A 57,383-nucleotide genomic window follows, 5' to 3' on the forward strand; every position below is an offset into this window, starting at 1 on the left:
CCCATGCCGATCAAAAAGCGGAGCGCCAAAAACGCCGCCAATGTCGCTGTCAGCGCCGACAGCCCGCTGCCGATCGAGAATAATAACAATGTGACAATGAAAACATTTTTCCGGCCGATCCGGTCGGCGAGCAGCCCGAACACGAGCGCTCCGACCGCCATGCCGATCGAGTTGACGCTGCCGATCCAGCCGACTTGGCTGGCCGTCAAATTCCAGTCTGTTTGCAAGGCCGCCATCAAAAACGACAACATGCTGACATCCATCGCGTCAAACAGCCAACCGAGACTGGCAATGCCTAACAACTTGCGCTGGGAAATCGTCGGTTCGTTCATGTGTATCCTCCTGTCATTATTAGTGTCAAGACACCATCTACATTTCATTATAGAAGGAGAAAGGCGCAAATTCCATTATATATTGCTCATTTTCTCACAAAACGAGCCGTCGCATGGGACGATTTCCCACCTACACCTGCACTTGGGAGAGGCGATTCTCCACTCAAGACGACAAAAAAGCTGCCAAACGATTACCGCTCGTTTGACAGCCTTGTAGCTACAAGCATATGTTAGAGTTCCCATTTCTCGATATCCATATGAAGATGTCCATGGGTCCCGAACAAGATCGCCCGGTCGTCCGGATGCGGAAAAAACCGGGCGGTGAACTCCTTTCCCTGCCGCCCTTATTTCATTTTGACATGAAATAAGACCGTCTCGCCTTTTTTGGCTGATGCCTCGGCCTCTCTCTCGAGGCTTTCGAGGGCGTCGCCGTTCGTGATGATGATCGGCGTCACCGCGCTTTTCGCTTTCTCGCGCACAAGCGGCAAGTCGACAGAAAGAAGCCGATCGCCCCGTTTCACTCGGTCGCCGGCTTTGACATAGGCGGTGAATCCTTCCCCGTTCATCGACACGGTGTCGATGCCGACATGGATGAGCAGCTCCACACCCGCTTCCGAACGCAAGCCGATGGCGTGTTTCGTCGGAAAGAGCTGGATGATTTCACCATCGACCGGAGCGACGACATCCCCATCCGCCGGATCGATGGCGATGCCATCGCCCATCATTTTTTGCGCAAACACCGGATCCGGCACGTCTTCAAGCCGCATGATCGTCCCGTCAAGCGGCGCGGTGATCGTCTCTTCCTTCGGCTGTTGCTTGCCAAACCATTTTTTGAACAAAGCGTGTCATCCTTTCTTTTGCAGTTCATCTGAAAACAGTATACCGAAACGGAAGAAAACCGCAAGCCGTGCCGCCAAGATTCGGCGTTTTGATGCCATCGGCGGTAACATCTCCAATCGTTTTTAGCAACAAGGCGCCGAGCTCTTCTTCAACGAAATGGTCAGACATCAACTTCGCCGTCTAAATTTGCCCGATCAGATTGGCGATACCTTTGCCGTAAATATCCGGCGCCGAACCGTGCACCGGTTCAAACATCGACGGATATTTGCCGTTGACGTTCGTGTTCGCCACGGGAACGGCTTTCTTGCCAATTCCGTCGCTGGGAATGACGGCAATGTCCCATTTTTTCATTCTTGGGAGAATTCCTTCTTTCCTTCCTTGGACAGAAAGCGCAGCCATTCCTTTCTTTCATCATACAATAACGGTGGTGGATTCACATTTATGATAAAATGAAACTACAAATCATATGGACGATGCGAGGGAGTCAATATGTCTTATGATACCGACCCGTTCCGCGGCGAATTTGACAGCCTTGAAGAGTTTGCCGACCGCGTCAGCGACGTGCTGAAATGCCCGGTGACGATCGAAGACGCGAACCATCGGCTCATCGCCTACAGCGCCCATGATGATTACACCGACCCGGCGCGGACGGCGACGATCATCAGCCGGCGCGTTCCGGAAAAAGTGATCAACAGCTTATGGAAACAAGGCGCCATCCCGGCGCTGCTCAAAAGCCGCGAACCGGTGCGCGTGCCGCCAATTCATGATGTCGGCCTCGGCAGCCGCGTCGCTGTCTCGATCTGGAAAAACGATGAGGTGATCGGCTTCATCTGGGTGCTCGAAACAAACCGGACGCTTTCACCCGAGGAGATGGAATGGCTGAAGCTGGCGGCGAAAGCGGCGAAAAACAAAGTGCTGCAACTGTATATGCGCAAAAACAAAAAAGAAGAGCGGGTGCAAGAGCTGTTTTGGAAGCTGCTCACCGGCCACATCGCTCGTGAAGACGACATCCGCGCTCATCTCGCCGCGATGCAAATCCCGACCGCACCGCAGTTTGCCGTTGTCGTCTTCCGCTTTGCCGCCGATTTGACCGCCGAAATGGAGCGGCAAATTTCCTACTTATTGCAAACAACCCAGCAACTCCCGCTCCTTCTTTATACGACCGACGGCCGCGATGTGATTTTGCTGGCGGCGCCCAAAACCGACCAGCCGCTCAAAGAGCTGAATGCATTCATCGAGTCGTTCGCCGCCAAAATGAAAGAACGATTTCACATCCACGATGTGCAGTGCGGGTTTGGCGGCGTGTACGGCGCCTATCGCCTCATTGAAAAAAGCTACCGCGAAGCGCTCGCCGTCCTGGCGCTGAAAGAAAAGCTCGGCGATGAAATCAAGTCGGTTTACGGCTATGCCCAGCTTGGCATTTACCAATTTTTTGATTTTTTGCTTGAACAAAAGCGGCAAGGAGAATGGACCAACCCAGCGTTAACGAAGCTGCAATCGTACGACCAGAAACACCACAGCGACTTGGTCAAAACGTTTGAAACGTTTTTTGACCATAACGAAAACGCGCAAGAAACCGCCGACGTCCTCAACGTTCACCCGAACACGCTTGCTTATCGGCTCAAGCGGATTGCCGACATTGCCGAGCTTGATCTCAATGACATGAATCAAAAAATCAAATTATACATTGATATTAAATTAGCGAAATACGAAGCGCGCGGTTGAATTTGTGGAAATCCACAAAAACCGGGCGCTTCTTTCTCTTTTTTGAACAATGCCCGGCCCGTTCCGTCTCTTTTATACTATAAGTAAGGCCACTTCTGACGAGGAGGAACGATATCCATGATTATTGGAGTGCCAAAGGAAATCAAAAATAACGAAAACCGTGTCGCCATTACGCCGGCTGGTGTTTTGTCATTCGTTCAGGCTGGACATACGGTTCTGATTGAGAAAGAGGCAGGGGTTGGAAGCGGTTTCAGCGACAGCGATTACGCCCGTGCCGGAGCACAAATCATCGAGCGGGCGGAAGATGTTTGGGCGCAAGCCGATATGGTGATGAAAGTGAAAGAGCCGCTGCCAAGCGAATACGGCTATTTCCGCCCAGGTCTCATTTTGTTCACCTATTTGCATTTGGCCGCCGACCCGGAGTTGACGCGCGCCTTAAAAGAAAGCGGCGTCATCGCCATTGCCTATGAGACGGTGCAAGTCGGCCGCACGCTGCCGCTGTTGACACCGATGAGCGAAGTCGCCGGACGGATGGCCGCGCAAATTGGAGCGCAATTTTTAGAAAAACCGTACGGCGGCAAAGGCATCTTGCTTGGCGGCGTCCCAGGCGTCGCCCGCGGCAAAGTGACGATCATCGGCGGTGGGGTCGTCGGCACGAACGCAGCGAAAGTCGCGGTCGGCCTCGGGGCAGATGTCACGATTATCGACTTGAACGCGGATCGCCTGCGCGAGCTTGACGACATTTTCGGCAACCAAATTACGACGCTCATGTCCAACCCAATGAACATCGCCGAAGCGGTTGCTGAGGCCGACCTTGTCATCGGCGCCGTCCTCATCCCGGGAGCGCGGGCGCCGAAGCTCGTCACCGAGGACATGGTGAAAGCGATGAAACCGGGTTCGGTCATCGTCGATGTCGCCATCGACCAAGGGGGCATCGTCGAGACGAGCGACCACGTCACGACACATGACGACCCGACGTACGTCAAACACGGCGTCGTCCATTATGCGGTCGCCAACATGCCTGGCGCCGTCCCGCGCACCTCGACGATCGCCTTGACGAACGTCACGATGCCATACGCCTTGCAAATCGCCAACAAAGGCGTCATCCAAGCCATTACAGACAACCCGGCGCTTGAGCTTGGCGTCAACGTCGCCAACGGCGAAATCACGTACGAAGCGGTCGCCCGCGACCTCGGTTACCGCTACGTCCCGGCCCGCGAAGCGCTCGGGAAAACGTTGGCCGCCAACTAACCGTGATGGACACGGCCGGCAACACGCGCTGCCGGCCGCCTGTTCATCATTGTCCATTCCCATGATCGCCCGCTCATAGCGGGCGGCTTTTTTTTTATCGTCCTAAACCGACAAAGCCGCCATTTCTACAAGTGAGCGTAGGCGGCGGGAGTATGTCACCCGTTGCGTTATGCCAAATCATTTTCGTTCGGCAAAGCGGCCAGTGTATAATGAAAATAGAAAGCTGGAAAGAAGGTGATTTCGTGAACGTTCCGGGAAAACAGGCGGTATCGCTTGAAGAATTTTATCGCATGCGGGAAACAACCGATCGTATTTTAGAATATATTGATGGCGCTGTGTTGATGTCTCCCTCCCCTTCGACCCAGCACCAACGCATATCGGGGCGATTGTACGTCAAACTGTTCCACTTTTTAGAAAAAAAGCCGTGCGAAGTGTTTCATGCCCCTTTTGACATCGAACTAAAGAACGAACGGATCGAAGGCAAGAAAATCGTCGTTCCTGATTTAACCGTGATCTGCGATCGAAGCGGATTAACGGACAGCAAATTTGTCGGCGTCCCAACGTTGATCATTGAAATTTTAAGTCCTTCCAACCAGGCGTATGATCTCGTGTTCAAATTGAACTTGTATATGCAATACGGAGTCGGTGAATATTGGATCGTGAACCCTATGCACTCTGTTGTGCAAATCTACTCGCTCAATGACGACGGACAATATGAACAAGCCGGCGTCTGGAAAGAAACCGGCATGGCATGTTCGCGCGCGCTTGACGGTTTTTCTGTTGATGTAGAACAACTATTTCGTCCTTGAGGGCGTCTTCATGATATAATCTTGTAGAACAAAGGAGTGATGACGATGACGATGCCAAAAGCGTTAACGATCGCCGGGTCAGACAGCAGCGGCGGCGCCGGGCTGCAGGCGGACTTGAAAACGTTCCAAGAGCTTGGCGTATACGGAATGACGGCGATCACGACGATCGTCGCCATGGATCCGCACAACCGTTGGGCGCATCAAGTGTTTCCGGTGGACTTGGCGACGATCGAAGCTCAGCTTGAGACGATCATCGTCGGCGTTGGCGTCGACGCCTTCAAAACGGGGATGCTGCCGACGACGGACATCATTGAACTGACCGCGCGGACGATTGAAAAGCATGGTTTGAAACATGCCGTCGTCGATCCGGTTATGGTGTGCAAAGGGGCGGATGAGCCGCTCCACCCGGAAAATACGGTATGCTATCGGGAAACGCTCGTACCAAAAGCAACGGTCGTGACGCCAAACTTGTTCGAAGCAGCGCAGCTTTCCGGCCTGCCGCGCATTGAAACGGTTGAAGACATGAAGGAAGCGGCCGGGCGCATTCATGAGCTTGGAGCCCAATACGTGATCGTCAAAGGCGGGCGGAAAATTCCGCACGACTATGCGGTCGACGTCCTTTACGACGGTAAAACGTTTGAGCTGCTTGAGTCGGAACGGATTGACACGACGTATACGCATGGCGCCGGCTGCACGTTCTCGGCCGCCATTGCCGCCGAACTGGCGAAAGGCCGACCGGTGAAAGACGCCATTGCGACGGCCAAAGCGTTCATCACCGCCGCCATCCGCCACTCGTTCCCACTCAACGAATACGTCGGGCCGACGCATCACGGCGCGTACCGCCGCTACGGCGAACAATAGACAAGGCCTCGTCCTTGTCTTTTTCCGCAACTCCCCTCCTTGGAATTAGGAAGGGAGCGAGGCCTGCACATACCGAAAAAGCAAATGCCTCCAAACGATTTGCATGGCGCTAAAATAGATGCCATATGGAAATAGAAAGGAAGGTGCCGCCATTGCGCGTCTCGGCTGTCCAATATCATCTTCATACCATCCGTTCGTTTGATGAATTTGCCGCGCAAGTGACGCATTACGTCAAAACGGCGCAAGAGTTTGACGCTGAGTTTGTGTTGTTCCCGGAATTTTTCACCACCCAGCTGCTCTCGATTCCGCTTGACGACGGACGGCAAGCGACGATTGATGACTTGCCGAATTATACCGAAAAATACACCGAGCTGTTTATGTCGCTCGCTAAAGACACCGGCATGTATTTGATCGGCGGCACGCATGTCATCCGCCAAAACGGCAAGCTGTACAATGTCGCTCATTTATTCACGCCGGATGGGCACATCCATCAGCAGGCGAAATTGCACATCACCCCGACGGAAGTGAACGAGTGGAATATCGCTCCAGGCGACGGCGTGCATGTGTTTGAAACGGACAAAGCGACGATCGCCATTTTGACGTGCTATGACATCGAGTTTCCGGAAATCGTTCGCATGGCGCGCGCCAAAGGGGCAGATGTCATCTTCTGTCCGTCGTGCACCGATGACCGGCACGGGTTTTACCGCGTACGGTATTGCTGCCACGCGCGGGCCATCGAAAACGAAGTGTATGTCGTCACGACCGGCACGGTCGGGTCGCTTCCGACGGTCGACTTTATGCGCGCCAATTTCGGCCAAGCGGCCGTCATCACGCCCAACGACATCCCGTTCCCACCCGGCGGCGTGCTTGCGGCCGGCGAGATCAACGACGACATGGTCATTACGGCTGACCTCGACTTATCGCTTCTTCGCAAAGTGCGGGAAAAAGGATCGGTCGCGACATGGCGCGACCGGCGCATCGACTTGTACCCGGATTGGAATCAAGTGAAATAGTCCTAAACGACAAAAAGGGTGCCCCTGCGCAAGGGGACACCCTTTTTCCTATTTTTAGGACAGCAACTGCTTGAATCGATCAAATTGTTCAGCTACTTTCCCTTCTGGCTCCTTCGTCAGCAAGCTGACGATCACAATCGCTGCCAAGCTGGCGGCAAAACCGGGGATCATTTCATACAACAGCCCTTTTAAGTAGGCGGATTGCGTCCAAAGAATGACCGTCAATGCCCCAGCGACCATGCCGGCGAGCGCCCCCCATTTCGTCATCCGCCGCCAGCATAAGCTCAACAGAATAACTGGGCCAAACGATGCGCCAAATCCAGCCCACGCATAGCCGACCAAGTTTAAAATCGTGTCGTTTTTCGTGTACGCCAGCGCCGTTGCGACAATGGCGACAATGAGCACCGACAAACGCCCGACGAAGACAAGCTCCTTATCCGAAGCCGCGCGGCGGAACACGACTTTATACAAGTCTTCGGTCAGCGAGCTCGAGGTGACGAGCAGCTGGGATGAAATGGTGCTCATAATCGCGGCTAAAATCGCCGCCAGCAAAAACCCGGTAATAATTGGATGGAACAAAATGTGCCCGAGCTTAATAAATACCGTTTCAGGATCATCAAGTTTCATGCCGCGCTGCGAAAAGTAAGCGATTCCAAAAAGACCCGTCAACATCGCTCCGACAACCGAGAAAATCATCCAACCCATGCCGATGCGCCGGGCGCTTTTCATTTCTTTGACCGACTTGATCGCCATAAATCGGACGATAATGTGCGGCTGGCCAAAATAGCCGAGCCCCCAGGCAAATAACGAAATGATGCCAAGAACACTCGTTCCTTTCCATAAGTTCAACAAGTTGGGATCGATGTCGCGGATCGTCTCAATCGTATCTACTGGCCCGCCTGTATGGAACAGCGTCACCACCGGCACCAGAATCAACGCAATGAACATAATCGTCCCTTGCACAAAGTCCGTCCAGCTGACGGCCAAAAAGCCGCCAAACAGCGTGTAAGCGACGACAACGCCGCCGACGATCCACAAGCCCGTATGATAGCTGACATCAAATGAGTTTTCAAACAACACGCCGCCCGAAACAAGGCCGGACGATACATAAAACGTGAAAAAGACCATAATGACAATGCCGGATGCCATGCGCAACAATTTCGTGGCATCACCGAATCGGTTTTCTAAAAACTCTGGAATCGTAATCGAATCGTTCGCCACTTCTGTATAGACGCGCAAGCGCGGCGCAACGAACAGCCAGTTTGCATAAGCGCCAAGCGTCAAGCCGATGACGATCCATGCGGCGCTCACTCCATCGATATACATCGCCCCCGGCAGCCCCATTAGCAACCAGCCGCTCATGTCGGAAGCCCCGGCGCTAAGCGCGGTCACCGCCGGCCCGAGCGTCCGGCCGCCAAGCATATAATCGGACAAATTCGACGTCCGCTTATACGCCCAATAGCCGATCCACAGCATGCCAACTAAGTAGACAATGACTGAAAATAAGACCATGTCGTGCTCCCCTTCCTTTGTTGTCTTGTCACCTACACTCTTATCATAATGGAACAAATAATATTTATACAATAGTATTTATTTTTTTCCAAATCCGATAAAATAAAAGAAATTTAAAAAAGATGTACAACACTATCTCTTTCTGATATAATATTTAGTAAATTCAGAATCATCCATAACCGCAACTCCCTTTCATGAACATTATTTCATAAAAATTCAATCCGTTTTTATTTATCAGGATAAAACCATTGATAAAATACATATTTTCCTATTAAGGAGTGGATACCAAAATGTTCAAACAATTATTTTTATAAAACCTATTGCATAACCAAAAAAATATTGATAGTATGATAATCGTTCATCGACATGATTTCAAAGGGGGATTTTCACATGCTTAAAATGAAGAAAGGTTTATTCGTGGCTGTTGTTGCCGCGTTGCTGATGGCGCTCGCTGCCTGCGGCGGCAAGTCAACGGAAACAAGCTCGTCATCGGGCGGCGATGGGGAAGCAAAGAAAAAAATCGTCGTCGGGACAGACGCAGCGTTTGCTCCGTTCGAATATATGGATAAAGGAAAAATTGTCGGCTTCGACGTCGATCTTCTCGATGCTATTATGAAAGAAGCCGGTCTTGACTACGAATTGCGAAACATCGGCTGGGATCCGCTGTTCGCTTCGCTGCAAAGCAAAGAGGTCGACATGGGGATTTCCGGCATTACGATTACAGATGAACGGAAGCAATCGTATGACTTTTCTGATCCATATTTTGAAGCAACGCAAGTCATCTTAGTCAAACAAGGCAGCCCGGTGAAAAACGCTCTTGACTTAAAAGGGAAAACGATCGGCGTGCAAAATGCGACAACTGGTCAAGAAGCAGCAGAAAAGCTTTTTGGGAAAGGCCCTCATATTAAAAAATTCGAAACAACAGTCGTTGCCATTATGGAGCTGTTAAACGGCGGCGTCGATGCTGTTATCACCGACAATGCAGTGGCGAACGAATATGTAAAAAACAATCCCAATAAAAAGCTGCAAGTCATTGAGGACCCGAAAAACTTCGCTTCAGAATATTATGGTATGATCTTCCCAAAAAACAGCGAATTGAAAGCAAAAGTGGACGAAGCATTAAAAAACGTCATCAACAGCGGCAAATACACCGAAATCTATAAAAAATGGTTTGGAAAAGAACCGAAGCTTGATCGATTAAAACAATAATAAGCGTGCGAACAAAGAAAATGCGTAACTACCCGCAAGTTACGCATTTTTCGTAGAGAAAGGTGAGAACGATGGATTTTCGTTTTGATATTATTGTCGAATACGCCCCTTACTTTTTCCAAGGTTTGCTGGCAACAATTGGTGTTTCTTTGGCTGGCATCATTTTCGGCCTCATTCTCGGCTTGTTTATCGGTCTCGGCAAAATGTCAACCAACCGCCTCGTACGGTTGCCCTTCTCATGGTACATTAACTTTTTTCGCGGCACGCCGCTTGTCGTGCAAATTTTGCTCGTCCATTTCGGTGTCATGCCGCTCTTTTTCGCCCAACCAAATGGCATCGTGTCTCTAGCTGTCTCCCTTTCGCTCAATTCAGCTGCGTATGTAGCAGAAATTTTCCGCGCCGGCATCCAGTCCATCGACAAAGGGCAAATGGAAGCAGCCCGTTCGCTTGGCATGACGCACGCACAGGCCATGCGCTACATTATTTTGCCGCAGGCGCTGAAACGGATGATTCCGCCGTTTGCCAACGAATTTATCGTCTTGATCAAAGACTCGTCGCTTGGAATGGTCATCGCCGCCCCGGAAATCATGTATTGGGGCAAAGCGGCCGCTGGTGAGTATTACCGCGTCTGGGAGCCATATTTAACAGTCGCGTTCATCTATTTAATCTTAACGCTTTCCTTAAGCAAATTGTCACATTATCTTGAAAGGAAGTATTCAACCCAATGATCGACGTACGCCAGTTGAAAAAATCGTTTGGATCGCTTGAAGTGCTGAAAGGGATCAATGTCCATATTCGCGAAGGGGAAGTGGTCGTTGTCATCGGGCCGTCCGGCTCGGGGAAATCGACGTTTTTGCGCTGCTTAAACTTGCTTGAAGATTTCGATGAAGGAGAAATTATCATTGACGGCATCAACTTAAAAGCGAAAGACACGAACTTAAACAAAGTGCGTGAAGAAGTGGGCATGGTGTTCCAGCGCTTTAACTTGTTTCCGCATATGACGGTGCTGAACAATATCACGCTGGCACCGATGAAAGTGCGCAAATGGCCGCGTGAAAAAGCGGAAGCGAAGGCGATGGAGCTGCTCGCCAAAGTCGGGCTGAAAGACAAAGCGCATGCCTACCCGGACTCCCTCTCCGGCGGACAGGCGCAACGCGTTGCCATCGCCCGGGCGCTCGCCATGGAACCAAAAATCATGCTGTTTGACGAGCCGACATCAGCGCTCGACCCGGAAATGGTCGGGGAAGTGCTCTCGGTCATGAAGCAGCTGGCCAATGAAGGGATGACGATGGTTGTCGTCACCCATGAAATGGGCTTTGCCCGCGAAGTTGGCGACCGCGTCCTGTTTATGGACGGCGGCTACATTATCGAAGAAGGCAAGCCGGAAGATTTGTTCGACCGCCCGCAGCACGAGCGGACGAAAGCGTTTTTGTCAAAAGTATTTTGACACTCCACACGGCTAAAACCGTGGGATTCTTGGGTCGTTGGCGTCCTCATCCATTTCTGGTTCGGACAACGCAAAAGCTTCAGGGGTGTGCCATCACCCCGTCCCATCGGGTTAAGATGTACCCCGATGGGCGGCGCACCTTTGACCAATGCGCTAGGTTAGGGGGCAAGGCCCGAAATCGCTTTGGCGATGTTGATCGCGCCATTCAAGTCGGCGTGGAGGGTGTATCCGCATTTTTGACATCGGAAGCGGGTGCCGTTTCGGTTCGCTTTCTCTCGATGACCGCACTTGCACGTTTGGCTCGTATAGGTCGGATTCACCCACTCCACCCGAATGCCTGCCTTTTCGGCTTTGTAGGCAATCATCGTTTGCAGTTGGTGAAAGGCCCAAGAATGAAGGCTTCGTCCTGCTTCTTTTACCGAAGCGGCTCGTTTCCGAATCCCCGTCAACTCTTCCATGCGAATCACGCCAACACCGTTGGCGAGCGCAAAGTTGACAATTTGACGACTGATTTTATGGTTCATCTCCTTCATCCAGCGGGACTCTTTGTTTCCGATTTTTCGCACTGCATGGAGTTTCTTATTTCTTTGCAATGTGCGCCGAAGGGCGGCATACCGCCGGCGAATAAAGGCGCATTGGTTCCCTTTGAAAAACAACGATTTCGTGCCTACGCTGGCAACGGCGATATAGCGAAGTCCCAAATCAACGCCCATCACCTTTGTTTCGTGTCGCGGCTCCACTTCAAAGGTGATGGCGATCGCCAAATACCATTTCTTTCTCTTTTTGTAGAGCTTGGCGGCCCCTTGTTTGGCGGTTCCATTGATAAGCCGATTCAGCCACGTTTCCTGATAGGAACGCGCGACGACCGGTACGCCAATTCGTTTCTCCAGTGTGGGGAATGAAACCGTGTAGAACTCTCCTTTCTTTTCCACCTTTACGTTTTGGTTGTTAAAGCAACACCATAATGTTCGGAACTTCTTTGTTTTCTGGTTTTTCTTTTGAGACTTCACTTCTCGAATCGTTTGATTCACGACGGCGGAAGGAAACCGCTGCAGCGAAAACTCCTTAAAAATTTTGCTCGTCGCTTGATTCAGCTCGGGATGATTCAACAGCCAATTCGCAAACGCGGTATTCACTTCTGTCATCCGTTCATACATGTCTTGTTTGACTTTCGTTGGGTTGTGCAGCTCCAGCCTGAGTGTGATCGTGGGCATGGCTTCACCCCCTTTTCTTTTGAGATTCCACATAGCGTTTTATTGTTTCACTTGATACATTCCCTGCTGTACTAACGAAGAAAGAGCGTGTCCAAAGACTAGGCAAATGAGACAAGTGTTGAAATTCTTGTCTTAATCGTCTGGAAGTCACTCCTTTCACTCTTGCCATAATATTTGATGGAGAATCAGAAGGGAGACAATTCAAGAACAAATGGCAATGATCAGGCATCACTTCCATAGCAAGGATGACCCAATCATTCTCTTGGCAAATTTCTTCTACTAACTGCTTGAATCGCTCTTCCACTCTGCCTACTAACACTTTTCTTCGATAACGCGGACAGAAAACAAAATGATAGTTAATTAAAGATACAGTTGTTTTCGTTCTTCGATATTCTTGTTCCATATTATTAATTGTATCAGTTTAATGGTTATACTGCAACGTCTAAAGATAAAAATGGTTGCTCTAAGCAATCCCATTAAGGATTACCGAGCAACGCCGTCTTTCATCCCACGATTGAAACCGCGGGCTTTCAGAAGCCTTTTTGATGGCGGAAATGCCGCTGGCCTTCAGAGACGGAAAAAAGCCGGCCGAACCCCGGCCAGCCTCGCTTTACAACACAAACTGCATCACCCAAATCGAACCGGCGACAACGACAATGGCGATAAAGAAGCTGTACGCCATGTTGAATGTTTGAATGCGGCCGCTGTCGCTTTCGTTGACATGCATGAACATAAACAGCTGCAAGCTTGCTTGAATCACCGCAAACACAACGATGATGACAATGACCGCTTTGAGCGGCAGTCCGGATGAGAGCGCCACCCAAAGGGCGGCAAACGTCAAGACGAGCGACAACAAAAACCCAATGATATGTTTCCACGGAAATGATTCGTGATGGCCGTTCGTGCCCATGGTTAGATCACCATCCCTAACAAATAGACGAGCGTGAAGATGAAAATCCAAACGACGTCCAAAAAGTGCCAGTACAAGCTGACAATAAACACTTTCCGCGCTGTTTTCGGCGTAAAGCCGCGCTGGAGGAGCTGGATGATGATCAAAATCATCCAGCCAATTCCTAAACTGACGTGGGCGCCGTGCGTGCCGACGAGCACGAAAAAGCTTGATAAAAATGCGCTCGTCTGCATCGTCGCTCCTTCATGGACGTAATGGATGAACTCGCGAATTTCAAACGTAATAAACCCGGCGCCAAGCAAAAGCGTCACAAGCAACCAAGCGATGAGCCCGCTTATGCGGCCGCGGCGCATTTCAAAAATGGCCAACCCGCACGTAAAACTGCTCGTTAAAAGCAACAGCGTTTCAATCAGAACGTCTTTTACCTCAAACAGCTCCCCTGCCGTCGGCCCCGAGCCGGTCCGTTGGAACAAGACGAGATACGTCGCAAACAGCGTCGCAAACAACGCGACTTCCGCCCCGAGGAAAATCCAAAAGCCCAATATGTTCAACCGACTCTCTTGCGTCCGATACTCCAACGGCAGCGTTTCATCATAGCGATGTGCAGCTTCTCCCATTCGTTACGCCCCCTTTCGCGCCGCCTGCTCCATTCGTTTAATCTCATCAACCGGAATATAGTAGCCATCATCGTCTTCAAATGAGCGGAGAATCAATCCAAGCACAATGAACAACGCGCCAACAATGGCCAACGCAAACCATTTGAACACGAGGCCGAACCCAGCGACGAAAAACGCCACCGACATCCAAAACGGGCGTCCTGAGTTGCTTGGCATATGGATCGGCTTCAAGTCTTCTTCTTTCACTTGGAAGCCGCCATATTTTTTCTTCATCACCCAATATGCATCCACATCTTCGACAACCGGCGTCACCGGGAAGTTGTAATGCACCGGCGGCGACGCGGTCGCCCACTCGAGCGTCCGCCCGTTCCACGGGTCGCCGGTCATGTCGCGCTCGCCGTAGCGCGCGCTGTAATAAATGTTATAGCAAAGCACAATGAACCCGATGCCCATCAAAACCGCCCCAACCGTCGCGACGACGTTGAGCGGCGTCCAGCCGAGACCAGCCGAGTACGTGTACATGCGGCGCGTCATCCCCATCAACCCGAGGAAATACATCGGGAAGAAGCAGACGTTAAACCCGATCATAAACAGCCAAAACGTCCATTTGCCGAGCCGCTCGTTTAAAATATGGCCAAACATTTTCGGATACCAGTAATGCAAGCCAGCAAAGCAGGCGAACACCGTACCCGCGATCAACACGTAATGGAAGTGGGCGATGAGAAAATAGCTGTTATGGTATTGATAATCGGCCGCGGCCATTGCCAGCATCACACCTGTCACGCCGCCGATGACAAAGTTCGGAATAAACGCCAGCGACCAAAGCATCGCTGTTGTAAAACGAATTTTCCCTTTTCGGATCGTAAACAGCCAGTTGAAAATTTTCACCCCGGTCGGGATCGCGATCGCCATCGTCGTGATCGAGAAGGCAGAGTTCACTGCCGGCCCTGCGCCCATCGTAAAGAAGTGGTGCACCCAAACGATAAAGCTCAGGAACGCAATGCCGACGATCGAACCGACCATGGCCTTATAACCAAACAAGCGTTTTTGGGCAAACGTGCTGACGACCTCCGAGAAAATGCCGAACGAAGGCAAAATGACGATATACACTTCCGGGTGACCCCAAATCCAGAACAAGTTCGCCCACAACATCGACATGCCGCCATTGGCCATCGTGAAAAATTGCGTGCCAAATACGCGGTCGAACGTCATTAATGCCAAGGCGACGGTCAATACCGGGAAGGCGAAAATAATAAGCACGCACGTAATGAGAATCGTCCACGTAAACATCGGCATGCGCATCAACGTCATGCCTGGCGCGCGCATTTTTAAAATCGTGACAAGGAAGTTGATCCCAGTCATCAATGTTCCGATCCCGGAAATTTGTAAAGCGACGGCGTAATAGTTGTTGCCGACGCCATGGCTGAATTCGTTGCCGGCAAGCGGGAAGTACGCCGTCCAACCGGCATCCGGCGATCCGCCGATGACGAACGAAATGTTAAACAGCAACGCACCGAAGAAAAAGAGCCAAAAGCTTAACGCATTCAAATATGGAAACGCGACGTCGCGCGCCCCGATTTGCAGCGGAACGACAATGTTCATCAAACCGATGATGAACGGCATCGCCATAAACAAGATCATAATCGTCCCGTGCGTCGTAAATATTTCATTGTAATGCTGCGCGTCAAGAAACTTCATGTTCGGCGCGGTCAGCTGCGCCCGCATCAAAAGCGCATCGACGCCGCCGCGGAAGAGCATCAAAACTGCGCAAATAATGTACATGACGCCAATCTTTTTATGATCCACCGTCGTGAGCCATTCGTTCCACAGCCATTTCCATTTTTTAAAATATGTCAACACAAACACAATGCCGACCATCGTCAAGACGATGGCGACATCGGCGGCATAAATGAGCGGCTCACCCGTGACAAAAAACTCGCTCCATTTCATCTTTCGCTCCTCCTTTCCTACTCCCCATGATGATGACTGTTTGTCATCGCTTCATCGCTTTGATCGTCGTTTTTCATTGGCTTTCCATCTGCATGATGGCTGTTTTGTTTCGCATGGTCAATCCATTGTAAGTGGGTGTTCGAAAACGTCATTCGCCCAACAAGCCCCGGTTTTAAAATTTGTGTATATTTTTTCTCATCGAGCTTCGGGGCGGTTTGTTTCACTTCATTTACCCATTTGCGGAAGTCCGTTCCCGTTTGTGCGACGACCTCAAACTCCATATGGGCGAACTTTTCCCCGGAAAAGTTGGCGCTCCGCCCCATGTAGGAACCGGGCTTATCGGCTTGCAAGATCAGCTCTGTCTCCATGCCGTCCATCGCATATTTTTGCCCACCTAATTCCGGCACCCAAAACGAGTTCATCGGTCCGACCGAAGTCAGCTTAAACTTGACCGGCACACCGGCCGGAATATGGACGTAGTTGACCGTTTCAATGTTTTCTTCCGGATAGCTGAAAATCCATTTCCAGTTCGCCGCCGTCACATGAATCGTGATCGGTTTCACTTTCTCGGTCGGCGGCTTTTCCAACGCAAACGTCGCCTTCACTGTTGGAACAGCGAGCGCAGCGACAATCAAAATCGGAATGGCCGTCCAGACGACTTCAAGCAACGTGTTCCCTTCCTCATCCGGCGGCTCATAGCCGGCATTTTCCGGCTTCTCGCGATAACGAATGAGAAAAACGGCAAATAACGTAAATACAACAACAATAATGAACAACATAAAGCCGACAGACCACATGATCAAATCATACTGCATGCGCGCCACCGGCCCTTGCGGATTGAGCACGGCCGTGCGCTCCACGCAGCCCCCAAGCAAAAACAAAAACGGCAAAACCAGCACCGCGCGCCATCTCGCCCGTTTCATCGCTATCGGTCCTCCCTCTTCCGCCCCAACCATTTCGGGGCCTTCCATGCATTTTCTTTTGTCTCTACCATATCAAAATTGAAAATGTTTGAAACGAATGAGCGAAAAAGTTCATAAATCAGCAAAACATTTGTCACAAACTGTTCAATCATTGTTCAACAAATCGCCACTTGTTTTCCTCGTTTAGGGAAATATTGATGAGAAAGGAGAGTTGCGGAAAAGCCCGCCATAAAACAAGACAGCTGAATTCTTTATGAAAAAGAACCCAGCTGTCCTTCGTTCGTTTGAATGGCATATCCTTGTTGCTGCAACTGTTTACGAATGCGTGGGTTTAACGTTTGCCACATCCATTGTTCATACAACGCCTTTTTCTCTCCAGGCAATAAATAGTAGTGTCGGCCGGCCTGGCGGCGCGCCCGCTCGGTGACATCATAGAGCGCTAACGCAGCGGCGACGGAAATGTTAAAGCTTTGCACAAAGCCGTACATCGGAATGACAAACGTTCCGTCCGCCAAGCGGAGCGCCTCTTCCGACACGCCGCTATGCTCGTTGCCAAACAACAGCGCTGTCGGTTGGGACAGATCGATGTCGGAAACCGGAATCGTCCCCTCACCAAAATAGCTTGCATACACTTGATACCCTTGACTTTTCAAATCGGCAATGGCCGTTTTGATATCTGGCTTATGGTGGAGCGTCAGCCACTGATCGGCATAGCGCGTCACAAGCCGGTTCGGCGAAAACGGCGCCTTTCCCGTCACGATATGAACGTCTTGAACGCCAAACGCTTCAGCCGTCCGCAGCACCGCCGCTTGGTTATGCGGGTCATCGACCGCTTCGATCAAGACGGTAATATAGCGGGTGCGCTCATTCAAAACCTCATACATCCGCCGAAGCCGCCTTGGCAAAATCATTTCCCAAACCGGACGCGTCGATTCGGTGATCAGCCCTTCTTGCCGCAGCTGTTCCAAAAATGATGTCGCTTCCCGTTCTTCCACAACGCATCCCCCTTTCCAAGCCTAGCGTATTCTGTGTTTCCCATTGTACAAAATGACAGGATGCCAAGGCAATTCATGTATTTTTAAATACTATTCAGATTATTAAATATATAATAACTTGAAAACATTGCTCATTTACAACCTCTTTATCTATCGGTTAGTATTATAATGTAAGCGCTTCAAAAATACTTTTTCAAAAAATATTATTTATTATCAAAAGGAGGAGAAACAATGGAGCAAAAACAGCCGCAATTGCATCGAGGCTTAGAAGAACGGCATATCTCGCTCATGTCGCTCGGTGCGGCGATCGGCGTCGGCTTATTCCTCGGTTCGGCGTCCGCGATTGAAATGGCCGGGCCGGCGATTTTGCTCGGCTATGCAGTCAGCGGCGCCATTATGTTTTTCATCATGCGTGCGCTAGGGGAAATGGCCGTCGAACACCCGGTCGCTGGTTCGTTCAGCCGCTATGCTTATCAATATTTAGGTCCGCTCGCTGGCTACTTGACCGGCTGGAATTACTGGTTTTTATGGGTGGTCACATGCATCGCCGAAATTACAGCTGTCGGCATTTACATGCAGTTTTGGTTCCCGGACACGCCGCGCTGGGCGTGGGCGCTTGCCGCGCTGGTGCTCATGACGTTCATCAACTTTCTCGCGGTGAAAGCGTACGGGGAGTTTGAATTTTGGTTTGCGTTAATCAAAATCGTGACAATCGTCGCCATGATCATCATCGGCCTTGGCATGATCCTCTTTGGCATCGGCAACGGCGGCGTCGCCACCGGCATCAGCAATCTTTGGAAGCACGGCGGCTTCTTCCCGCACGGGATCAGCGGCGTTTTGATGTCGCTGCAAATGGTCATGTTTGCGTATTTAGGCATCGAAATGATTGGCGTAACAGCTGGGGAAGTGAAAAACCCGCAAAAATCGTTGACAAAAGCGATTAACAGCGTCTTTTGGCGCATTTTGATCTTCTACGTCGGCGCACTGTTTGTCATCATGTCCATTTATCCGTGGAACGAAATTGGCGAAAAGGGAAGCCCGTTCGTGCTGACGTTTGAAAAAATCGGGATTCACGCCGCGGCTGGCATCATCAACTTTGTCGTCTTGACCGCCGCCTTGTCGTCATGCAACAGCGGCATTTTCAGCACCAGCCGGATGCTGTTTAACCTCGCCGAACAGCAAGAAGCGCCGAGCGCATTCGGCCGGCTGACAAAGCGCGGCATTCCGGGCGCGGCCTTGATCGCCACTGCGCTTGTCATGCTTGTCGGCGTATATTTGAACTACGTATCGGAAAAAGTGTTCCAATGGGTGACAAGCATCGCCACATTCGGCGCCATTTGGACGTGGGCGGTAATTTTGCTGTCCCAGCTGAAATTCCGCAAACAGTTGAGCGCGGAACAAGCACAACGTCTCACGTTCAAACTTCCGCTTTATCCGTACAGCTCATACGTGTCGCTTGCCTTTTTGATCGGCGTTGCCGCCCTAATGGCGTATTTCCCGGATACGCGCATCGCTTTGATCATCGGCCCAGCCTGGCTGCTGCTTTTGACGGCAGTATACTTCGCCAAAGGAATGCATCGTCGCCAGCATGGCCAAGCCAAAGAAAAGCAAGCTGGATGACAAGTCCGATCAAAAGAGAGGGTGTCCCCATCCTTGCGGGACACCCTCTTTATAAAACAAAAAGCAGGAAATGTGCAATCGCAGACCCCATCCTTCCGATCGGTGTATTTCCGTTTGGATCATGACTCGCTTTCATCCTTTCATTCATCAACCGCTATGTAGGCTTGGCGCGGATGATTGGGCTGATCCGGGTATTTTAAGCGGATTTTCCCTTCTTCCAACAGCTTTCCTAAATAATTGTTGCGCAATCCATCCGGCGTTCGTTCGAGCAGCTCAGCCAGCTCTTTCAGGCGCAGCGGCCGCTCGCGGCATAACCGAATGATCAATTGTTCCATGACCGCTGGAGCCAACCGTTTTTTTCGCCGTGCCAATTCTGCCATCTTCCATAGCCGTTCGTCGATCGTTTCCCCTTTTTCGTTGCCGTCATGCATACTGATGTCGTTGTTTACGGAGCTAAGCAAGCTATTTACGAACTTCAGCTCTTTATTTATAGAGTTCGACGTTATATTTACGGAGTCAGACTCATTTTTTATGGAGTTTGACCCGATGTTTACGGATTTTTTGGTTATATTTACGGAGTTTTCTTCGTTGTTAACGGAGTTGGTGTCTATACTTACGAAGTTTAGTTCGTTAGTTATGAAGCTCTCGGTTTCCTGTCCGCTGCCCGCATCCAGCCATTCGGGTTCCGGCTGTTCCAGCTGTCCAGCCGGTTCTGTTTCCATTGTTGCGCTCATTTCAGCTGGAAATTGCAGCGGACACAACACAACGATTGTACGGTCTGGATTCGTTTGCTGCGAGATATCGACCGGACAGACAAGCGCCTGTTCCTGCATATCACACATTCGCTTAAGGCCCGATCCCGCGCGTTTGCATACGTCGATCAGCAAAAACATTTTAAAAATATTCGGGTTGCGCAAATTGCTCGTATGCCCCGCCATTGCCGCTTCAATCGGGATGCGAAACCGTCCCGGGTTGGCAAAGCGAAATGAACGATCCTCTTTTTCGACGGTGATGCCGCCTTCCTCCCCATAATCGGCATGAACGATGGCATTCGCAAGCGCCTCGCCAAGCAGAGCGCGCCCTTCATCCGACCAAACGTGACGCTCCAGCTCAGCCAACACGCGAAAATAAAAATCGTAAATGTTGCCCGACCATGTGCCGTCTTGTGATGTGAACCGCTTCGTCCATCCTGCCGCTTCATCGTCAGCGTGCTCTCGATATTCCAAAAAGTATTGCGGCAGCACCTCGGTGATGATCCGCTCCTCACTGAACATCAACAATCCCGCGAGCGTCAGCCCTTCTTTGCTGCTGTCGCGCAGCTTGCCCCACGCGCCGATTTTGTATAAAAATTCTTTTGTCTCGAGCCCGTTCCACGGATGGCCCGGTTTCACCCGAGCAAACCGCTCGCGGTAATGGCTGACGGTCTCGAAATTGAGCTCACTTAAGCTGTAATGCTCTAAAATCAGGCTGTCTGCCAGCGCATGGGGGCGTTCATGAAACGAATTTGTATATTTATTCACTCCCGATCTTCCTTTGACGTTATTTTTGCAAAACAGTTTGATTCTCTTTTTCTATTGTACCATCTTTCCTTCTCCTTGCGGATAGTTGCCAAAAAAAGAAAACGGTTGTGGATATGTGGAATAGTTCGCCCGATAAAAGGAAAACTACAGAAGACAACATTGACATGCAAGGAGGAGGTAATCATGTCGTCCCTTCCTTCCACCGTAGAGCCTTACTGGCGCGACTCCGTTTCGCTTCCGTCGTTTCCGAAACTCGATGCGGACATTTCCGTCGACGTCGCAGTCATCGGCGGCGGCATTTCCGGGATTACAACAGCGTATTTGCTGTCGGCGCAAGGGGCGCGCGTCGCCCTTCTGGAAGCCGACCGGCTCCTGAACGGCACGACCGGCCATACGACAGCGAAAATCACCGCCCAGCACGATCTCGTCTATGATGAATTTCTCAACCATTTCGGTGCAGAAAAGGCGCGGCTCTATTATGACGCCTGCATGGACGCACTCCAGTTTATCCGCCGCACGATCGAAGAACAACAAATAGACTGCGACTTTTGCGAGCAAGATGCCTATATTTATACGACGTCTTCCTCTTCTTTCCAAAAACTAGTGAAAGAATGGGAAGCGTACGAACGGCTCGGCATTGACGGCGCCTTCGTTGAGTCGATCCCGCTCCCGCTGCCGGTGGCGGCAGCGGTCGTGATGAAGAGGCAGGCGCAATTTCATCCGCTCAAATATTTGGCCAAGCTCGTCGATTCGATCACACAGGCTGGCAGCGCCATTTACGAACACACACCAGCAGCGGATATTGAACAAGGAAAAAGGATGACAGTCATTACGCGAGACAAAAAACGGGTTGAGTGCGACCATGTCGCCGTCTGTTCTCACTTTCCGTTTTACGACGGCGGGTTTTACTTTTCGCGCATGTACGCTGAACGGTCGTACGTATTGGGAGTGACGATCACTGAACCGTACCCGGGCGGCATGTATTTAAGCGCCGATGAACCGAAACGCTCGATCCGCTCCGCAGCGGCAGGCAGCGAGACGCTTATCCTGATTGGCGGCGAAAACCATAAAACCGGCCAAGGCGTGCCGACGATGCGTCATTACGAGGCGCTGTCCTCGTTCGCTTCGCAGCTGTTTACGGTGAACGACATCCGTTACCGTTGGTCCGCCCAAGATTTGACGACGCTGGACAACGTGCCGTACATCGGCCCGATGACGGCAGGGACGCCAAACATTTATGTCGCGACAGGGTACCGGAAGTGGGGGATGACGAACGGGACGGTCGCCGGGATGCTTTTGTCTGACCTCATCCTCGACCGCGACAACCGATACCGCGACTTGTACTCCCCGTCGCGCTTTTACGCTGATCCAAGCATGAAGCAGTTTTTCACGACAAACCTTGACGTCGCCAAACATTTGCTGGTGGGAAAGATCGAACCGGTTGTCCGCCGGCCGCAAGATTTGGCGCATGGCGAAGGGGCGGTTGTCTCGGTCAACGGAAAGCGGGCTGGCGCCTATAAGGACGAAGCCGGGGGGCTCCATGTCGTTGACACGACGTGCACTCATATGGGTTGCGAGCTGGAGTGGAACAGCGGCGACCGGACATGGGACTGCCCATGTCATGGCTCGCGCTTCTCGATCGATGGCGATGTTATCGAAGGACCGGCGAAACAGCCGCTCGCGCGCATTGAACTTGATGACGCGAAGTGACGCGCTGACGCAGGACGGCGGCGCGTGCAGAACATCGTCGCAGTCGGCATGTCGACCTTGAGTTCCAATGGGGGTTGGGAGCGTATGTTCCTAACCCCCTTATCGTTTTCATTTGCCGATGGCGCATTTCGTGATAAGATGAAAATTAGAGTGGACTGCATGTTGTATGATGTTTTCGGGAGGGATGACGCATGGACCTTGAACCGATTTTTCTCACCCCTGTCTTCCAAGAACGGATTTGGGGCGGCACGAAGCTCGCCGAACGATTCGGCTATGACATTCCGTCTTCGCAAACCGGGGAATGCTGGGCGGTGTCCGCCCATCCGCACGGGCAGACGGTCGTCGCCCGCGGACCGTTTGCCGGGATGACGCTCGGACAATTATGGGAGGAACGCCGCGATTTGTTCGGCCACTTCCCGTCTGACCGCTTCCCGCTGTTGACCAAAATTTTGGACGCCAATGCCGACTTGTCAGTCCAAGTCCACCCGGACGATGAATACGCCAAAACGCATGAAGGCGGAGAACTCGGCAAAACGGAGTGTTGGTACATCATCGACTGCAAGCCGGGCGCTAAGCTCATTTACGGCCATTATGCAGAAACGAAAGGAGAGCTGCGCGCGATGATGGAAGCGGGGGAATGGGATCGTTTACTTCGGAAAGTGCCGATCCGCCCGGGCGACTTCTTCTATGTCCCGAGCGGCACGATCCACGCCCTTTGCGAAGGAACGCTCGTCCTCGAGACGCAGCAAAGCTCAGATACAACCTACCGCGTCTACGATTACGATCGCGTCGACAGCCAAGGGCGGAAGCGCGAGCTTCATCTCGAGAAAGCGATTGACGTCACGACCGTCCCGCATCGCGACATCGATGTCCACCCCCATGTCGCCGAATTTCCCGGCGCGACGGTGACGACCTTCGTGGAAGGAGACTACTTCGGCGTCCAAAAATGGGACGTCCATGACGCGTTCGCGTCAGAACAGACGAAACCGTTTCTCATCGTCAGCATCCTAAAAGGCGAAGGTGAGCTCGTTCATCATGAGCGGATATACGCGATCCGCCAAGGCGACCACTTTATTTTGCCGCACCAATTTGGCCGGTTCACGATCCGTGGGATGCTTGAGGCGATCGCCTCATGGCCGCGGGCAGGCAAATAAACGACTGACTGCCTCAACCAATGGGTTGCAACATACAAAAAAGGTGTCCTCTTGCCTTTGGGACACCTTTTTCTATTGTCCACCCGAGAAGGGGACAGCTGAACAAAACATGCCGTTCAACAATAGGATTTCACCCATGAAGAAATCCCATCATCTTCCCCGCTTAGGAGGAAGATGTCCCTTTCATTTGACCGAGACGATACACAGAGGCAATATGCCGCGCCGTTTGTGTCACATAATGTTCTGCCTGCTCCAACGCTTTTTCAAGCGGCACGACGCCGGGCACGATCGTAAACAGCGCGTCGATGCCATGATCCAACACGACGGCGCTGTCGTCGCCCAACGACCCGGCGATGCCGATGACGGGGACGCCGAACTGTTTCGCTGTCTTGGCAACGCCGATCGGCGTTTTGCCGAACACCGTCTGTCCGTCAATCCGCCCTTCGCCGGTGATGACCAAGTCAGCGTCTTTGACGCGCTCCGCGAGCTGAACCGTCTCGATCACAATCTCCACGCCGCGCTTTAGCTCGGCCGGGAGAAACGCGAGCAGTCCCGCCCCCAACCCGCCGGCCGCACCCGCTCCCGGGATGTCGCCGACTTGTTTGCCGAGATCGCGTCGGATGACATCTGCGTAATGCGCCAAATTCCGGTCGAGAACGGCGACCATGTCCGGTGTCGCCCCCTTTTGCGGACCGAAAATGGCCGACGCTCCGTTCGGACCGGTAAGCGGGTTGTCGACGTCGCACGCCACGTCAATGCGGACTCCCCCAAGACGCGGGTCGAGACCGGAAAGGTCAATCGCATGCAAATCGGCCAGCGCGCCGCCGCCCGGACCGATGTCGCAGCCGTCTTCGTCCAAAAGCCTTCCCCCGAGCGCCTGCACCATGCCGGCCCCACCGTCGTTCGTCGCGCTGCCGCCAATGCCGATGATGAGGTGGGTGGCGCCGGCATCCAGCGCTGCAAGGATCAACTCCCCTGTCCCTCGCGTCGTCGTCACCAATGGGTTGCGCCGGTCGCGCGGGACAAGGTGCAGCCCTGAGGCGGCGGCCATCTCAATCACCGCCGTCTTCCCATCGCCAAGCAAACCAAAAAACGCCCGCACCGGCTCGCCGAGCGGCCCGGTCACTTCCGTTTCGACGATGCGACCGCCGGTCGCATCAACGAGCGACCGCACCGTCCCTTCCCCGCCGTCGGCCATCGGCACCTTAACGTATTCCGCCTCCGGAAACACCGTGCGAAACCCACGCTCGACCGCCTCGGCGACTTCGAGCGCAGAAAGGCTTTCTTTAAATGAATCAGGAGCAATAACGATTTTCATTCTTTTTCCCTCCTCATGTGTCAAATTTTGTGGAAAAAAAGCGAAAAACAATGCCATTTTGTCTATTTTCACAATTATGTATATAGTACTATAATAGATATAACCATATGTTCGTTTGTTCCAATTGGGAACATGTTGATTCTATAAAAAAGACGGTTTCCAAATTCACCGTTCGCCATCGTCTGCTATAATCCGTATTTTTGCTGAAAGCCACTGGCATGTGAGTAGTCTTCCTCTTTTTGGAATCACTTCATCAACGACGAAGTTGTCAGAGGTCAGATTTATAGGAGAGAGAGCCGAGATGTTACTCCGAGCACGACCGATTATTTTTGCTGTTTTTTCCGCGTCCATTGCTGTTGTGTTTGTGTCAAAGCCGCCTTTCTTCGATCGCACCTATGTCATCGCTTTGCTGTTTTATTGGCTGTTTTCCAGCTTGTATTCACACTTGCGCGTCATAGACAAAACGAAAAACAATATTCCCGTTGATTACGGCATTAACTACAGTTTATCCTTCTGCTTATTTGCCGGCCCGTTCGGGCTGTTTATCTTTGAAGCATTGTTTCGCTTGACTGAACATATAGCAAAAAAATATTTGAAAACAGCGGAACCCGATGAATGGCTGCACACATTGTACAACATTGGTTCATTTGTGACGTTCAATTCGCTCGCGTTTGCCTTATACGATCTCCTTGGTCCGCTGTTTCAGTCTATTCCGTTCATTGGCTTCTGGCTGCTTTTATTCCTGCTCGTCATCGTCGTTTCCTTTTTGACTGACTGTTGCCTGATCATCATTTTTTATATAACCGGCGACATTCAGACACAGCGCGAGGCGTTGGATTTTATTAAGACGAGAAGCTGGATGGACATGGGAAAAACGGCGCTGACAAACGGTCTGTTATTTCTCTTTTTGCAAGAACAGCGGTGGGATATGCTTTTGAGCTTATTTTTGCTGAATTACTTCGTCAGCCGCTCGTTTTTTTCCAAATCGCAAAGCATCCAGCATAAACTAGAACGCGACCACTTCGAAAAAATGGCCTACACCGACTTTTTGACCGGCATCCATAACCGCGCCTACATGGATCAAACGATCGCCAAGCTAAACGGATCCGGTGAATGGATTGGCGTCGTCGTCGCCGATATCGACAATTTTAAAACGATCAACGACACGTATAACCATGCCGTCGGCGACGAGGTGATCCGCCATTTCGCCTCAACCTTGAAACAGTTTCTCAAAGAGGGCGATTTTTTGTTCCGCAGCGGCGGTGAAGAATTTACGATGTTTTTGCGTAATCGCACGTTTGAAGAGAGCGTCCGGCTTGTCGAGGAGATTCGAGAAGCAGTGCGCCGCAGCACCGTGTTGGTCGATTATATGGCGGCGAAACGTCCCATTGCCTATACGTCGTCGTTCGGTCTTTACTTTTGTCAAGCAGAAGGAACGATGTCAATTGAAAAAGCGTACATTTATGCCGACCATTTATTGCTCCGTTCGAAAGAAAGCGGCAAAAATAAAGTATCAGCCCAATGCGGGGGAGTTGCATAAATTAGGCGGCTCTCCCTTGACTTTTCCTTAGCGCAACCTAAGGTGAAGCAGTTCAATTAGTAAATAAACGGAAATTTCCCTTACTTATGATACGGTTCCCCGCGGTTAATGCGAAACGCACGATAAATCTGCTCGAGCAAAATGAGGCGCATCAGCTGGTGTGGAAACGTCATTTTCGAAAACGACAGCGTCTCATCGGCGCGCGCCATCACTTGTTTGCTTAAGCCAAGCGAGCCGCCGATGACGAACACCACTTTGCTTTTGCCGTAGGTGGCGAGCTCATCGAGACGGGCGGCGAATTGCTCGGACGATTTCATCTTCCCTTCAATCGCGAGCGCGATGACGTGGGCGTCATGCGGAATTTTCGCCAGCAGCCGTCCTCCCTCGCGCTCTTTGATTTGTTCCTCCTCAAGTTCGCTCGCCCGCTCCGGCGTTTTTTCATCAGCGACTTCGATGATGTCGATTTTGGCGTATGCGGACAGACGCTTTGTATATTCATTAATTCCAGCGATTAAATATTTTTCCTTCAATTTACCCACAGCGACAATGGAAATATGCACAAACAACCCCTGCCTTATAAACAGCTTATCAACAAGATTTATCCACATATACACAACACATATCCACATGTTGTGAAAAAACTGTTATCCTCCTACGACATATACAGCTTGTTTCGAGCAAAAATAGCACTGTTTTTCGCTGTTGTCCACAGGCAGGAGATCCGGCGCCTGTTCCGTTTCATCTACATATTGATCAATGGCGATGTCGACATGTTCTTCACATGTGAATATCATCATTCTCGCCCCTTTCCTTGTGGAAAAAAGAAGGAGCGTTTCCGCTCCCTCCATCCGCTTTCGTTTAATACGACTCGCGCGCCAGCTTCATCGTGACCGTGCGTTTTTTCCCATCACGATAAAACGTGACTTCCATCCGGTCACCGATCGATTTTTTCGTATACAAATATTTGCGCAAATCAAGCACGTTGCGGATTTTTTCGCCGTCAAGCGCCACGATGACATCAAACTGTTTTAAGCCCGCCTGTGCGGCCGGCGACATCGGCACGACTTGAATGACCGCCGCTCCTTCCGTTACGTTCGGCGGCAAATGGAGCGTCGCCTGCAAATGGTACGATGGGATGTCGCTCAGCGAGCGAAGTTCAACGCCCATATACGGACGGCGCACTTGTCCGTATTTTTCCAAGTCCGAAATGATCGGAATGGCCGTGTTGATCGGGATCGCGAACCCGATGCCTTCAACCGCCTCTTGGGCGATTTTCATCGAGTTGATGCCGATGACTTGCCCTTTGATATTGACGAGAGCGCCGCCGCTGTTGCCCGGGTTGATCGCCGCATCTGTCTGCAATACTTCTGCATTCCAGTCTGGAGCGCCGTCTTGGTCCAAATCGACTTCGACCGTCCGGTTCGTTCCGGAAATAATGCCTTGTGTCACCGAGCCGGCAAACTGCAAGCCGAGCGGGTTGCCGATGGCAATGACCGGCTCGCCTGGCTTCACCGTATCGGAGTTGCCGAACTGGGCGACTTTTTTCACATGCTTCGCGTCAATTTCCAAGACGGCTAAATCCATAAGCACATCGCTGCCCAGCAACTTCGCCGGCACTCTCGTCCCATCTTTGAGGCTCACTTCGAGTTGACTGGCGTTTTCAACAACATGATGGTTCGTGACGATAAACGCCCGGCCTCCCGCTTTCTTGTAAATGACGCCCGATCCAACGCCAGCCTCGCCTCCTTGCGACCAGAAGCTGGCTTCTTGAATGTTGACAACGCCGACAACCGCATCCGACACTTGGTCGATCGCCTTTGTCACCGCCGTCGTCACATCAACGGAAACACTCTGCCGAATCGGTGGAGTTCCATTTTCCTCTGTTTTTGGCTCTTCCTCTGCTCTTTGATTCGGCACAACATCATACGGGAGGATATCCCAACGGGAAAGCGCCGGAATGGACATGAGGACGAGCAGCCCTCCTAACACGGCGCCGACAAGCGCGGAAACAAACGATCCGCTGCGCCGCTTCCTCCTCGTTTGTTCGTACGGCTCATAATGGTCGTCGTAGTATCCCATGCTCACCATCCTTTCCACATTCGTCTCCATCCCTCATTATAATCATGAACAGGAGAAAAAATCCAACAAATGCGTCTCCCTCAGTTTCGGCAAAACGGGCTTTATACATACGCCAGCGCTGTCGCCCGACGCGGATCGGTATCATACAAACGAAAGCGGGCGCCGACCGCTAAGCCTTTCTGTTCCAACACTTGCGTCACGGTCATGCGCGCCAGCTCTTTCATATTGTTATCTTGGCTCAAATGGGCCAAATAAATTTGCTTTGTCCGGTCGCCGATCACGTCAGCAAGCGCCAAACCCGCTTCCTCATTCGAAATATGGCCGACATCGCTTAAAATGCGGCGCTTGACGCTCCATGGATATCTCCCCATCCGCAGCATGCCGACGTCATGATTGCTTTCAAACACGAACACATCCGCGTTTTCAATCGTCTTTTTGATCCGCTCGCTCACGTAGCCGGTATCGGTGAGCAACGCAAGCTTTTTCCCTTCATAGTGGAAAACGTAAAACATCGGCTCGGCGGCGTCGTGAGAGACGCCGAACGATTCGACGTCAACATCGCCGAACGTCCTTACCGCGCCGAGCGGAAAGACAAATTTTTGCTCGGGCGGAATGTCGCCGACCGCTTGTTCCATCGCCCGCCACGTTTTTTCATTGGCATACACCGGCAGCCGATACTTGCGGGCAAGCACCCCGAGCCCTTTAATATGGTCGCTATGTTCATGGGTGACAAGCAGCGCATCAAGCTGCTTTGGATGGCGGCCGATCTCAGCAAACAACTCCTCAAGCTGCTTGCCGCTCAAACCGGCGTCAACAAGCAGGCGCTGGCGGTCTGTCTCAATGTAAAAGGCGTTGCCGGTGCTGCCGCTGGCCAGCACACTAAATCGCATCGTCATGTTCTTTCACTCCAGCACATTTCCTTGATCATTGATCACTTGCCCTTCAAACGCATTGACGAAATAGTCTTCCTTCCGATTGACAACGATATGCCAAGTTGGAGTCAACACTTGGGATGCAGTAAATTGAACAAGCCCGTAATAGCCAAGCTCCACTTTTGTGACGCGGTCGCCCGGCTGCAAATGCCCTTTTCGGTACAACGTCTCAATGGCTTTAATCGCCGGGACGATATCTTGCTTCCGCTCGTACTTTTCCAAGTCGCTGAGCATCGTCTGTTCATACGACAGCGCTTCCCGTCTCCCGTTGACATGGATGACGAGCTTGCTGTTTTCATTGCCGTAAATCATCTTACCGTCATACACTTGGTAGCAGGTCAAGATTCCTTGTTTTTCATCAAACGACCAAAAGGCATATTGCCCGCCGCCGATGATGTAGCGCTGCAAAAACTCACGCAACTGGTATGGATCGTCAATCGGCAGCGCAACCGGATCGATGAACGTCCCTTTGACTTTCGTTTCTCCTTCGATTTTCACTTTTTGCCCGGGCAGCTTTTTTACATCCGCCATGGTGAATGAGCGGCTTTTGCCGCTGACATACGCCGCTTTCGTCACTTCTTTAGGCAGATCCACATACGTAATGCCGTTCGCCTCAAGCTGCTCTTCAATCGTCGTTTCCAAAATGACATCGAGCTGGCTGCTGTTTCGTTTTTCCATAAACTGATAGCCTAAAAAGCAGTCGAGGATGAGGAACACGATAATAAAAATCGTCTTCGTTTTACTCCAATCCATTTGTTCCCCCTCCTCCCGCCTCATCGCCCATGTTTACCTTTTTCCACGTTTGTCCGTACAAGTAGAACCATGCCGGTTCAAGGCGGATGACTTTTTCCCGCTCGGGATCTTTGATGAGCTCATAGCCGATGGCGATATCTTTGATGAGCGATTTGCGAACGCCTTTCGTCTGTTCGAACCAGTTGACGACCTCATGGCCGGACGGCAGCGTTTTTGGTGTGCGGTTGCGATCCGCGATTTCAAGGCGGAAGAGCGGACGCTGGTATTTCATCAAATCGGACGCTCCCCACGTCTCCACGATTTCTGACATGCCGTATTCATTAAAGACTGGATAGCCGTTGACGACAAGCCGGAACGTGACTTTTCGATCCTCCTCGCTCCAGCGGGCGAAATGATACAGATCCGTCCAACCGCCATGCTCATTGACGAAATCAATGCTTTTTTGGATGATATGGGTTTCTTGCTCTGTTTGTCCCATATTCGAGACGCGCGCCGCTGGATTCACATACAGCAGCATCCGTTGAAGAAAATCGACGTCCATCAGCCGCGAACCGTCTGTATATTCTTCGCCAAACGGAATCAAATCTTTTTTGACAAAGCTTGGATCGCTAAAGAGCGCTTCTTTAAACTTGTCTGCGTCCAGCTCGTCGGTATAATATTGCAGACTGCTGAGCACCACTTCTTTTTCCGGCAAATACAACTGCTTCGTTTCGCTGACCGGATAAGCGAAATAACGCGGAAAATGGCTCGCTTCTTTCGCCAGCCGGCCGATCGCCGATAAGGAGGCATCGCTGGCAATCGCTTTGTAAATTTTGCGCTTGTCGGTCGCGATGAAGTAGATGGGGAACTCGTCCTTCCCGCCGAGCGGGACGAGCAGGCGGTCAAACGCCAAGCCGTCGAGCCCCCTGTCATCGATCGTGAAAATCAATCGGTATATGTCGATCGGCACCTCATCGGGGTAAATGATCTCAAGCCGCTCTTTGCCATTTAAAAACGATAAAAACTTCCCTTGCGGAACAGAAGACGAAACATCTTCGAAATCGTCAAGCGTCCATCTTCTCATTTCTTTCAGCACTTCATTTTTCTCTTCGTCTTTCGTCACAGCATAGGGGACGCCGTTTTTATGAATGAGAATCTGCTTTGGCTGCACGACCATCGCTGTATCCACTTGCGTATTGCTCACGGAGACGTGTTGAATGTATTCGTCGTTTTGCAACACGTCGTATTTCGGATGATATGTCCATAAGGCAAACGTTAAGGTAATGCTGATGAGCACAAGCAACGTCAACACGATGGTTTTGATCGTTTCATACATCGCACCAGTCATCCTTTTGCTCGCGTTCTAGCGGCAGCGTAAAATAAATCGTCGTTCCTTTATGCTCCTTGCTTTCTGCCCAAATCGTCCCGCCATGGGCAAGAACGACTTCTTTGGCAATGGCCAGCCCAAGCCCCGTACCGCCCAATTTGCGCGACCTGGCCTTGTCGACCCGGTAAAACCGTTCGAAAATTTTTGCCAAGTCGGCTTTCGGAATGCCGACTCCTTCGTCGCTGACGCTGACAATAATTTCATCAGAAAGTTTGCGGACGCGAAATGTAATCGTCCCGCCTTGCGGAGAGTATTTCAAAGCGTTCGAAATAATGTTGTCTAACACTTGCGTAATTTTATCTTCATCAACTTCAATAAAAATCGCCTCGCGCGGAATTTTGCGAACGAAACGGATGTTGTCGCTTTTCGTCAACTCAAATCGGTCAATGACTTTATGGAAATAGGCTGAAAAATTGATCCACGTTTTCTTCAGCTTGTAGTCTTTGCTGTCGAGCTTGGACAGATGGAGCAAGTCGTTGACGAGCCGAATCATCCGTTCCGTTTCATTTTGCACGACTTGAATGAACCTCGGCGCGATGTCTTTATCTTGCCAAGCGCCGTCAGCGAGCGCTTCTAAGTAGCTTTTCATCGTGGTGAGCGGCGTGCGCAATTCATGCGACACATTGGCGACAAACTGCCGCCGCTCGCGGTCGATTTTTTCCTGTTCGGTAATGTCGTGCAAAACGACGATCAACCCGTTGACAAATCCGCCCTCTTTTTGAATCACCGACAACGACGCGCGCAAAATATATAGTTCCTCATCCGTGCTGAAATCTAAAATGAGCGAATCGCGCTCCTCAAGCAGCGTTTCAAACGTATACTGGTCGGCAATGCCAAGCACGTCGACGATCGAACTCGACAGCACTGTTTCACGTGAAACATTCAAAATGTTTAACGCTGCATCGTTAATGAGAATGACGCGCCCGCGACGGTCGGTCGCAATGACGCCATCAGTCATATGCGTCAAGACGGACTCGAGCTTGCGCCGTTCCCCTTCCGTCGTCGCCTGCGCTTCCTGCAGTTTTTTGGTCAGGTTATTGAACGTCATCGCCAATTGGCCGATTTCATCATAGCCGTACACTTTGACCTTGCGTGAGAAATCTCCCCTCGTCATCGCCAGCGCTTGCCGGCGCATATCGGAAATCGGCCGGGTGATCGTGCGCGACAAAAAAATGCCGAGCACGGCGGTAATGGCGAGAGCGATCCCCGTCCCGGTCGCCAAAATCATATTGATTTGCCGCATTTGCGAAAAGACGTTTTCCATCGAGGCGATGACATAAATGACACCTTTGATTTCGCCGCTCGTTTTGATCGGAGTCGACGAAATGTACATGCGATGACCTGTTTTCGAATCGAGCAGCATCCGGTCGACGATTTCGCCGGTGACGAGGGAACGTTTTACATAAATCTCGGTCGTCCGCTTTCCGACGATGTTTTGCATATACGGATTGGATGTCGCAAGCACTTTCCCTTTCTCATCGATGACGCGCACTTCGGAAATGTCTTGGGAAACGAAATCATGAAGAAGCGAACGGATGTCTTCTTCCAATGTCGGGCTTTTTTCATCGCGCTCCCGATTCATCGCCTGCTCGACGTTATAGGCGAGCAAGGTCACCCGTTCGTTTAATGAGTTTTTAAAGTTCTGCACAAGCTCCGTTTCCAGCTTGCGAACGAAGTACACGCCGATGATTTGCATGGCGACGAGAATCAGTAATACATAAATGATGACAAACTTAAAATGAATCGAACGGAATGGACCTACTTTTTTCATGCTGGCTCATGACTCCTGTTCCGGATTGCGCAAGTAATAGCCGACTCCCCGTCTTGTGACGATCCAATTCGGGTGGGAAGGGTTGTCCTCAATTTTTTCACGCAGACGTCTTACCGTCACGTCCACGGTGCGCACATCGCCATAGTAATCGTAGCCCCAGACGGTTTGCAGCAAATGCTCGCGCGTCATCACTTGGCCGATATGCTTCGCTAAGTAATGAAGCAGTTCAAATTCGCGGTGGGTCAGTTCAATTGTTTCCCCCCGCTTTTGCACGACATACGCGTCCGGACGGATGACGAGCGGGCCAATGACGATTTCATTTGTTTCGTTTTCTCCTTCTTCTTGGTTGGCCGTTTGCGCATGGCGGCGCAAGTTTGCCTTCACCCGCGCCAGGAGCTCGCGCGTGCTGAACGGCTTTGTCACATAATCGTCCGCACCAAGCTCCAACCCAAGCACTTTATCAATCTCGGAATCTTTCGCTGTCAGCATAATGATCGGCATATCATACTTTTTCCGCACTTCACGGCATACTTCCATGCCATCTTTTAACGGCAACATAATATCCAATAAAATCAAGTCCGGCATCGTTTCTTCGACTTTTTGCAGCGCTTCTTCGCCGTCGTAGGCGCAAATGACTTCATATCCTTCTTTTTGCAAATTAAATTGCAAAATATCGGCAATCGGTTTTTCATCATCAACGACTAAAATGCGTTTTTCCATCTCGCTCACATCCTTCCTTTTGCGATGGAATCCTATCATTACTAATTTACCATGTTATGAACATGAAATCATCCTTTGCCGATTGCCATTTTGAGGAGCCGATCAAAGAAAAAAGCATAGACGCGCGCGCATCTATGCCTGTCGTTTGCATTGTTTATACGCTGCCTGCCACCGTCCACTGTTGCCGCTTACGCGTAGACGCTGCGGACGACGTTCGTTTGCGAACGGTCCGGTCCGACGGAGAAAATCGAAAGAGGGATGCCGGTGAGCTGGGAAATGCGCTCGACGTAATGGCGGGCGTTCGCCGGCAGCTCGTCTAGACTTTTCACCCCGGTGATATCTTCCGTCCAGCCAGGAAGTTCTTCATAGATCGGCTCGCATTCGGCCAACACTTTTAAGCTGGCTGGAAATTCTTCGAGCACTTGGCCGCGGTAGCGATAGGCGACGCAAATTTTCAACGTTTCAATGCCGGTCAACACGTCGATCGAGTTAAGCGACAAGTCCGTAATGCCGCTCACCCGGCGGGCATGACGGACAACAACACTGTCAAACCAACCGACGCGGCGCGGACGGCCGGTCGTCGTCCCATACTCGCGGCCGACTTCGCGAATGCGGTCGCCGATTTCATCGTGCAGCTCTGTCGGGAACGGCCCGTCGCCGACGCGCGTCGTATAGGCTTTCGCCACCCCGACGACATGCTTGATTTTCGTCGGCCCGACACCGGCGCCGATCGTTACCCCGCCAGCGACTGGATTCGACGACGTGACAAACGGATACGTTCCTTGGTCAATGTCAAGCATGACGCCTTGCGCTCCTTCGAACAAGACGCGGCGCCCTTCATCGAGCGCATTGTTCAATACGACCGATGTGTCGCAGACGTATCTGGCGATTTGCTGGCCGTACTCGTAATACTCCTCAAAAATGTCCTCCAACTGGAAGCCTTCGACCCCGTACACTTTTTCAAGCAACGTATTTTTCTCCCTCAAGTTGCGCTCCAGCTTTTCGGCAAACACGTCGCGGTCAAGCAAATCAACAATGCGGATGCCGATGCGCGCCGCCTTGTCCATGTACGCCGGCCCAATTCCTTTTTTTGTCGTGCCGATTTTGTTTGCCCCTTTCCGCTCTTCCTCAAGCTCGTCCAATTTCAAATGATACGGCAAAATGACATGGGCGCGGTTGCTGATGCGCAAATTATCAGTCGAAATGCCGCGCTCGTGCAAATACGAAAGCTCCGCAACGAGCGCCTTCGGATCGACGACCATCCCATTGCCGATGACGCAAATTTTATCTTTATAAAAAATGCCCGACGGGATCAAGTGCAGCTTATACTTTTCCCCGTTGAACACGATCGTGTGTCCGGCGTTGTTTCCCCCTTGATACCGGGCAATCACTTCCGCATTTTCCGATAAAAAGTCCGTAATTTTCCCTTTCCCTTCATCGCCCCATTGCGTGCCGACAACAACGACTGACGACATGGCGAGCACCTCCAGTTTCCTCGGTCTAAACATTGTCAGTGTACCAGTTTTCAGCCATAAAGTCAATTAAACACGAACATTAAAAGAAAATATCGTCTTTTTTATTCGTTTATTAATGATCAGGAAGGCTCCCTCTTCAACGCCGCGGGTGTAAACGGGGAAATAGTCAAAGACCAAAAGAACAAAAAGGCGCTCGACGCCGGCAGCGCGGTCCGTCTTACGCCCCCGGTGGAATTTGCGCCTCATCGAAACGGCGCTCTAAGTTGACGAATTTATTGTACTCTTTAATAAAGGCGAGCTGCACCGTCCCGACCGGGCCGTTCCGCTGTTTGGCGATAATGATTTCGATGATGTTTTTGTTCTCGGAATCTTTGTTGTAGTAGTCGTCGCGATACAAAAAGGCGACGATATCAGCGTCTTGCTCAATGCTCCCCGATTCGCGAAGATCGGACATCATCGGCCGCTTGTCCTGGCGCTGCTCAACGCTGCGCGACAGCTGTGACAAAGCAATGACCGGCACTTCGAGCTCGCGGGCGAGCGCCTTTAACGAACGGGAGATTTCCGACACTTCCTGCTGGCGGTTTTCCCGGTTGCGCCCACTTCCTTGAATGAGCTGCAAATAATCGATCACCACCATGCCGAGGCCGCTTTCCTGTTTCAAGCGGCGGCATTTGGCGCGAATGTCGCTGACGCGGATGCTCGGCGTATCGTCAATATAAATGCCGGCGTTTGACAAACTGCCCATCGCCATCGTCAGCTTGCCCCAATCTTCCGGCGTCAGCTTGCCAGTGCGCAAGTTTTGGGCGTTGATGTTGCCTTCGGCGCAAAGCATCCGCATCACAAGCTGCTGGGCGCTCATTTCCAAGCTGAAAATCGCGACATTTTCGTTCGTCTTCGTCGCCACATTTTGGGCGATGTTTAATGCGAATGCCGTCTTCCCGACCGATGGCCGGGCGGCGACGATAATCAAGTCGCTGCGCTGAAATCCGGACGTCATCCGGTCGAGTTCAGTGAATCCGGTCGGGATGCCGGTGATGTCCCCGTTCCGGTTATGGAGCATTTCAATGTTGTCATACGTCTGTACGAGAACATCTTTAATATTTTTAAAGGTGCCTGAATGTTTCCGTTGGGAAACCTCCATAATTTTCCGTTCCGCTTCATCGAGCAAAACGTCAATTTCATCTTCCCTTGTATAGCCATCTTGGGCAATCGATGTCGCCGTGCGAATGAGGCGGCGAAGCAATGATTTTTCTTCAACAATGCGGGCGTAGTATTCGACGTTGGCCGCTGTCGGCACAGAATCAGCAAGCTCGCTTAAGTAGGAGACACCGCCCACTTCCTCCAGCTGCTCCAAAGCGGCCAGTTCCGCCGTCACCGTCACTAAATCGACCGGCTCGCCTTTATCAGCGACGCGAAGCATGGCGTGGAAAATTTTTTGATGGGCCGCGCGGTAGAAGTCTTCGGGAATTAATCGTTCCGAGGCGAGCGTCAGCGCAGTGGGATCCAAAAACACAGCGCCAAGCACGGCCTGCTCGGCTTCAATGCTTTGCGGAGGAATTCGTTCTGAAAAAAGTTCGCTCATCGTCTCACCGCCTTTTCCCCCGTTTCATTTCCGTCGATAATGCCCCCGCCATAGCGGGCGGGGGCATCGTCGCTACCGTTATTTTTGTTCCTTGACGTGCACTTTTAAGGTCGCTGTCACTTCCGGATGGAGCTTCACCGGCACATTCGTATATCCGAGGGAGCGAATGGCATCAGCAAGCTCGATTTTCCGTTTGTCAAGCTTCAAGCCGTGCTGGGCCTGAAGCGCCTCAGCGATTTGCTTGCTCGTGATCGAGCCAAACAAACGGCCTCCCTCGCCCGCTTTCGCCGGAATTTCCACCGTCAGCTTCTCGAGCTCTTCTTTCAGTTTTTTCGCATTGGCCAATTCTTCCGCCGCTTGGCGCTGCTCTTTTTGTTTTTGCGCCTCGAGCGCTTTGATGTTCGCCGGCGTCGCTTCAATGGCGAGCCCTTGTTTGAACAAAAAGTTGTTTGCGTAACCGTCGGCGACGTCTTTGATTTCCCCTTTTTTCCCTTTTCCTTTCACATCTTTTAAAAAAATGACTTTCATGATGGCTTCCCCCCCTCGAAATAGTCATGAATGGCTTCACGCAGCTGCCGCTCCGCCTCTTCCACCGTCACTTCGGACAATTGGGCGGCGGCGTTTGTCAAATGTCCGCCTCCACCAAGCCGTTCCATAATGACTTGCACGTTGACATCGCCGAGCGAGCGGGCGCTGATGCCGACCGTCCCGTCGGACCGCTTGGAAATGACGAACGAAGCAACGACGCTGCTTAAAGTGAGAAGCGTATCGGCCGTTTGCGCAATCAACACTTGGTCGTGCACCTCGTTCTCGCCGCCTTTGGCGATGGCGATGCCATGCTCATCGATCACCGCCCGTTCGATCAATTTCGCCCGTTTGACGTAGTTGGCGATGCTTTCCCGCAGCAATTTTTGCACAAGCACCGTATCCGCTCCTTGGGCGCGCAAGTATGACGCGGCGTCGAACGTCCGCGAGCCGGTGCGGAGCGTAAAGCTTTTCGTGTCGACGACGATGCCGGCAAGCAGGGCGGTCGCTTCGAGCATCGTCAGCTTCATCCGTTTCGGTTGGTACTCTAACAGCTCGGTGACGAGTTCCGATGTCGAAGAAGCATAAGGCTCCATATAGACGAGAATCGGCGCCTCAATGAACTCTTCGCCGCGGCGATGGTGATCAATGACGACGATATGGTCGGTGCGATACAATAGCCGCTCTTCAATGACGAGCGACGGACGATGCGTATCGACGACGATCAAAAGCGTATCCTCGGTGACGAGCTCAAGCGCCTGCTCCGGTTTTAGGCATCTTGACCATAATTCAGCATGTTTTTTCATTTCCTCAAGCAACCGTTGCGCCCCGGCATCCGTTTTGGCCGGATCGACGACGATAAACCCTTCCTTTTGGTTCGATTGGACGACTTTTAAAACGCCGATCGCCGCTCCCATGGCGTCCATATCGGGATATTTATGGCCCATGATGAGCACTTTGTCGCTTCCTGCAATCAGTTCGCGAAGCGCATGGGAAATAACGCGGGCGCGGACGCGCGTCCGCTTTTCCATCGGGTTCGTTTTGCCGCCGTAAAACTTCACTTTTCCATTTCCTTGCTTAATCGCGACTTGATCGCCCCCGCGCCCCAACGCTAAGTCCAAGCTTGATTGGGCGAGCGCCCCGAGCTCCGGGAGCTGGGACACGCCGGCGCCGATGCCGATGCTCAGCGTCAGCTGGGCATGATGTTTTGCCGTCTGCTCTCGCACTTCGTCGAGAATGGAAAATTTGCTTTTCTCGAGCCGCCCAAGAATATGTTCGTTCAATACGGCAATAAATCGGTCGGATGACGTCCGCTTTAAAAAAATGCCATAGTCGTTCGCCCACCGGTTCAACACGGAAGTGACGAGGCTGTTTAGTTGGCTTTTTGCCTGATCGTCCATCCCTTGCGTAATTTCATCATAATTGTCAAGAAAAATAATGGCGAGCACCAGCCGTTCCGCTTCATACTGCCGCTTCAATTCCAAATGCTCAGTAACATCAAAAAAGTAAAGAAGCCGTTCAGGGCGGCGAATGACCACTTTCAGCTGCTTTCCGTTCAATTCGACGATCTCTTCGTCCGTTTTTCCCCTTTTCACAAAAGCGGCCAACGATTCGGAAAGCTCGGCGAGAGAGCGGCCGACAAGCGTCTGTTCCTTAAAGCAGGCGGCCAAAAAACGGTTCGACCACTCGATTTCTCCCCCTTCATCGATGAGCATAATGCCGATCGGCATTTGCATCAACGCTTCCTCGCCTACTTTTTTCACCCGGTGCGACAAATTGGAAATATAGTGCTCCAACTCTTTATGCAAGGAGCGTTGCGCCCCAATGACATAATAAAGCACAAACCCGACGCCAAGAAGGGCGACGAGGCCAAGCAGCCATTGGAAGTAAAACAAGCCGATCGCCATAAGCACCGCCAAGGCGGCTAACGCATATAACGGATAGCGATACGCTTTCCTTTCATAAAAATGGGACATTCAAGTCAGCTCCTACACTGAAGAAATGACTCGCCTGATCCAATTATCATATGCGGCGGCGCAAATCAAATCCTAAATCAATTATACCGAATATCGCCACAAGATAAAGTAGAAAAGGCAGGAATAAGCAAACAACCGTCCCTGCCGCCACCACACCTTTGCCAACCCCTTTTTTGTAAGCGGCGTAGTAAAGAAACGAAAATCCTTGCACGATCATCGCCAGCTGCAACACATACGATAAGTTCAACACGGCGATATAGGCAAACGATCCTTCTTTGAACGGGAACAAGGAGAGAAGGAGCACGAAGACATACAACCACAATACAGTTTTCGGCCACATAAGCTCGCGAAACGGCGGCCATGAACCGACCGGCAGCTTCAGCCTCTTCATCACCGGCAGCGAGACGATGATCGTCGCGTACGCCAGCGCAAACGAAGCGATGACAAACAGCGTCGGAACCATATAGCCGATCAGCTTCAGCCCTTGTTCGAACTGCCTTTGCATCTCCAAAGGCGGCGCTTGTCCCATTCCCTTCATTAGATTCATTGCCGTGTCAAACGATTCTCGCACGAGCGCAAGCGTATCTTGGATCATATCGACGTGCAAAAATTGAATCGAGATGATGTAATCAAGCACGATATTCGCCAAAAATACAAGCGCGCCGACAAGAAGAACAAGATAATGGTTTTTCTGTTTCGAAAGCATCGCGCCGACTGCCATGCCGACGGTGCCGAACATAAGCGCCATCGGCAGCGACAAAAGCGAGCCGATCAAACCGGAGATGACAAGGGCCGCCGCCAGCAGCAACATAGCTGGAATCCACCCATGGCGCATCGTAAACACCATAAACGGAAGCGCTAAAAACAAAGCGGCGACAATCCCAATGACCGGCGCGTACAGCGCAAGCAAAAACAAAACAGCAAACAGCGCGAGCTCAATCGCCGCTTCGGTGAGGGCGTGCGTTTTTCGCAATGGACGTTCCCCTTTCTTTGTTTTTTTGGTGATTTGACCTCCTTCCCCACTTTCACTCTGCTTGGGAGTCGGAGTCCGCTCAGTCAGAGGAGATAAAAAAAGCAGTAAGGATCCCCCCTTACTGCTTGCTTTCGGCTCACTCGTCCGCAACGTACGGCAGAAGCGCCATTTGGCGCGCGCGTTTGATCGCGACCGTTAATTTGCGCTGATATTTCGCGCTCGTTCCCGTTACACGGCGCGGCAAAATTTTGCCGCGTTCAGAAATGAACTTTTTCAGCAAATCGACATCTTTGTAGTCGATATGCGTAATGTTGTTCGCCGTGAAGTAACATACTTTGCGGCGTTTGCCGCGGCCGCCTTTCCGTCCTGCCATGCTGTTTCCTCCTTTCCGTTGCCATCGTTTCCTCATCGGTGGAATGGCCCGCTGCCTGCGCGTTGTTTAGAGACAGGGGCTTCAAGCGACTTGTTTATTAAAACGGCAAATCATCATCAGAAATATCGATCGGCTGGCCGTCATTGGCGAAAGGATCGTCATCGATGCGGCCAAACCCTTTTTCGTTCGGATATTGGTGGTTCTGATCTTGCCCGAATGGGAATGGATCCCCATAGTAGCCGCCTGCTGTTGCCCCTCGCTGCTCGCTCGTTCCTTTCGGCTCAAGAAATTGGACGCTATCAGCCACCACTTCCGTCACGTACACACGCCGACCTTCTTGATTTTCATAGCTGCGGGTTTGCAGTCGGCCATCGACACCAGCCAAGCTCCCCTTTTTCAAAAAGTTGGCGACGTTTTCCGCCTGGCGGCGCCAAACGACACATTGAATAAAATCCGTTTCCCGCTCGCCCTGCTGATTTGTAAACGGACGGTTGACCGCGAGCGTAAACGTGGCAACAGCCACTCCGCTTGGAGTGTAACGCAACTCCGGATCTCTCGTTAACCTGCCGACCAAAATGACGCGGTTAATCATCAGAACCACCTCTTAATCATGTCGAAAAGATTATTCTTCTTCTTTGACGACGATATGACGGATGATGTCTTCGCTGATGCGCGCTAAGCGGTCGAATTCTTGCACCGCTTTCGGCTCCGATACGACATTGACGATCATGTAATAGCCGTCGCGGTATTTTTGAATTTCATAGGCTAAGCGGCGCTTGCCCCAATCCGTCACGTTCGTAATCTCCGCGCCGTTTTCTTTCAACACGTTGTTGAACCGCTCCACGAGAGCTTGTCTCGCTTCATCGTCCATGTTCGGGCGGATGATGTACATGATTTCGTACTTTCTCACGCTCGTCACCTCCTTTTGGTCTAAGCGGCCCTTCCATTCGAAGAGCAAGGAGCAATCACCATTACTCACATTTGTTGATTATACCATGACCGACAACGATAAGCAAGGCAGTTTGCCGCATTCCGTCGGCGCAAACATCTTCCATCCGTATGACCAAGCCAAAAACGGCCCCACGCCGTGACCTGCTGCATCCGCCCTGCCCTCGAACCAATGGTTACACGTTGAACCGGAAATGCATAATGTCGCCGTCTTGCACTTCGTAGTCTTTTCCCTCCAAGCGCACTTTTCCGGCTTCGCGCGCCGCCGCCATCGATCCAGCCGCGACAAGGTCATCGTACGACACCGTTTCCGCGCGAATAAACCCTCGCTCAAAGTCGGAATGGATGATGCCGGCGCATTGCGGCGCTTTCATCCCTTTGCGGAACGTCCACGCCCGCACCTCCTGCTCGCCGGCGGTGAAAAACGTCGCCAATCCGAGCAAGCTGTAAGCGGCGCGGATAAGTTGGTCAAGGCCGGACTGCTCGATGCCGAGCTCCTGTAAAAATTGCCGTTTTTCCTCATCGCTGAACTCAGCGATTTCCTCTTCGATTTTGGCGCAGACAACAATGACTTCAGCGTTGTCGCGCTTGGCAAACTCGCGCACGTCCTTGACAAACGGATTGCCGCTAGAGTCAGCGATATCTTCCTCGCCGACATTGGCGACGTAAAGCATCGGCTTTATCGTCAACAAATGCAGCTGCTTGACGACTTTCATCTCTTCATCAGTGAACTCGAGTGTGCGCGCCGGCTTGCCGGCTTCGAGCGTCTCCTTCAACCGCCGCAAAATGTCGTATTCAAACGCCGCCTCTTTATCCTTTTGCTTGGCGATTTTGCCGACCCGCTCGATTCGTTTGTAAATCGTTTCCAAATCAGCCAACACGAGCTCCAAATTGATCGTTTCGATATCGGCGAGCGGGTCGACTTTGCCCGCCACGTGGGTGATGTTTTCATCACTGAAGCAGCGGACGACTTGGCAAATTGCATCGACTTGGCGGATGTGAGACAAAAACTTGTTGCCAAGCCCCTCTCCTTTGCTCGCCCCTTTGACGATGCCCGCGATATCGGTAAATTCAAAAACAGTCGGCACCGTCCGCTTCGGCCGAAACATTTCCGTCAATACATCGAGCCGCTCATCGGGCACTTCGACGACACCGACGTTCGGCTCAATTGTGCAAAACGGATAGTTGGCTGACTCAGCACCTGCTTTTGTAATGGCGTTAAACAGCGTCGATTTGCCGACGTTCGGCAATCCGACGATTCCTGCTGTCAATCCCATTCGTTCCACTCCTCTTTCCCGTTCACATCTTTCCTCATTATATGGGCTGGCGCAGAAAATGACAAGCGCGCCGCAAGCGGGGAATGTTTCCTCTCCCACCCGCTTCAAAAAAGGCGGAAGTTTGCGCCCTTTTCCCAACACTTGGATGACAAAATCATCTTTTCGGATCAACAGCCTCAAACCGCATTTTGTCGTCGACAATATCTTTTTTCTACTGATCCGAAGCAACTGTGAACCGCTTACTTTGCTTCCGACGTGACTTTTTCAATATTGACCAAACAGTCATACAGCGTGCTGCCGCAGCCGTTATCCGACTCCAAATCGGACGTGAGGACGTTGACCGGCCCGCCGAACACTCCCCATTGTCCTTCGTCAATGTTGATCGTGCCTGGGTAGGCGCCATCAAGCATCTTGACCGTTCCCACGAGCGATCCACGGTCGTTGTAAACAAGCGCCCGGTCGCCATCGGCAAGACCTTTTGCCGCAGCAACATCAGCCGCTACCTCAATGCGGACTGTCTGAAGCGCTGGGATGAGCGGATAATGTTGCGAATGATTCGAACGGAGCGGATGGATCGTCAACAGCCGATACGGATATTTGGCGGCTAGTGCCGGATTGGACTCCTCCGATTCGGCCGGATACATGATTTGCAGCCGGCCGTCCATCCCTTTTTGCTTGGCGATGGTTGACGTAAATTCGTATTTTCCGCTTGGCGTTTGAAACCGGCGGTCGCGCCATGGCACCGGTTCGACAGGCAAAAGGACGCGGTGTTCTGTTTTCAATCGCTTCAGCGTAATGCCGTGATGCTCCAACGGCCGGAGCGCCATCGCAAGAAACTGCTCACGCGTATAGGCAAAATCATCCCCAAACCCGAGCCTTTTTGCCAGCTCCGTCCAAATCCACAAGTCCGGCTTCGCCTCACCCGGCGGGTCGACAAGCTTCGGCCCGTAGTTCAAATACGCATGGTACATCGATGAACAATAGACGTCTTCCTCTTCAAACGAAGCCGCTACTGGCAAAACATAATCAGCCATTGCAGCCGTATCGGTCATGAACTGCTCAAACACAACCACCGTTTCAACGGAAGCGAACGCTTTTTTCATCAAGTTCGTGTTCGGCACTTGAGCGAGCGGGTTGCCGCACGTGACGATCACCATGCCGATCGGTGGATCATTCGCCCGCAATATCTCTTCTCCCTGCTTCATCATCGTCCATGTGCGCGATGCCGTTTTCCGCTCTGGGAGCGTCAATGCGGCTTTATCAAAACACTCGCCCACCTGCAAGTTGCCAAAATTCGCCCCTCCACCCGGAATGCCAACGTTGCCGCTTGCGGCGACAAGGGCATCGATCCATCGGATTGTATTGCCGCCGTTCGCATAGCGTTGCATGCCAAGGCCAAGATACGTTGCGGTCGGCCGGTCCCCGTAAAGCCGGGCCAGCTCCGTCATTTGATCGCGGCTAACACCGGTATGCCGCTCAATCTCCGCCAACGAAATTGTCTGCAATAGTTGTTTGACATCATCAAACCCAATTGTGTGTTGCTTGATAAAGGCCCGGTCCTCCAACCCGAGTCGAAGCAGCTCTTTCATAATGCCCATCGCCAAAAAAGCGTCCATTCCCGGCTTGATGCATACGTACTGATCGGCGATGCGCGCCGTCGGGCCAAACAGCGGATCGATGACCACAATGGTCGCCCCGCGTTTTTTCGCGGCAAGCAACCGCTCGAATAAATGCATGTTCGTGCGGGCGACGTTTCGCCCCCAAATGACGATGTGGCGGCTGTTGTCGATATCTTCTGGCGCATGGCTGTAGGCGTTGCCAAAATCCCATGTCTGCGCCTCAATGCCCGCGCCCCAGCAAAGGCTGCCGATAAGCTCTGTTGCCCCACCATAACAATGAAAAAAACGGCGGTCCAGGTTTTTCAGCAGCCCGTTGTTGGCGTAATCATGGCTGTGAAGCACGGCTGTCGGCCCAAATTGTTCTTTCAACTTCCGCATTTTCCCGGCGATGTCATCAAGCGCCTCTTCCCAAGAAATGCGAACGAACTGCCCGTTTACTTTTTTCAACGGATAGAGAAGGCGTTCTTTGGCGTTTACCCGCTCTTTCAACATCCGCCCGCGTCCGCAAATGTTCCCTTTCGTGATGGGATGGTGTTCGTCGCCGTCAACCCATACGACTTTCCCCTCGTTCACCGTCACCTTCAGCCCGCATACGTCCCAGCAGTTGAGCGGACATGATGTTACATGCGTCGTTCCCGTCATTTTCTCCCTCCCCTTCGCAACAAAAGAGCATGGCCTCGCCACCATGCTTCATTTGCTTATTCTTCATGCTTGACGAGCACTTTTTTCATTTTGCGGATAAACTCTTTGCGCGGCAACAAAACGCTATGGGCGCACCCTTCGCATTTAATGCGGATGTCAGCGCCCAAGCGGATCACTTTCCAACGATTCGTTCCACATGGGTGCGGCTTTTTCATTTCGACGATATCGTATAGGCCGAACTGTTTCTCTTCCATCGATCCACCTCCCTATGACAACGATTGCTCCCGTTGCGGCTTTGCCTCCGGCTGCTCTTGTCCGTCGCGGCGATGCAGCACAAGCCGCGGGTATGGGATTTCGATTCCCCGTTCGTCCAACAGCAACTTCACTTCCTTGCGGATCGCCCGAGCGACCGCCAGATGGCGCATCGGCTTCGTTTCGCACGTGATGCGCAATACGACTTCTGAGCTGGCTAAATTTTGCACGCCAAGCAATTCCGGCGGGGCGACCATGTCTTCATACTTCGCCGGCAGCTGCGGAAGAAGCTCGCGGATGGCTTTCTCCGCCTCTTCAATGTCTTCTTCATAGGCGATGCTGACGTCAACGACAGCGAGGCTGTTGTGCAGTGAATAGTTCGTCACTTGAGTGATGCTGCCGTTTGGCAAAATGTGCACTTCCCCGGTCCAACTTTTAATTTTCGTCACCCGAAGCCCAATCGTTTCAACATACCCTTCAAAATTGCCGATGCGCACATAATCGCCGACCGCAAACTGGTCTTCAAAAATGATGAAAAATCCAGTGATGATGTCTTTCACTAAGCTTTGTGCGCCAAAACCCACGGCCAGCCCGACGACCCCAGCCCCGGCGAGCAGCGCTTTGACGGGAACGCCAAACGTATCTAAAATCATCAAGAGCGCAATAAAATATAGTACGTACGTAATGACGTTGTCGAGCAGCCGAACGAGCGTCGCCTCCCGCCGTTCGGAAATGCGGATCGGCGCCTTCTGTCGCACTTTGAACATGTTATGAACGGCAATTTTCAACACTTTCACCGCAATGGCGCATATGAGTAGGATAAGAACAATCTTCAGCGTCCCTTTTCCGATCTGGAGCCACAATTTCTCATCTATCAAAAATGCGAACAATCGGCTCATCGTTTTTTCCATCGTGTTCAACGTTGGCGACACCTCAATCTTTTTTCTTGTTCTGCGCTTTTATTTTAACAAGACCGGCCGCTGATTTGTAGCCCGATATCCCGTTATCGCGAAGAAAAGGCAAGAAAACGAACAATGAAATGTATATCATTCTTTTATTTTCCGTATACTGTTAATACTTTTGAAACGAAAGTAGGAGTGAAGCGAATGAGCATACCATCGATATTTTTCTCGTCCAAGGAGGAAAGGGACCGCGTGTTTTACGATGAGCAAGGGGCGGTGTCGTCGATCGCTTGGCGGGTCGCCTCACTGCTTCCCGACCCGCTCGTTCAGCCGATCGCTATCGTTTGCATCGGCACAGACCGCTCGACCGGCGATTCGCTTGGACCGCTCGTCGGCACGATGCTCAAAGAGAAGCCGTTGGCTCGCTTCCACGTGTACGGAACACTCGAAGAACCAATCCATGCCGTTAATTTGGAAGAAAAGGTAGAAGCCATTCGACTCATTCATCACGATCCGTTCATGATCGCGGTCGATGCCTGCCTCGGGCGGCTGAAAAGCGTCGGCGCCATCACGATTGCCAAAGGACCGGTCCGCCCTGGGGCTGGGGTCAACAAACAGCTCCTTCCCGTCGGCGACGCCCATATTACTGGGGTTGTCAATGTCAGCGGGTTTATGGAGTTTTTCGTCCTGCAAAATACGCGCCTCCATCTTGTCATGAATATGGCGAAAACGATCGCCAATGGCATTTACGAAGCAGAGCGGTTCATCCTCCGAAAAGAGCGGCTCGCTGCCCCTCCGCTCTCAACAGACCGGCATTCATTATGGTAGGCAGCAAATCCCCCTCTTGGTCAGCTGTTCAAGGAGGGGATTTCTTTTCTGTCCGGCCAAAACAACCGGTCGTTAAACGAGTGAAAGAATGAAAACGGCGGCTGCCGTAATGAGAATGCTCGGCAGCAAATTGGCCACGCGAATGTTCGTCAACATGATGTCCAACCCTCTCTTGCAAAAAAATAAACCGGCCTTGATCAAAGGGCCGACTTACTCGTCGAACCGCACATCGAGCAGTTCTAATATTCTCTCTAAATCTTCCGGAGAAAAAAACTCAATTTCAATTTTTCCTCTTTTCCTCGTTTGTTTAATCGTGACGTTCGTCCCGAATTTTTCGCGCAGCAACGATTCGCTTTCCCGAATAAACACGCTTTTTTCCGGCGGTTTCCGCTTTGATGTTTCACGTGAAACATTTTCGTTCGCTTGTTGGATCAGTTTTTCAAGCTGGCGGACGTTCAACCCTTCGCGAATCGTCCGTTCCACGATCGATTTCATTTTGCTTTTTTGTTTCAGCCCTAAAAGCGCGCGGCCATGTCCCATCGAAAGTGTGCCGTCAATGAGCAGCTTTTGCACATCTGAAGGGAGGGACAACAAACGCAAATGATTAGCGATGTGCGGACGGCTCTTCCCAACACGGCTCGCGACTTCCTCCTGGGTTAAGTGCAGCTTGTCCATCAACATTTTGTACGCCATCGCTTCCTCGATCGGGTTCAAATCCTCGCGCTGCAAGTTTTCAAGAAGGGCGAACTCCATCATTTGCTCATCAGTCAACTCGCGCACCACGACCGGCACTGACGGCAAATTCGCCTCTTTGGCCGCCCGGTAGCGGCGTTCGCCAACGACGATTTCAAATCCGTTCGGTACACGGCGGACGATGAGCGGCTGCAAAATGCCGTGCTGCAAAATCGATTGCTTCAACTCCTCAATCGCCTCAGGCTGAAACGTTTTCCGCGGCTGGTACGGGTTTGGATGAAGGTCGTGAATGCTTACTTCCCGCACCGTTTCCTCTTTCCCATTAAGTTCATTGAGAGAAAGGTTGTCAAACAGCGCACTGATGCCTTTGCCGAGACCTTTAGCCACGTTCAAGCACCTCCTTCGCCAGTTCCAAATACACTTCCGCCCCCCGCGATTTCACATCGTACAAAATGATCGGCTTGCCATGGCTTGGCGCCTCACTCAGCCGCACGTTTCGCGGGATGATCGTCTGGTACACCTTTTCGCGGAAATACTTTTTGACTTCTTGAATGACCTGCAAGCCTAGATTCGTCCTTGCATCAAGCATCGTCAACAGAACGCCTTCGAGGCGCAAATCATAGTTTAAGTGCCGCTGCACAAGCCGGATCGTGTTAAGCAGCTGGCTGAGCCCTTCTAACGCATAATATTCGCATTGGACAGGGATGAGCACAGAATTGGCCGCTGTCAACGCGTTGAGCGTCAGCAAGCCGAGCGAAGGAGGACAGTCGATAATAATGAAGTCGTATTTGTCTTTCAGCGGCTCGATCGCGTTTCTCAGCCGGATTTCGCGGGAAATGACCGAGACGAGCTCAATTTCTGCGCCGGCGAGCTGGATCGTCGCTGGAATGACGTATAAATTTTCGATGTCCGTCGGTCGAATGACATCTTTTGCTTTCATGTCGCCAATGATGACATTGTAAATGCATTCGTCGACATCGCCTCGCTCAATGCCGATGCCGCTCGTCGCATTTCCTTGCGGATCGGCGTCAACAAGCAGCACTTTTTTTCCAAGATGCGCCAAACAGGCCGATAAATTGACCGCCGTCGTCGTTTTTCCAACTCCGCCTTTTTGGTTTGCAATAGCAATGACTTTTCCCACGATGCCACCTACCTCTATCTCTTCCTCAATCCATTTTATTTTAGCACGAAAACAGGAAAATGACTTTGTTTTCTGAAAGAAAAAACCCCATCAGCAGTGCTTGATGAGGCAAAAGGTGACTTTCGTTATTTTTTCGCGATTCGAATCGTAATTTGATAGTAGTCATCGAATTCTTCTTCTTCAGATTGGACGGACACCCCGCTGCTTTCGACCATGGAAAGCGACTGGCGGATCGTGTTGACGGCGATGCGCATATCGCGGCTGAACGCCTTTCGCTTCGGTTTTGGCTTCCGTTCCCCCGCCTCGAGCAGCTTTAACACCCGATCTTCCGTCTGCTTGACATTCAACTGTTTGTCGATGATTTCTTGCAGCAGTTTCAGCTGTTTTTCTTTATCTTTCAAGGCAATCAACGCGCGCGCATGACGTTCCGTAATCGCCCGTTGCAAGAGCGCCTCTTGCACCTCTTGCGGGAGTTTCAGCAGACGCAGCTTATTGGCGATCGTCGACTGTCCTTTGCCGAGCCGCTGAGCGAGCGCTTCTTGCGTCAAATCATGGAGCTCGATCAATTTGGCGTACGCCATCGCCTCTTCAATCGGCGTCAACTCTTCGCGCTGTAAGTTTTCAATGAGGGCGACGGAGGCGGTTTCTTTGTCATTTAAGTTTTTGATGATCGCGGGGATTTCCGTCCAGCCAAGCTTTTGCACCGCTCTCCATCTCCGCTCGCCGGCGATGATTTCAAACCGTCCGTTCCCGCATTCGCGGACGACGATCGGCTGGATGATGCCGTGCGTGCGGATCGTCAGCGCCAACTCGTCGATCTTCTCTTCATCAAACATCGTGCGCGGCTGAAAGCGGTTCGGAATAATGCTTTTGACCGGAATGTGGCGAACTTCCTCCCGCTCTTGCTTTTCCTCCATTTCTTCCTGTTCTTTTTCTCCAAAGCTGAACAAGCGCGAAAATGGATGTTTCATCCCCCTACACCACCTTTGGACATACTTGGCCAAAATGTCTCTGTCTCGCCCGGCATACGCCGCCTTACAGTCGGTTTTTTGGCGCGGGACGAAGGCGGGGAGCGAAACAGCTATATAGATGCAATTTGAAGCTTTAACTGTAGCGTTTACCGAGCATTTGCATTTGATTGACTGTCGGGCGACCGAACAACGCCGCTTTCAGACCCATGTATGGGTCTGTGAAGCGGGTGGTTGTTCGGTCTTCCGTCACGCCTTGGCGTGACGGAGGCAAGCCACAGGCTTGCCTTCGACAGTCGAAAAATGAACAAGCGACTTTTCCATCAAGGATATGGTAAACTTTTTCGTTGCATCTATATAGTTTCTCTCTTTCAGCCGGCAAAGCCCTCCCCCGCCCGCAAAGACGCTACTGAATCGGTTGTTTGTTCGGCGTTCCCGGTTTGCGCGGGTATTGGTTCGGCGTTTTTCTCATTTTTTGGATGAAAATGATCGTTCGTTCGCCTTCGTCAAACGGCAACGTGAACGTTTCCATCGCCGTCACTTCTCCGCCAAGCACAGAAATCGCCTTGTTTCCCTCTTTCAGCTCCTCGGGCGCCGAAGCAGCTTTCATCGCAATGAATGTCCCGCCCATTTTCACGAGCGGAAGGCAAAGTTCGACAAGCACTGGCATGCGCGCCACCGCTCTGGCCGTGACGACGTCAAATGATTCGCGCATCCCCTTTTGACGGGCGAACGTCTCAGCGCGTTCGTGGTAAAGCGCCACGTCCGCAAGCCCGAGCTCGGTGATCAGATGCTCTAAAAAACGGATGCGTTTTTGCAGCGAATCAACGATGGAAACGCGCAAATGCGGAAAACAAATTTTGAGCGGAAGGCTCGGAAATCCCGCCCCGGATCCGACGTCGCAAAGCGCAAGCGGCGCTGAAAAGTCGTAGTAAAAAGCCGGGGACACCGAGTCGAAAAAGTGCTTGACATAGACGCCGGGCTTGTCCGTAATAGCGGTCAAATTCATTTTCTCGTTCCACTCAACGAGCAGTTCGTAATAGCGCTCAAACTGCGCAAGCGCCCGGGAAGAGAGGAGAATTCCCCTCTCTTCGAGCATGGTTTGAAATTGTGTCGCCTCCATAAGCCAATCCTTTCCCTCATTGTTTATTCATTCGACACGCGCGCGATTCTTCCTTGTTCCAAATACACTAATAATATCGAAATATCGGCCGGATTGACGCCGGAAATGCGCGACGCCTGGGCGATCGAAAGCGGGCGCACTTGTTTGAGCTTTTGCCGCGCCTCGGTTGCCAGCCCTTGGATGGCGTCGTAATCGATATCTTCCGGGATTTTTTTGTTTTCCATTTTTTTGAGCCGTTCGACTTCTTGCAACGATTTTTGGATGTAGCCCTCGTACTTGATTTGAATTTCGACTTGCTCAGCCACTTCCGGAGCGATCTCCTCGTCAGCCGGCGCCAGTTTTCGGATGTGCTCGTACGTCATCTCCGGGCGTCGGAGCAAATCGGCAGCGCGAATGCCGTCTTTCAGCTCGCTTCCACCCGCTTCACGGATGACTTCCTGCACTTTTGGCGTCGGTTTGATGATCACCGTTTGCAGCCGCTTTTTCTCCCGTTCGATCGCCTCTTTTTTCGCCAAAAATTTTTGATACCGCTCTTCGGAAATGAGACCGATCCGATAGCCGAGCTCGGTCAGGCGCAAATCGGCGTTGTCATGGCGAAGCAAAAGCCGGTACTCGGCACGCGACGTCAGCAGGCGGTACGGCTCATTCGTCCCTTTCGTCACCAAGTCGTCGATTAAAACGCCGATATAGGCATCCGAACGGCTTAAAATGATTTCTTCGCGGCCGAGCGCACGGTGGGCGGCGTTAATGCCGGCCATAATGCCTTGGCCCGCCGCTTCTTCATAGCCGGACGTGCCGTTGATTTGCCCTGCGGTATACAAGTTTTTCACAAGCTTCGTCTCGAGCGTCGGCCATAGTTGCGTCGGCACGATGGCATCATACTCGATCGCATAGCCAGCCCGCATGAGCTGCGCCTTCTCAAGTCCCGGGATCGTCTCGAGCAGCTTGCGCTGGATATGTTCCGGCAAACTTGTTGACAACCCTTGCACGTATACTTCTTCCGTTTCCCGCCCTTCCGGCTCGAGGAAAATTTGATGGCGCGGCTTATCGTGGAACCGGACGACTTTATCCTCGATCGATGGGCAATAGCGCGGCCCGGTTCCTTTGATCATGCCGGAGTACATCGGCGACAAGTGCAAGTTTTCATCGATGATGCGGTGTGTTTCCTCCGTCGTGTACGTCAGCCAGCACGGCAGCTGATCCGTGATGTATTTTGTCGTCTCGTACGAAAACGCCCGCGGCTCCTTGTCCCCCGGCTGAATTTCCGTTTTGCTGTAGTCGATCGTCCGGCTGTTGACGCGCGGCGGCGTGCCCGTTTTGAAGCGAACAAGCTCAAACCCAAGCTCTTCTAAATGCTCGGACAGCTTAATCGACGGTTGCTGGTTGTTCGGGCCGCTCGAATATTTAATGTCTCCGATGATGATTTCCCCGCGCAAAAACGTCCCGGTCGTAATGACGACCGCCTTGGCGTAATAATGCGCCCCCGTGTGAGTGATGACACCTTTGCAAACGCCGTCTTCGACGATCAGCCGCTCGACTTTTCCTTGCAGAAGCGTCAAATTTTCTTGATTTTCGAGTGTTTTTTTCATTTCCCGCTGGTACAGCACTTTATCGGCTTGCGCCCGAAGCGCGCGGACGGCTGGCCCTTTGCCGGTGTTTAGCATCCGCATTTGAATGTATGTTTTGTCAATGTTTTTTGCCATTTCCCCGCCGAGAGCGTCGATTTCGCGCACGACGATTCCTTTCGCCGGGCCGCCGATCGACGGGTTGCACGGCATGAACGCGATCATATCGAGGTTGAGCGTAATGACAAGCGTCTTCGCCCCGATGCGCGCCGAAGCTAATGCCGCTTCGCAGCCGGCATGGCCAGCGCCAACGACAATGACGTCATACGTTCCTCCATGGTAATCCATATGGCATTTCCTCCTCGCTTATTTTCCTAAACAAAACTGAGCAAACAGCTGATCAATCAAGCTTTCATGGACCGTATCACCAATGATTTCGCCAAGCAACTCCCACGCCCGGCGCAAATCGATTTGGACGAGATCAACCGGCATGCCGGCGTCAATGCCGGCCAAGGCATCCTCGATCGCTGTTTTCGCCTGCTCGAGCAAGGCGATATGGCGAGAGTTTGAAACGTACGTCAAATCGCCGGCCTCCAGCTCACCTCCAAAAAACAGGTCAGCAATCGCTTTTTCCAGTTCATCAATTCCTTGTTCATGCAACAGAGATGTCGCCACGACCGGCCGGCCGGCCGCCAGTTCCTTAACCCGCTCCATATCGATCCGCCGGGGCAAATCGGTTTTATTCACAATGACGATGGCGTCCATTCCCTCGATCATGGCAAACAGCCGCTCGTCCTCTTCCGTCAGCGGTTCATGATAATTCAAAACGAGCAAAATTAAGTCGGCCCGCTTCAACATTTGCTGCGAGCGCTCGACGCCGATCCGTTCGACGACATCTTCGGTTTCGCGGATGCCAGCCGTATCGATCAAGCGAAGCGGTACGCCGCGGACGTTGACATATTCCTCGATGACGTCGCGCGTCGTCCCCGGAATATCGGTGACGATCGCCCGATTTTCATGGGCGAGCGCATTCAAAAGCGACGATTTGCCGACGTTCGGCCGCCCGATGATGACCGTTGCCAGCCCTTCGCGCAATATTTTTCCTTGCGCGGCGGTCGACAGCAGCTTTTCAATTTGCCCGCGCACATATTCCGCCTTTTCCCGCAAAAGGCGCGGCGTCATTTCTTCGACATCATCGTATTCCGGATAATCGATATTGACTTCAACATGTGCCAGCGTCTCCAAAATCGTCTGCCGCAACTCGCGAATCAATTTTGACAGGCGCCCTTCCATTTGCTGTAGGGCGACGTTCATCGCTCGGTCGGTTTTGGCGCGGATCAGGTCGATGACTGCCTCAGCTTGAGATAAATCGATGCGCCCATTTAAAAACGCCCGCTTCGTAAACTCCCCCGGCTCGGCGAGCCGCGCCCCGTTTGCCAGCACGAGCTGCAGCACCCGATTGACGGAAACAAACCCGCCATGGCAGTTGATCTCGACCACGTCCTCGCGCGTAAACGTCTTCGGTGCGCGCATAACTGATACCATTACTTCTTCAACGACCCGTCCGCTTTTCGGATCGATGATATGCCCGTAGTGGATCGTGTGCGATGGAACGTCTTTGAGCCGCTTTCCGCTCGGGCTGCGGAAAAGCCGGTCCGCAATCTCAACCGCTTGATCTCCGCTCAACCGAACGATGGCAATCGCCCCTTCGCCCATCGGCGTCGAAATGGCGGCGATCGTATCAAATTCCGTCAAAGCTGTTCACCTCTCTTTGCTCCGCTTTCTCTATATCCACAGCCCGTTTTGGCCGCTTTTTTTCCTTGTGCATATTCACTTAGTTCAATTTTAACTTATCCACATGTGAATAACAATACGGCGCGCTCAACGCGGTTGTTGAAAAATATAAGCGGCGGCCGTCAAAAAAGTTGGTGGAAACTAGTGATTGCTTCACAATCATCTGGACGGATAGGCAAAAAAGACCGTTGCTGCGCTGTTTCCCCATTTGAAGAAGCTCTTGCTGGAGCGTTTCCCCCATTTCCATCGCCAATCTTCCAGGCGGCGCCAATACCGTAAAAAAAGAGGCCGCCTCTCTACAGTTTAGCGAGGCGCCTCTTTTTTCGGCGACATTTTGCCTGTTTTCGGAGCGACGACAATCGAACGGTGCGGATCAACGCCAACGGAATAGGTCAAGACGTGCTTGTTGTCAGCCAGCGCTGCATGGATGATCTTCCGTTCATGCGCCGGCAACGGCTCCAACCTTACTTCTTTTCCCGTCTTCACCGCCCGGGCGGCCAGCTTGTGCGCCAGTTCGATCAGCGCCTTTTCCCTTCGTTCGCGGTAATTTTCGACATCGACGGCAATCGACACGTATTCGTCAGCATGGCGGTTGGCGACGAGCTGCGCCAAAAACTGAAGAGCGTTTAACGTTTGCCCGTGCTTGCCGATCAATAGACCGACCGGCCCCCCGTGCACATGAAGCGTCACCTGCTTGCCGCGGCGGACGGCTTCGATGCTTGCCCCTTCCGCCCCCATTTGCGCGATGACTTGCTGCAAAAAGCGAACCGTCTCCTCAACCGGGTCGATTTTCAGCACGGCTTTCACAACCGCCGGCCGGCCGCCAAACAAGCCAAACCAACCTCTTTTCCCTTCATCGAGCACAACAATAACCGCACGCTCTCGAGGAACGCCAAGCTGCGCGAGCGCCAACTGCACCGCCTCTTCGACTGTCCGGGCAGTCGCGGTCACTTCTTTCACTTTTTCGCTCCTCCTGAATGGGCGGCAATCTCCGGCCCTTTAATGAGATACGTTTGCACAATGGAGAAAATATTTCCGACGACCCAGTAAAGCGACAAAGCAGCTGGGAAGTTGATCGCGAAAATGACGATCATAATCGGCATCATCCAAAGCATCATCGCCATTTGTGGATTTTGCTGAGCGGAGCCGGCCATCATGATTTTCTGCTGGATGAACGTCGTCACGCCGGCAATGACCGGCAAAATGTAGTACGGGTCTTTTTCGCCAAGGTCAAACCATAAAAAATTATGTTGGGCAATTTCTCTCGTCCGCATGATGGCATGGTAAAATCCAATTAAAATCGGCATCTGGATCAAAATCGGGAAGCAGCCGGCCATTGGGTTGACGCCGTGCTTTTGGAATAAGAGCATCATCTCTTGCTGGAGCTTTTGTTGAGTTTGCGCGTCTTTTGAGCTGTATTTTTTGCGGAGCGCTTCAATTTCCGGCTGAAGCGCTTGCATCGCCTTCGCGTTGCGCGTCTGTTGGATCATCAACGGCAAAATCAATAAGCGGATCAAAATGGTGACGACAATGATTGACAACCCAAAGCTTCCGCCGAGCAGCCCGGCGACATATTTGATCAGCCAAGAAAGCGGATAAACGATATACTCGTTCCAAAACCCCTTGCTTTCCGGGGTGATCGGTTTGTGAATTTCCGTGCATCCGGCCAGCACAGCCGCTAACGCACCGAACAAAATGATGAATCTGATTCGCCTTTTCACCTTCTTTTTCCTCCCACATATACAAGTTCACGTATGTATTTTACCATCTTTTTTTGCCGCATGGAGCATTTTTTCAAGCCGAATGCGACGGCTGGCCTCCTTTTTTCAGCCCTCCGGATTTCCGGAGCACATGGATTAAACTTTTTTTTACTTCCGCATAATTCATCTCCGCCACCGGCTGCCTAGCGATCACGACATAGTCTTTGCCAGGGGCAATCTCCTCTTTCAATTCGAGGAAGCATTGGCGGATGTAGCGCTTGATTCGATTTCGGACGACAGCCTTGCCAAGTTTTTTGCTGACAGACAGCCCGATGCGAAAATAAGGCTGCTCCGGGCGGTCAAGCGTGTAGATGACAAACTGGCGGTTGGCCGTTGAAGCGCCCCTCTGAAACACTTCCTGGAACTCTTCGTTTTTCTTGATCCGATACTTTTTTTTCATTCTCCCTAAACACTCCATTTGCCTAATTTCCCGGCGGCAAAATATTGAGAAAAAAGACCACTGAAACTTCAGTGGCCTATTATGCAGACAAAACTTTTCTTCCTTTGCGGCGGCGGCGCGCCAACACTTTTCTGCCGTTTCTCGTGCTCATGCGCGCGCGGAATCCGTGCACTTTGCTTCGTTTCCGTCTATTCGGTTGATACGTCCGTTTCATCTATGACACCTCCCTAGGGAATAACAGTTACAGGCAGTCTTTCTCATTATATTGAACAATCTTAGCAAATGTCAACCGCCTCTTCGTTTTTCCAACTTTGATCAGCGCTGTGGATAAATTTTTTTCTCCCTATCAACAATCCACAACATTTATCGACATTTTTTTCACATGTTCAATGGTGTGGATAATGATTTTTTCACACCCTGTCCATTTTGTGGATAATCAAAAAAATCCCGTTGCAACAAGCCGTTTTATTTGCTAT

The 57,383-nt window shown here is 51.8% G+C and carries 54 protein-coding genes and 2 pseudogenes (1 of these 56 running past the window's edge); 13 read left to right on the plus strand and 43 right to left on the minus strand.

Translation table 11 applies throughout. The features are described 5' to 3' along the window. From GC56T3_RS17795 to GC56T3_RS20100, 3 genes and pseudogenes are all read right to left on the minus strand, one after another. Positions 1-332 (minus strand): annotated as a pseudogene (locus GC56T3_RS17795) (MFS transporter) (its annotated part extends 220 nt beyond the left edge of the window); the annotation flags it as partial. A 344-nt stretch (positions 333-676) separates the two neighbouring features. Further along, positions 677-1,171: a PTS glucose transporter subunit IIA gene (locus tag GC56T3_RS17800; protein WP_013146670.1), complete on the minus strand. Its 495-nt coding sequence runs from the start codon at positions 1,169-1,171 to the stop codon at positions 677-679. 25 nt (positions 1,172-1,196) lie between these two features. After that, positions 1,197-1,466: pseudogene (locus tag GC56T3_RS20100) on the minus strand (isocitrate/isopropylmalate family dehydrogenase); the annotation flags it as partial. Positions 1,467-1,661: 195 nt separating this feature from the next. Between GC56T3_RS20100 and GC56T3_RS17810 the strand changes: the two are divergent. The 5 genes from GC56T3_RS17810 (at position 1,662) to GC56T3_RS17830 (ending at position 6,831) form a co-directional block, all read left to right on the plus strand. After that, on the plus strand, positions 1,662-2,897 hold the full coding sequence (locus GC56T3_RS17810; protein ID WP_013146671.1) for a CdaR family transcriptional regulator: 1,236 nt from the start codon (positions 1,662-1,664) through the stop codon (positions 2,895-2,897). Between the two features lie 117 nt (positions 2,898-3,014). Further along, positions 3,015-4,148, plus strand: coding sequence for an alanine dehydrogenase (gene ald, locus GC56T3_RS17815; RefSeq protein WP_013146672.1), 1,134 nt, complete (start codon positions 3,015-3,017; stop codon positions 4,146-4,148). 209 nt (positions 4,149-4,357) lie between these two features. Beyond that, a complete protein-coding gene (locus GC56T3_RS17820) occupies positions 4,358-4,957 on the plus strand; it encodes a Uma2 family endonuclease (protein ID WP_049775767.1) in 600 nt (199 codons plus the stop codon). Between the two features lie 45 nt (positions 4,958-5,002). Then, a complete protein-coding gene (gene pdxK / locus GC56T3_RS17825; RefSeq protein ID WP_013146674.1) occupies positions 5,003-5,818 on the plus strand; it encodes a pyridoxine/pyridoxal/pyridoxamine kinase in 816 nt (271 codons plus the stop codon). A gap of 152 nt (positions 5,819-5,970) precedes the next feature. Then, a complete protein-coding gene (locus GC56T3_RS17830) occupies positions 5,971-6,831 on the plus strand; it encodes a carbon-nitrogen hydrolase family protein (RefSeq protein ID WP_013146675.1) in 861 nt (286 codons plus the stop codon). Positions 6,832-6,885: 54 nt separating this feature from the next. Here the strand turns inward: GC56T3_RS17830 and putP are convergent, their stop codons facing one another. Next, on the minus strand, positions 6,886-8,343 hold the full coding sequence (gene putP, locus GC56T3_RS17835) for a sodium/proline symporter PutP (RefSeq protein ID WP_013146676.1): 1,458 nt from the start codon (positions 8,341-8,343) through the stop codon (positions 6,886-6,888). Positions 8,344-8,733: 390 nt separating this feature from the next. Between putP and GC56T3_RS17840 the strand changes: the two genes are divergently transcribed. The 3 genes from GC56T3_RS17840 to GC56T3_RS17850 all read left to right on the plus strand — a co-directional run bounded on the left by GC56T3_RS17840 (position 8,734) and on the right by GC56T3_RS17850 (position 10,999). After that, a complete protein-coding gene (locus GC56T3_RS17840) occupies positions 8,734-9,552 on the plus strand; it encodes a basic amino acid ABC transporter substrate-binding protein (RefSeq protein ID WP_013146677.1) in 819 nt (272 codons plus the stop codon). Positions 9,553-9,623: 71 nt separating this feature from the next. After that, positions 9,624-10,280 (plus strand): amino acid ABC transporter permease, encoded by a 657-nt coding sequence (locus tag GC56T3_RS17845; RefSeq protein ID WP_013146678.1) that lies wholly within the window; start codon positions 9,624-9,626, stop codon positions 10,278-10,280. Next, positions 10,277-10,999 (plus strand): amino acid ABC transporter ATP-binding protein, encoded by a 723-nt coding sequence (locus tag GC56T3_RS17850; protein WP_013146679.1) that lies wholly within the window; start codon positions 10,277-10,279, stop codon positions 10,997-10,999. Before GC56T3_RS17845 ends, GC56T3_RS17850 begins: the two co-directional genes overlap by 4 nt. Positions 11,000-11,157: 158 nt before the next feature. Here the strand turns inward: GC56T3_RS17850 and GC56T3_RS17855 are convergent, their stop codons facing one another. The 7 genes from GC56T3_RS17855 to GC56T3_RS17880 all read right to left on the minus strand — a co-directional run bounded on the left by GC56T3_RS17855 (position 11,158) and on the right by GC56T3_RS17880 (position 17,608). Continuing rightward, a complete protein-coding gene (locus tag GC56T3_RS17855) occupies positions 11,158-12,213 on the minus strand; it encodes an RNA-guided endonuclease TnpB family protein (protein ID WP_013146680.1) in 1,056 nt (351 codons plus the stop codon). 4 nt (positions 12,214-12,217) lie between these two features. Continuing rightward, positions 12,218-12,616 carry an IS200/IS605 family transposase gene (gene tnpA, locus GC56T3_RS19090; protein WP_013146681.1) on the minus strand — a complete coding sequence of 133 codons (399 nt, stop codon included), beginning with the start codon at positions 12,614-12,616 and terminating at the stop codon, positions 12,218-12,220. Positions 12,617-12,823: 207 nt separating this feature from the next. Next, the gene (gene qoxD / locus GC56T3_RS17860; protein ID WP_013146682.1) at positions 12,824-13,123 is read right to left on the minus strand and encodes a cytochrome aa3 quinol oxidase subunit IV; all 300 of its coding nucleotides are present in this window, start codon (positions 13,121-13,123) and stop codon (positions 12,824-12,826) included. Positions 13,124-13,125: 2 nt separating this feature from the next. Then, the gene (gene qoxC, locus GC56T3_RS17865; protein WP_013146683.1) at positions 13,126-13,740 is read right to left on the minus strand and encodes a cytochrome aa3 quinol oxidase subunit III; all 615 of its coding nucleotides are present in this window, start codon (positions 13,738-13,740) and stop codon (positions 13,126-13,128) included. Between the two features lie 3 nt (positions 13,741-13,743). After that, positions 13,744-15,690, minus strand: coding sequence for a cytochrome aa3 quinol oxidase subunit I (gene qoxB, locus GC56T3_RS17870; RefSeq protein ID WP_013146684.1), 1,947 nt, complete (start codon positions 15,688-15,690; stop codon positions 13,744-13,746). A gap of 17 nt (positions 15,691-15,707) precedes the next feature. Next, positions 15,708-16,613 carry a cytochrome aa3 quinol oxidase subunit II gene (gene qoxA / locus GC56T3_RS17875; protein WP_013146685.1) on the minus strand — a complete coding sequence of 302 codons (906 nt, stop codon included), beginning with the start codon at positions 16,611-16,613 and terminating at the stop codon, positions 15,708-15,710. A gap of 251 nt (positions 16,614-16,864) precedes the next feature. Beyond that, complete coding sequence (locus GC56T3_RS17880; protein WP_013146686.1) at positions 16,865-17,608, minus strand: RNA methyltransferase; 744 nt, start codon at positions 17,606-17,608, stop codon at positions 16,865-16,867. 231 nt (positions 17,609-17,839) lie between these two features. Between GC56T3_RS17880 and GC56T3_RS17885 the strand changes: the two genes are divergently transcribed. Beyond that, entirely contained in the window at positions 17,840-19,228 is a 1,389-nt protein-coding gene (locus GC56T3_RS17885; RefSeq protein ID WP_013146687.1) for an amino acid permease, read from the plus strand. Between the two features lie 140 nt (positions 19,229-19,368). On the opposite strand, the gene GC56T3_RS17890 is transcribed toward GC56T3_RS17885, so the two are convergent. Continuing rightward, on the minus strand, positions 19,369-20,748 hold the full coding sequence (locus tag GC56T3_RS17890; RefSeq protein WP_013146688.1) for an ATP-binding protein: 1,380 nt from the start codon (positions 20,746-20,748) through the stop codon (positions 19,369-19,371). 183 nt (positions 20,749-20,931) lie between these two features. Between GC56T3_RS17890 and GC56T3_RS17900 the strand changes: the two genes are divergently transcribed. Both GC56T3_RS17900 and manA read left to right on the plus strand, forming a co-directional pair. After that, positions 20,932-22,458: an FAD-dependent oxidoreductase gene (locus GC56T3_RS17900; RefSeq protein ID WP_013146689.1), complete on the plus strand. Its 1,527-nt coding sequence runs from the start codon at positions 20,932-20,934 to the stop codon at positions 22,456-22,458. 191 nt (positions 22,459-22,649) lie between these two features. Then, a complete protein-coding gene (gene manA, locus GC56T3_RS17905) occupies positions 22,650-23,612 on the plus strand; it encodes a mannose-6-phosphate isomerase, class I (RefSeq protein WP_013146690.1) in 963 nt (320 codons plus the stop codon). A gap of 163 nt (positions 23,613-23,775) precedes the next feature. Here manA and GC56T3_RS17910 read toward each other — a convergent pair whose 3' ends face one another. Then, positions 23,776-24,930 (minus strand): glycerate kinase, encoded by a 1,155-nt coding sequence (locus GC56T3_RS17910; protein WP_013146691.1) that lies wholly within the window; start codon positions 24,928-24,930, stop codon positions 23,776-23,778. Between the two features lie 301 nt (positions 24,931-25,231). On the opposite strand from GC56T3_RS17910, the gene GC56T3_RS17915 reads away from it, so the two are divergent. Then, a complete protein-coding gene (locus tag GC56T3_RS17915; RefSeq protein WP_013146692.1) occupies positions 25,232-26,470 on the plus strand; it encodes a GGDEF domain-containing protein in 1,239 nt (412 codons plus the stop codon). Between the two features lie 80 nt (positions 26,471-26,550). Here the strand turns inward: GC56T3_RS17915 and rlmH are convergent, their stop codons facing one another. From rlmH to GC56T3_RS18010, 20 genes are all read right to left on the minus strand, one after another. Next, complete coding sequence (rlmH, locus tag GC56T3_RS17920; RefSeq protein WP_041468625.1) at positions 26,551-27,030, minus strand: 23S rRNA (pseudouridine(1915)-N(3))-methyltransferase RlmH; 480 nt, start codon at positions 27,028-27,030, stop codon at positions 26,551-26,553. 84 nt (positions 27,031-27,114) lie between these two features. Then, positions 27,115-27,267, minus strand: a complete 153-nt coding sequence (locus GC56T3_RS19095) for a CxxH/CxxC protein (RefSeq protein ID WP_011232932.1) — start codon at positions 27,265-27,267, stop codon at positions 27,115-27,117. 61 nt (positions 27,268-27,328) lie between these two features. Then, on the minus strand, positions 27,329-28,549 hold the full coding sequence (locus GC56T3_RS17925) for a S1C family serine protease (protein WP_011232933.1): 1,221 nt from the start codon (positions 28,547-28,549) through the stop codon (positions 27,329-27,331). 101 nt (positions 28,550-28,650) lie between these two features. After that, positions 28,651-29,445, minus strand: coding sequence for an MBL fold metallo-hydrolase (locus GC56T3_RS17930; protein ID WP_013146695.1), 795 nt, complete (start codon positions 29,443-29,445; stop codon positions 28,651-28,653). A 6-nt stretch (positions 29,446-29,451) separates the two neighbouring features. Further along, positions 29,452-30,234, minus strand: a complete 783-nt coding sequence (locus tag GC56T3_RS17935) for a two-component system regulatory protein YycI (RefSeq protein WP_013146696.1) — start codon at positions 30,232-30,234, stop codon at positions 29,452-29,454. Next, positions 30,221-31,549 (minus strand): YycH family regulatory protein, encoded by a 1,329-nt coding sequence (locus tag GC56T3_RS17940; RefSeq protein ID WP_011232936.1) that lies wholly within the window; start codon positions 31,547-31,549, stop codon positions 30,221-30,223. The genes GC56T3_RS17935 and GC56T3_RS17940 overlap by 14 nt, the downstream gene beginning before the upstream one ends. Next, positions 31,542-33,371, minus strand: coding sequence for a cell wall metabolism sensor histidine kinase WalK (gene walK, locus GC56T3_RS17945; protein ID WP_013146697.1), 1,830 nt, complete (start codon positions 33,369-33,371; stop codon positions 31,542-31,544). The genes GC56T3_RS17940 and walK overlap by 8 nt, the downstream gene beginning before the upstream one ends. A gap of 6 nt (positions 33,372-33,377) precedes the next feature. Then, positions 33,378-34,091 (minus strand): response regulator YycF, encoded by a 714-nt coding sequence (yycF, locus tag GC56T3_RS17950; RefSeq protein ID WP_011232938.1) that lies wholly within the window; start codon positions 34,089-34,091, stop codon positions 33,378-33,380. A 188-nt stretch (positions 34,092-34,279) separates the two neighbouring features. After that, complete coding sequence (locus GC56T3_RS17955; RefSeq protein WP_013146698.1) at positions 34,280-35,566, minus strand: adenylosuccinate synthase; 1,287 nt, start codon at positions 35,564-35,566, stop codon at positions 34,280-34,282. 217 nt (positions 35,567-35,783) lie between these two features. Beyond that, complete coding sequence (gene dnaB / locus GC56T3_RS17960; protein WP_013146699.1) at positions 35,784-37,148, minus strand: replicative DNA helicase; 1,365 nt, start codon at positions 37,146-37,148, stop codon at positions 35,784-35,786. Between the two features lie 78 nt (positions 37,149-37,226). Beyond that, positions 37,227-37,676, minus strand: a complete 450-nt coding sequence (gene rplI, locus GC56T3_RS17965; RefSeq protein WP_011232941.1) for a 50S ribosomal protein L9 — start codon at positions 37,674-37,676, stop codon at positions 37,227-37,229. After that, complete coding sequence (locus tag GC56T3_RS17970; RefSeq protein ID WP_013146700.1) at positions 37,673-39,649, minus strand: DHH family phosphoesterase; 1,977 nt, start codon at positions 39,647-39,649, stop codon at positions 37,673-37,675. Before GC56T3_RS17970 ends, rplI begins: the two co-directional genes overlap by 4 nt. Positions 39,650-39,695: 46 nt before the next feature. Beyond that, positions 39,696-40,622: a YybS family protein gene (locus GC56T3_RS17975; RefSeq protein WP_013146701.1), complete on the minus strand. Its 927-nt coding sequence runs from the start codon at positions 40,620-40,622 to the stop codon at positions 39,696-39,698. Between the two features lie 136 nt (positions 40,623-40,758). Next, positions 40,759-40,995, minus strand: a complete 237-nt coding sequence (gene rpsR, locus GC56T3_RS17980; RefSeq protein WP_008880812.1) for a 30S ribosomal protein S18 — start codon at positions 40,993-40,995, stop codon at positions 40,759-40,761. 97 nt (positions 40,996-41,092) lie between these two features. Next, on the minus strand, positions 41,093-41,587 hold the full coding sequence (gene ssb / locus GC56T3_RS17985) for a single-stranded DNA-binding protein (RefSeq protein ID WP_011232944.1): 495 nt from the start codon (positions 41,585-41,587) through the stop codon (positions 41,093-41,095). A gap of 30 nt (positions 41,588-41,617) precedes the next feature. Next, positions 41,618-41,905, minus strand: a complete 288-nt coding sequence (gene rpsF / locus GC56T3_RS17990; protein WP_011232945.1) for a 30S ribosomal protein S6 — start codon at positions 41,903-41,905, stop codon at positions 41,618-41,620. Between the two features lie 214 nt (positions 41,906-42,119). Continuing rightward, on the minus strand, positions 42,120-43,220 hold the full coding sequence (gene ychF / locus GC56T3_RS17995; RefSeq protein ID WP_013146702.1) for a redox-regulated ATPase YchF: 1,101 nt from the start codon (positions 43,218-43,220) through the stop codon (positions 42,120-42,122). 239 nt (positions 43,221-43,459) lie between these two features. Beyond that, positions 43,460-45,481, minus strand: coding sequence for a molybdopterin-dependent oxidoreductase (locus GC56T3_RS18000; RefSeq protein ID WP_013146703.1), 2,022 nt, complete (start codon positions 45,479-45,481; stop codon positions 43,460-43,462). A 56-nt stretch (positions 45,482-45,537) separates the two neighbouring features. Continuing rightward, entirely contained in the window at positions 45,538-45,735 is a 198-nt protein-coding gene (locus tag GC56T3_RS18005) for a DUF951 domain-containing protein (RefSeq protein ID WP_011232948.1), read from the minus strand. Between the two features lie 12 nt (positions 45,736-45,747). Further along, complete coding sequence (locus tag GC56T3_RS18010) at positions 45,748-46,653, minus strand: mechanosensitive ion channel family protein (protein WP_013146704.1); 906 nt, start codon at positions 46,651-46,653, stop codon at positions 45,748-45,750. 186 nt (positions 46,654-46,839) lie between these two features. On the opposite strand from GC56T3_RS18010, the gene yyaC reads away from it, so the two are divergent. Beyond that, complete coding sequence (gene yyaC / locus GC56T3_RS18015) at positions 46,840-47,463, plus strand: spore protease YyaC (protein WP_013146705.1); 624 nt, start codon at positions 46,840-46,842, stop codon at positions 47,461-47,463. A 210-nt stretch (positions 47,464-47,673) separates the two neighbouring features. Here the strand turns inward: yyaC and GC56T3_RS18020 are convergent, their stop codons facing one another. From GC56T3_RS18020 to rpmH, 10 genes are all read right to left on the minus strand, one after another. Next, positions 47,674-48,543 (minus strand): ParB/RepB/Spo0J family partition protein, encoded by an 870-nt coding sequence (locus GC56T3_RS18020; RefSeq protein WP_011232952.1) that lies wholly within the window; start codon positions 48,541-48,543, stop codon positions 47,674-47,676. Continuing rightward, entirely contained in the window at positions 48,536-49,297 is a 762-nt protein-coding gene (locus GC56T3_RS18025; protein WP_011232953.1) for a ParA family protein, read from the minus strand. Before GC56T3_RS18025 ends, GC56T3_RS18020 begins: the two co-directional genes overlap by 8 nt. Before the next feature lie 125 nt (positions 49,298-49,422). Then, positions 49,423-50,268, minus strand: coding sequence for a nucleoid occlusion protein (gene noc, locus GC56T3_RS18030; protein ID WP_011232954.1), 846 nt, complete (start codon positions 50,266-50,268; stop codon positions 49,423-49,425). A 403-nt stretch (positions 50,269-50,671) separates the two neighbouring features. Then, entirely contained in the window at positions 50,672-51,388 is a 717-nt protein-coding gene (gene rsmG, locus GC56T3_RS18035) for a 16S rRNA (guanine(527)-N(7))-methyltransferase RsmG (RefSeq protein ID WP_013146706.1), read from the minus strand. A 23-nt stretch (positions 51,389-51,411) separates the two neighbouring features. Then, positions 51,412-53,301, minus strand: a complete 1,890-nt coding sequence (gene mnmG, locus GC56T3_RS18040; protein ID WP_011232956.1) for a tRNA uridine-5-carboxymethylaminomethyl(34) synthesis enzyme MnmG — start codon at positions 53,299-53,301, stop codon at positions 51,412-51,414. A gap of 18 nt (positions 53,302-53,319) precedes the next feature. Further along, the gene (gene mnmE / locus GC56T3_RS18045) at positions 53,320-54,708 is read right to left on the minus strand and encodes a tRNA uridine-5-carboxymethylaminomethyl(34) synthesis GTPase MnmE (RefSeq protein WP_013146707.1); all 1,389 of its coding nucleotides are present in this window, start codon (positions 54,706-54,708) and stop codon (positions 53,320-53,322) included. 342 nt (positions 54,709-55,050) lie between these two features. Beyond that, positions 55,051-55,707, minus strand: coding sequence for an RNA-binding cell elongation regulator Jag/EloR (gene jag, locus GC56T3_RS18055; protein ID WP_011232958.1), 657 nt, complete (start codon positions 55,705-55,707; stop codon positions 55,051-55,053). Beyond that, positions 55,704-56,468, minus strand: coding sequence for a YidC family membrane integrase SpoIIIJ (gene spoIIIJ, locus GC56T3_RS18060; RefSeq protein ID WP_011232959.1), 765 nt, complete (start codon positions 56,466-56,468; stop codon positions 55,704-55,706). The genes jag and spoIIIJ overlap by 4 nt, the downstream gene beginning before the upstream one ends. A 73-nt stretch (positions 56,469-56,541) precedes the next feature. Then, the gene (gene rnpA / locus GC56T3_RS18065; RefSeq protein WP_011232960.1) at positions 56,542-56,907 is read right to left on the minus strand and encodes a ribonuclease P protein component; all 366 of its coding nucleotides are present in this window, start codon (positions 56,905-56,907) and stop codon (positions 56,542-56,544) included. Positions 56,908-56,986: 79 nt separating this feature from the next. After that, positions 56,987-57,121, minus strand: a complete 135-nt coding sequence (gene rpmH, locus GC56T3_RS18070; RefSeq protein WP_003253900.1) for a 50S ribosomal protein L34 — start codon at positions 57,119-57,121, stop codon at positions 56,987-56,989. Between the last annotated feature and the right edge of the window lie 262 nt (positions 57,122-57,383).

The organism is Geobacillus sp. C56-T3 (assembly GCF_000092445.1).
GTDB lineage: Bacteria > Bacillota > Bacilli > Bacillales > Anoxybacillaceae > Geobacillus > Geobacillus thermoleovorans.

Excerpts from the sequence above, each read along its gene's own strand:
- rpmH (WP_003253900.1), bottom strand. The coding sequence starts at position 57,121 with ATGAAACGGACGTATCAACCGAATAGACGGAAACGAAGCAAAGTGCAC.
- ald (WP_013146672.1), top strand. The coding sequence starts at position 3,015 with ATGATTATTGGAGTGCCAAAGGAAATCAAAAATAACGAAAACCGTGTC.
- yycF (WP_011232938.1), bottom strand. The coding sequence starts at position 34,091 with ATGGAAAAACGCATTTTAGTCGTTGATGATGAAAAACCGATTGCCGAT.
- rplI (WP_011232941.1), bottom strand. The coding sequence starts at position 37,676 with ATGAAAGTCATTTTTTTAAAAGATGTGAAAGGAAAAGGGAAAAAAGGG.
- GC56T3_RS17840 (WP_013146677.1), top strand. The coding sequence starts at position 8,734 with ATGCTTAAAATGAAGAAAGGTTTATTCGTGGCTGTTGTTGCCGCGTTG.
- dnaB (WP_013146699.1), bottom strand. The coding sequence starts at position 37,148 with ATGAGCGAACTTTTTTCAGAACGAATTCCTCCGCAAAGCATTGAAGCC.
- putP (WP_013146676.1), bottom strand. The coding sequence starts at position 8,343 with ATGGTCTTATTTTCAGTCATTGTCTACTTAGTTGGCATGCTGTGGATC.
- ssb (WP_011232944.1), bottom strand. The coding sequence starts at position 41,587 with ATGATTAACCGCGTCATTTTGGTCGGCAGGTTAACGAGAGATCCGGAG.
- rpsR (WP_008880812.1), bottom strand. The coding sequence starts at position 40,995 with ATGGCAGGACGGAAAGGCGGCCGCGGCAAACGCCGCAAAGTATGTTAC.
- GC56T3_RS17915 (WP_013146692.1), top strand. The coding sequence starts at position 25,232 with ATGTTACTCCGAGCACGACCGATTATTTTTGCTGTTTTTTCCGCGTCC.
- GC56T3_RS19095 (WP_011232932.1), bottom strand. The coding sequence starts at position 27,267 with ATGATGATATTCACATGTGAAGAACATGTCGACATCGCCATTGATCAA.
- GC56T3_RS17850 (WP_013146679.1), top strand. The coding sequence starts at position 10,277 with ATGATCGACGTACGCCAGTTGAAAAAATCGTTTGGATCGCTTGAAGTG.
- qoxA (WP_013146685.1), bottom strand. The coding sequence starts at position 16,613 with ATGAAACGGGCGAGATGGCGCGCGGTGCTGGTTTTGCCGTTTTTGTTT.
- GC56T3_RS17940 (WP_011232936.1), bottom strand. The coding sequence starts at position 31,549 with ATGTATGAAACGATCAAAACCATCGTGTTGACGTTGCTTGTGCTCATC.
- GC56T3_RS17900 (WP_013146689.1), top strand. The coding sequence starts at position 20,932 with ATGTCGTCCCTTCCTTCCACCGTAGAGCCTTACTGGCGCGACTCCGTT.
- GC56T3_RS17970 (WP_013146700.1), bottom strand. The coding sequence starts at position 39,649 with ATGTCCCATTTTTATGAAAGGAAAGCGTATCGCTATCCGTTATATGCG.
- noc (WP_011232954.1), bottom strand. The coding sequence starts at position 50,268 with ATGAAACATCCATTTTCGCGCTTGTTCAGCTTTGGAGAAAAAGAACAG.
- GC56T3_RS17935 (WP_013146696.1), bottom strand. The coding sequence starts at position 30,234 with ATGGATTGGAGTAAAACGAAGACGATTTTTATTATCGTGTTCCTCATC.
- qoxC (WP_013146683.1), bottom strand. The coding sequence starts at position 13,740 with ATGGGAGAAGCTGCACATCGCTATGATGAAACGCTGCCGTTGGAGTAT.
- qoxB (WP_013146684.1), bottom strand. The coding sequence starts at position 15,690 with ATGAAATGGAGCGAGTTTTTTGTCACGGGTGAGCCGCTCATTTATGCC.
- GC56T3_RS17820 (WP_049775767.1), top strand. The coding sequence starts at position 4,358 with ATGAAAATAGAAAGCTGGAAAGAAGGTGATTTCGTGAACGTTCCGGGA.
- GC56T3_RS17810 (WP_013146671.1), top strand. The coding sequence starts at position 1,662 with ATGTCTTATGATACCGACCCGTTCCGCGGCGAATTTGACAGCCTTGAA.
- GC56T3_RS17855 (WP_013146680.1), bottom strand. The coding sequence starts at position 12,213 with ATGCCCACGATCACACTCAGGCTGGAGCTGCACAACCCAACGAAAGTC.
- GC56T3_RS17925 (WP_011232933.1), bottom strand. The coding sequence starts at position 28,549 with ATGGGATACTACGACGACCATTATGAGCCGTACGAACAAACGAGGAGG.
- ychF (WP_013146702.1), bottom strand. The coding sequence starts at position 43,220 with ATGGGATTGACAGCAGGAATCGTCGGATTGCCGAACGTCGGCAAATCG.
- GC56T3_RS18000 (WP_013146703.1), bottom strand. The coding sequence starts at position 45,481 with ATGACGGGAACGACGCATGTAACATCATGTCCGCTCAACTGCTGGGAC.
- walK (WP_013146697.1), bottom strand. The coding sequence starts at position 33,371 with ATGAAAAAAGTAGGTCCATTCCGTTCGATTCATTTTAAGTTTGTCATC.
- qoxD (WP_013146682.1), bottom strand. The coding sequence starts at position 13,123 with ATGGGCACGAACGGCCATCACGAATCATTTCCGTGGAAACATATCATT.
- rnpA (WP_011232960.1), bottom strand. The coding sequence starts at position 56,907 with ATGAAAAAAAAGTATCGGATCAAGAAAAACGAAGAGTTCCAGGAAGTG.
- mnmG (WP_011232956.1), bottom strand. The coding sequence starts at position 53,301 with ATGGATTACCATGGAGGAACGTATGACGTCATTGTCGTTGGCGCTGGC.
- GC56T3_RS17845 (WP_013146678.1), top strand. The coding sequence starts at position 9,624 with ATGGATTTTCGTTTTGATATTATTGTCGAATACGCCCCTTACTTTTTC.
- GC56T3_RS17955 (WP_013146698.1), bottom strand. The coding sequence starts at position 35,566 with ATGTCGTCAGTCGTTGTTGTCGGCACGCAATGGGGCGATGAAGGGAAA.
- GC56T3_RS17910 (WP_013146691.1), bottom strand. The coding sequence starts at position 24,930 with ATGAAAATCGTTATTGCTCCTGATTCATTTAAAGAAAGCCTTTCTGCG.
- GC56T3_RS17885 (WP_013146687.1), top strand. The coding sequence starts at position 17,840 with ATGGAGCAAAAACAGCCGCAATTGCATCGAGGCTTAGAAGAACGGCAT.
- rsmG (WP_013146706.1), bottom strand. The coding sequence starts at position 51,388 with ATGGAGGCGACACAATTTCAAACCATGCTCGAAGAGAGGGGAATTCTC.
- manA (WP_013146690.1), top strand. The coding sequence starts at position 22,650 with ATGGACCTTGAACCGATTTTTCTCACCCCTGTCTTCCAAGAACGGATT.
- pdxK (WP_013146674.1), top strand. The coding sequence starts at position 5,003 with ATGACGATGCCAAAAGCGTTAACGATCGCCGGGTCAGACAGCAGCGGC.
- GC56T3_RS18005 (WP_011232948.1), bottom strand. The coding sequence starts at position 45,735 with ATGGAAGAGAAACAGTTCGGCCTATACGATATCGTCGAAATGAAAAAG.
- yyaC (WP_013146705.1), top strand. The coding sequence starts at position 46,840 with ATGAGCATACCATCGATATTTTTCTCGTCCAAGGAGGAAAGGGACCGC.
- GC56T3_RS17930 (WP_013146695.1), bottom strand. The coding sequence starts at position 29,445 with ATGACGATGCGATTTAGTGTGCTGGCCAGCGGCAGCACCGGCAACGCC.
- tnpA (WP_013146681.1), bottom strand. The coding sequence starts at position 12,616 with ATGGAACAAGAATATCGAAGAACGAAAACAACTGTATCTTTAATTAAC.